Raw genomic sequence first — 57,671 nt, 5'->3', positions numbered from 1 at the left:
CTACAATAGTGAAGAAACTCAAGCAAATAATTTATTAGGATTGAATAGTGCATTACGTCATGAAGTCAAAGCTTCTAACCACTCTAAAAAGATCACACTTTCAGCAAATGAAGAAGCATTCTCGTCAAACGATAATAATGTAGATGTACGTTCATCTAACTAGACTGAAAAACTTACAGCACTTTATGACATCATGTTCTTACAAATCTTACATAATAAAAAGCACTTCCTAACGAGTGAAAATGTCTTCATCTCATTCGGAGGTGCTTTTATTTATATGAAATTAGAAAAATAATGCTTTAACTATTCTGAAGAAAGAACCAAGTAATTGAAAGACATCACCAGACATTAGACAACCACCTTTCCGCAAAAAATTATATTAAGCTTCGTTAGTTGAAGTTAGCGCTTCTGTTTGAACTAAATCATCTGCTAAATCATACCAAAACTGTTGTAGTTCTTCTCTTGAACGTTTTGTATCTGTACTGTCTTGACCTACAAAATCGACATGATCCCAGTCGTGTTTAGTAGGTGTTACTTGCCAAATACCTTTTTGATTTGTATCAGTTGCTTCTGTATAAGCTTGATTGAAAGGATGTTGAGATGAAATCACAGATACAAGACCATCATTTTCTCTCCATTCTTTTTCAGTAGCTTTACCAATCACATTTCCTGTCACTGTGAATGGTAAGAACATATTATAGTCTGCTTTTTGTTTTCCTATTAAAGTCGGATGCGTTGCCTCAGCTGTATACGTTTTATAAACGATATTTGGATTAAGTGATGTTTTGCGGTTAAGATCTGTCGCGCCATCACGTGTTAAATCATAAAAACCATTATCTTTAGATTGCCATAATTTAGAGTTTTTAACGCGTAAAAGGTAAGAGATGTAGCTTTCACCAGGTTGTTGTTTTAGACCCCATTGAGACAAACCGAAGTCTACACGTGAATTTTTATTACCTAATCGTTTACCTAAATCAAAAACCACTTGACGAACAAGTGCTTCATTTCCTAATTCATCTGCAGCGTGGGTACCATTATGCGGTGTGCCTAATGTTGTAATTGAAGAAACCATATTATCGTGTCCACCTTGTAGTAAAGGAGAAATGTCACCACCATGTGTTTTTTGGTATTCAATTTCTTCTTGACTACCATTTCTTAATAATTCTTCTAATTGACGAACAGTTTGTCCTCCCATACTATGACCAACTAGATGCACTTTTTGACCAGGTTGCCAATCTTTATAAACGCCTTCGTATGTTTTACCATAGCGTTCATGTCCATATCTTTCTGCATGTGCAGCACCATAATCTACAGTACCACCTTTAATATAGTAATAAAGTTCAACGGCACGGTCATAGTTACTACCAAATGCACTGATACTTGCTTCATAAGCGTTATAACCATTTTGTTCTAAATCTTGACGAATGTTTAATTTATCGCCGCCCCAATAATGTGATAAAACATTAGGATTGATATCATCAGTAAATCCATTAAAACCATGAACAAGAATGATTGGATCTTGGTTTTTGTATTGACCTTGTTTAGCAACTTTATTGGTTTGATCTTTTGTTTCTGTCGTACCTTGCTGTTGAGATGTATTATTTGTTGTTGCTACTGCATTATTAGCTAATGTCTCTAAGCCAGCCTGTGAATTTTTTTGATCTTTAGCATCTTTATGTCCAACAGTTTCATTTGTTGTACCGTCAATTGAGATCGCTTCATCTTTAGTGTTTAAAGTATTCACTGTAGGTGCAGCAGGATCTGTGGGTTGTTTAGCTGTCACTGTTTGTTTTGTTTCAGTTGTGTCTACAGTATCGTTTGTTTTTCCAGTAGATGGTGCCTCTACGTCATTATTTTTTATTGCATCCTGATTTACATTTGAATCTTGTTGAGTTTTTGATGGTGTTAATTCTTTACTCTCTGTTAGAGGTGTTGACTGAGATGTTTTTGTTGAATGACTGTCAGTTGTTTTTGAAGTATTGTCTTTTGTAGATGATGTGTTGGTTTCAGCAGTCGTTGTTTGAGTTGTTGTTTTCTCTTCTGTCGGACTTTCATTTGTCACGTTTTCTGAAGAGTGAGCTTGATTTTTAGTAGTTGATGTTTCAGTTGTGTTATCTTTTTTATCTGAGGCTAGTGTGTCTTTTTGAATTGTGTTTTTAGTCGATTCTTGTGTTTCAAGAGAAGGTTGCTCCTCTTTAGTTGAAACTGATTCAGGATCATCAGAAGATGTTTTTGTAGTTGATGCTTCTTCAGTTTCAGCTACTGAATGTTTTGTAGATTGATGAGTTACAATGTTGTCAGTTGTTCCTTCATTAGTATTTAATTGATCAGTGCTATCTTTAACTTGAGTTGAAGCTTTGTTTTCATTATGTAAGCGTTGTGCTTCATTTTCATTAGTTACTGATTGAGATGTAGAAGTAGCTTGTTCGTCAGATTGAACATTGTCTTGTTGTGTTTCTTGATTATCAGATTGTTTTTTATGATCCCCAATAGATTGTGCTACAGCTGATTCAGGATTTCCCACTTCCTGATGTGTTTCTGCTGCCTGTGCAGCACCGCCTCCCATAAATAGCAATGTCGCTACTAAAATGGATGATGCACCCACACTGAATTTACGAATACTGTATCTGTTTTCACTTTTTTTCATAAATAGCACCTCTATTAATTGTTTTTTGTTATAAAATATATAGATTAAATAAAAATATTAATTATTGAACGTGGAATAAATCCGAAAAGTTTACTAAATATCGCTTTAATATTTTCCAAAGTAACCATCCTTTCTTAACAGACAATTTAGAAAGCGTTTACAAATATGGCGAAAAATTGTCGTATGTAGAACAGAGCTACATATGAGATTCAACCATCAACGTTGTCTATTGAATGTAAATAGATAGTAACGCTATATGAAAGCGTTGTCAATAATCTGTCACAATTACATAGAGTAAATGTACATTTTAAGGATATATGAACTTGAAATGTGTAATAACATCGTAAACTAAGGAGCGAAATCCTAATAAAGTAAACTGTTCCTTAAAAATCATTACTTGTGTATATTCAAATGTAACTCGGGGTTTTTAGGCGAACGAGGTGGTGTAATACGTCTCCCTTTTCCAAGAGACATTTGGATAATCGATGATACTAACATAATCGAATTGAAAATAATCATTAGTAGAAATACTTTATGATCAGCATCAATAGCAATATCTTTTATACGCTTAATATAAATTGAAGTGTTTGTAATATTTTCTGTATAAACAGATTGTGTTCCTTTTTGAATATTATATTTAATCAGATAGGCAATCACTGGAACAAGAAATGCTGCCGCGTAGTTACGTATTGTGTGCATCGTTTGAGAACGCTGACCAGCTTGAAGTAAATCGCCATCTAATAATGTTGCCATAGCACCACTTACAAGTGTCATACTTGCACCAAAACCAAGTAGGAAACCTTGAATATAAAGTAAATGAATATTTACAATATCATGTAAAATCATCCAATGAACACTGACATAAAGTAATGCTGATGAGCCTAATGTGCCTAAAACACCAGCTCCCACTGCACTATAGATAAACATTTTAATAAATCCTGTCACAATGACACCTATGAAAAAGAATAAATAAAAATGTAAAGATATAGTGAAAGGTAATTTTAAGATTCTAATTATATACACATTAATTCCTGCAATACCACATAATAAGGCTAAATGTGAAGATATAGCCATTGTTGCACCAACAAGTGGTTTCTTTGTTAATAACGTTTTAAAGTGAACAAATGGATGTTTTGCTTCGTGATTAAAAACTACAAAATTTACAATGAATAAAATTGCTATAATTAGGATAGGCCAGACCCAGAGAGACCCGTACCCTTTTTGTGTAAGCATCCCCATCGGTAGCGTAAGAGCAATCGTACTAAGAACTAATGAAATAATCATAGGACGACTAATATGAATAGGTTCAGAATGTTGATATTCTTCTTTTGTTAAGAATATTGAACCTAAAATAAGACATAAGATAGCTGAAATAATATTAATAATAAAGATCCAATGCCAACGATCTAATTCTAAAGATAGACTACCTGATAGACCTCCCAATGCATTTGCGCCAAATAAACCTACAATAACCATTAATAAGAATACATTGCGGTATTGTTTAGGGAAATTGAGAAAGAGTTTTGGTAAAAGTGTGAAGAATAAGACGCCGGTACTTAAACTTTGTAACCCTTTAGCAATAGATAAAATAATTAAGTCGAAGGAAAAAAGCCCAATAATCGAGCCGATTAAAAATAGAGTTACAAAGAATAAAAAATTACGTCTAAACCCGAATTTGTGTGTCAATGTATGTCCAAGTGGCACGCCAAGTGCAAAGGCAAAGTTAGCAATCACAGAAGGTATAATGAGATATTGAGAACCTATACCAAATGATGTTTGTAAAATACCTTGATTTAAACTATAAGCCAAATTTGAAAAATATTGTGAACCAATGCCGAAGATAGTTAGTATGCCAAGTATTGATATTTCTAGCATTTTTCCTTTTTTAGATGACCAAAAGTCCATTTTTTTCACTCCGATATATGAATATGGTGTATCGTCATTTCGCAACTTAACTATTGTACTCTTATAAATGGGAAAAATAAATAAGAGTGTCTTATATATAAAATATGAAATAAAAAGAAACCTAAGAATTTAATCTTAGGTTTCTTAGATAGCGGAGGGAGAAGGATTTGAACCAACGCGAGCTAAAAGCTCCTACTAACCATAAAATGGTTAGCCTCTTAAGCCAGGCTTGAGTATCCCTCCATAATTTTACTTTAATACTATACTATATATTTTGAAGTTTGTAAAGAAAAATATTTTTTATGTAAATAATTTATAAATGTACATTAAAGTTAAAAATAAATTGTTTTATAAAAAAGACGCATACTGTCCTTTGTTTGTTTTATAATATTGATGTACATATTTTATTTTAAACATAAAACCAATTCATTTTTAAATGGAAGAAAGCAGGGGACAAATTAATGCTAAAATCTAAATTTGGTAAATCATTAGTAGCGAGTGTCGTTATTGGTGCCAGTGTACTAGGATATTCTGCCCAACATCAAGAGGCTAAAGCTGTAGAAACCAACTATTATTATGACGGGATACAAAGAGGATCATATCAAGCGTATTTAAAAGCGAAAAAAATTAGTAACAGCAGTATTTCAATCCAACGCTATCCAAATGGCTCACAAAATAATTTAAAGGCGATTGGCCGTGTATCTAATTTAAATGGCTGGAAAAAAGGCTCTCGCGATGCATCTGTAAGAAAGCAAGATTCTATGGGAACAGGAACAGTGATTGGGGCACATACATTTGTAACCAATGCACATGTTATCGATGATCAATATGGTCGTGCAGCGGCTCCGAAATATATTAAATTTCAAATGAATCGTGATGGAAGTCGTATGCCATATGTTTTCCAAGCAACAGAAGTGATTAAAGTACCACAATATGATATTGCAGTGGTTCACACAAAACAAAATATGTCTAAATATGTGAAACCAGTTAAAATTGCAACGGATTCAGAGATTAAACAATTGAAATTCAATTCGCCACTTTATTCATTAGGATATCCATGGCAATATAACGACAACACAAAAGCGTATTTTAATAAACTTCGTGTAACTCAATTCTCAACAAATGGTACAGAGATTCAAACGAAAGATATTTTTAGATCAGGTGCTTCAGGCTCACCAATGTTAAATAGTACATTTACAAAAATGTATGGCTTAAGAACATATGGATATAACTTAATGGGTGGTTCAACGGATGCTTATGCTAAACAAGAAATGTCTGGTGGCGAATCGTTTAAAGGATATGCTGGTCGTTTCGTACGTCAACATATTAAGTAATTAATATAAAAAGTACATGCTTTAGATAATGAAGTGTGTACTTTTTCATAACGACATACAATGTCTGTTTAATATTGTAAGTTAAGGTATATATTTTTTTATTTTAAAAGGAGCGAAATAAATGAAGAAACATTACTTAGCTATCGGCGCTATAACGGCGACAACTTTACTTGCAGGTTGTGATTTAGGAGATATGATTGGGCTCAATAATTCTAGTGAAAAATCAGAACATACGACATCACAAAGTAACCAATCATCAAATAAAAACACTTCAGATAATGATAACAATAATACCCAACAAGATAGTAATAAAAGTTCAAATGATAACAATCAACAAGAAAATAAAACAAATAGTAATGTCGACAACTTATCTCAAGCTGAAAAAGTAGCGTTAGCTTTAAATGATCCTTCAGTGTCAGATTATGCTATTAACGCAAATGAATTAAGAAATCATAGTTATCTTGAACAAGGAAATGTGAGTAAAATTCATAAAAATATTGATACATACAAACTAGCTTCTATGGATTATCCTATTAATGGTTCACCATCTGGAATGGTATTTTACAGCGCATCTCCTTCGAGAGGAGCTTTTGTAACAGTTATTGGAGTAAGTAACGATAAAGTACTCGTGGCAGGTACACAATACGATGCAAACTATCAACAATTAAGAGATAACGGTAAAGAATTGGATGTAAGTACATTATATGATAAATATAATAATTCTGATTATGAAGAAATAGCAAAACAAATAGTATTTGCAGGAAGTCAAAGATCGTTAAATACTGATTCTGACGAATCTTCATCTACTGAAAAGGTAACACGTGCAAACGTCATTGATAAGGTAGAAGATTATGAAGGTCATCAATTAGATACAGAGACGTACACATATAAAGAACCAGAACAAGATGAAAACGGAGATTGGGGCTTCTCAATTTTAGATAAAAATGGAGATTTAGTTGGCTCATATATCGTTACTTCTGACGGCATAGTGACAAAATATGATGAACATGGAGATCCAATTGATTAATAAAAAGCAACAGCTGATTTTAATGGTCAGCTGTTGTTTTCTGTGTAAGTACGTTTAATTTCATCTAAACGGTCAATAAAACTATCGATATATGATTCCGGAGCGATAATTTTTGCTAAAGGAGCAAGTTGATAAGCAATGTAATAAGCATCAAACCGTGTGCAATTTACCCATGCCAAAATGGTGTCTTCATTACGTGAAACAATCTCTTTAATTGAAAATTGTTGTTTAAATTGATTCCAAATGGTTGTACTCGTTTCAAATAATACTGCATTATTCGCGAAGTCTTTAGAAAATTTTGTATCTAGAACGTGTAAGGATTGTATCGATTTCAAAGAAACGGTATGTATTTTATGTTGAAATTCGTAAGTAAACCAATAATCATAATGCATATACAAAATAGATAATGGTTTAATAGTCATTTTGTTATGATCTACTTCAATACGCACTCTATGTTTATTGACGATTGCTTTTTGAAGGTCCATTAATCGTTTTCCAGGAAGTAAATCATCACGTACTTTGAATTGATGTAACATCGTCATCAAAATATGTTTATCTTCTATTCTGACAGACGACATCGCATGTAGGAAAAATTTGTAAATATCGTAATGAAGAATAGGTGTGAGACTTTGTAACTTAATGAGTAAACTTAGTACACCAAGACTTTGTTTGTTCGTAGTATCATGGGTGAGTTCATAACCACCTAATTGATAATTATAGACAATTTTAGTATGATTGCTTCTCCAAAAATGACTTTCATAAAAAAATGTATTAATTGTATTAATATCACGTTGAATAGATTTTTTGCTGACATTTGTAAAGCGATCTAAGTCTTCTTGAGTGACAACATGACCATTTAATAATAATGTCAAAATATTAAGTATACGTGTTGCTTTATCCAAAGATATATCTCCCTTTTATTAAAGTGAAAAAATTTTCAAAAATAATGATATAGCTTGTAATAGAGTTTGTTACTATATAATTTGACAAAATATTAATAGTTAAACATTGATTTTAACATTAATATTGAATGGATAAAGAATGGTGAGACCGTAATAATGCATAAACTGTATCTAACGATGGCGTAGAGAGGTGATGTGTTCTAGCCTTACGGTAAATAAAACCTTGAATTGCTTCTACTTCAAGGGGCTGATGATTTATAACATCATAATACATACTTGTCCCCATATGATCTGGATAACCAGCATAGATATGCATAATATCTTCAACAATCGTGTCGGGTAATGTAATACCTTCTGCCATAGCGACTTGTTTACCTTCTTCTAATAAGCGTGTGCATAATTGATAGACTTCTGGAATTTTTAAAATTTGTGCAGTGTTGCCACCTAAAGCAGTAATCGAATTAACACCAAGATTGACAAGTAATTTATACCAAATCGTTGTTTCTATGTGATCTTCTAATATAAGTTCTATTTTAGTGTGTTCTAAATAGTGTTTAAGCTGTTCAGTCCGACGATCATGCTGAATATGCAAACGGTAATCTCTGAAATGGATCACTTCATCGTCTTTTTTCTGCCCACTAATATAGACCACAGCTTGGTAGACATATTTAAATGGTAAAGTTGAACGTAAACCATATCCATTTTGAGCTAAAATAATCGTTGTCTCATCATGAGTAAGACGGTTTAAGTCTGGAACTAAAGATTCAAGTTGATGTGTTTTGACTGCCACGATAATCACATCGAAGGGGTCAGTCATAGACTTAATATCTTTAACAATAATATGTTGATTTGCAGGTTGAAAGTGAATGGACTTATTTGTTCTTCCAAGTAATGTGATATGAGGTAATACTTGTTGTAATTCGTAGGCAATCGTCGTACCTACAGCGCCTGGTCCAATAATCGCAATACGCATTTATAACTTTCCTTTCTTTAAAATATTACATATAATTATACGTGATATTATTGAGATAATGTTATAGGAGATCGATAAAATAATGAAAAATTTGTCAAAACTTATGGAAATGAAGCAAAATGGTACAAAAATTTCAATGGTTACAGCATACGATTATCCCAGTGCAAAACAAGCGCAACAAGCCAATATTGATATGATTCTAGTTGGTGATTCGCTAGGAATGACAGTCTTAGGTTATGATACAACCACTCAAGTTACTTTAGATGATATGATTCATCATGGTAAAGCTGTTCGTCGAGGCGCCGATGATACATTTATCGTTGTAGACTTACCTATCGGAGCGGTAGGCGTAAGTGCGGAACATGATTTAAATCATGCGATAACGTTATATCAACAAACCAATGCGAATGCATTAAAAGCAGAAGGTGCCCATTTAACTGACTTCATTAAAAAATCGACACAAATGGGTATTCCAATTGTTGCACATCTTGGTTTAATGCCACAAAGTGTCGGTGTTATGGGTTACAAGTTACAAGGTGGTACAAAAGACGCAGCAGAACAACTTATTCGTGATGCACATGCCGTTCAAGAAGCAGGTGCAGTGGCGTTAGTATTAGAAGCTATTCCAAGTGACTTAGCTGGATTAATTAGTAAACAATTAGACATTCCAGTTATTGGTATTGGGGCAGGTAAAGATACAGACGGACAAGTATTGGTGTATCACGATATGTTAAATTATGGCGTAGAACGTTATGCTAAATTCGTAAAACAGTTTGCAGATTTATCTGTAGGCATTGATGGTATGAAGCAATATGATAAAGAAGTGAAAGCAGGAGCATTTCCTGCAGAAGCACATACGTATAAGAAAAAAGTATTAGATGAGGTTAATAAAAATGACACAAGTAATTAATACTGTAAAAGAGATGCAAACAATCGCACAACGCATAAAAGCGTCTGGTCAATCAATAGGTTTCATTCCAACAATGGGTGCGCTTCATGAAGGACATTTAAGTATGATGCGACGTTCAGTTGAAGAAAACGATGTGACAGTCATTAGTGTATTTGTAAATCCATTACAATTTGGACCTAATGAAGATTATGATGCATATCCTCGCCAAATTGATAAGGATGTTTCTTTAGTTAAAGCTATTCATGTCGATTATGTATTCCATCCTTCCGTTGAAGAGATGTATCCAGATGAATTAGGCATCACATTAAAGGTGGGACGTCTAGGGGAAGTCTTAGAAGGCCCACAACGTCCTGGACATTTTGATGGTGTCGTTACAGTAGTTAATAAATTATTTAATATCGTAAGTCCTAATAAAGCCTATTTTGGTAAAAAAGATGCACAACAATTAGCAATTATTGAGAAAATGGTAAAAGATTTTAATCATCCTATTGAAATTGTCGGCGTCGATATAGTACGTGAAGACGATGGACTGGCGCGTAGTTCTCGTAATGTGTATTTGACTGATGAAGAACGTAAAGAAGCGGTTCATCTAAGTAAAAGTTTAAAATTAGCCAAAGACATGTATGCAGAAGGTGAACGTCGAAGTCATATACTTGTAGGTGCAATAAAAACATACTTACAAGAACATACAAGCGGTCATATCGACGAAGTCGCAATTTATAGTTATCCTGAACTTGAAGTTGTTAATGAAATAAATGGTCAAATTTTTATTGCTTTAGCTGTCAAATTTTCTAAAGCACGTTTAATAGATAATATTATTTTAGGGAGTAAATAGAGAAAATGATTAGAACAATGATGAATAGTAAAATTCATAGAGCACGTGTCACAGAATCCAATTTAAATTATGTAGGAAGTATCACGATCGATGCCGATATTTTAGATGCGGTTGATATTCTTCCAAATGAAAAGGTTGCTATTGTAAACAATAATAATGGAGCACGTTTCGAAACATATGTGATTGCGGGTGAACGTGGTAGTGGAAAAATTTGTCTCAATGGTGCTGCATCTCGCTTAGTAGAAGTAGATGATATTGTTATTATTATGACTTATGTACAGTTGGACGAACGTGAATTAATCGATCATGCACCTAAAGTAGCGATTATGAACGAAAATAATGAAATAATTCAAATGATTCATGAAAAAGAAAATACAATAATTAAGTAATTAAGTGAGCGTGCAGTCTTAAAGAGATTATTTTGGAAAGACTAGCACGCTTTTTATATATTAAGAGTATAGAGTTATGAGTTTTTTAGAAAGTTTTGATGCATAGTGATGTTATTATGGGAAAAATAAGAGGAAAACCATCAAACGAAATAAGAATATTAAGAGGTTTTATATGTGTTTATTCTAATTAACGAAGGGTAGATACGAGTAAAGGTAAATAAAAGGGATGATAAAAATGAATTATATAAAATATTTAGAATCAAAAGATGGAACTAAACTCTATACAAAAGTTAATGAAGTTAAAGAAAGTAAAGCAAATATTATAATTGCACATGGTCTTGCAGAGCATCTAGACCGTTATGATGAATTGGTCGCGTTTTTAAATGAGCATCATTATAATGTCGTTCGTTTTGATCAACGTGGTCATGGGCGTTCTGAAGGTAAGAGAGTATTTTATAGTCATGTGGATGAAATCATTGATGACTTGGATAGGATAATTAACTACACTAAGGAGAATTATAGTGGAAGAGTATTTTTAATCGGACATAGTATGGGAGGTTACGCGGTAACTTTATTTGGTACCAAATACCCTAATAAAGTAGATGGCATTATTACTTCTGGCTCACTAACGCGCTATAATAAAAGTACATTCGGAGAGCCAGATAAAAATATTTCAGCAGATACATATGTCAAAAATGAACTGGAAGACGGTGTTTGTTCTGACGAAGAAATTATCCAAAAATATAGAGATGATGATTTAGTCGCTAAAGAGATTTCTATAGGCCTCATATTTACCCTGATGGATGGTATTGCCTATCTAAAAGAACATCCAAGCCATTTTATAGATCCAGTACTCATCTTACATGGTAAAGAAGATGGTCTCGTAAGCTATAAAGATTCTATCGATTTATATAATGAAATTGCTTCTAAGAAAAAGTCTCTGTATATTTATGAAAATTTACAACATGAAATTTTCAATGAGTCGTCATATAATCAAAGTATTTTTAGAGATATCATTGATTGGTTGGATAGTAAAAATAGATAAAATATGATGTTTGACGTGAAACAATGAAGTTAATATTAAAACAACCATGAGTAGGAGTATTCTCACTCATGGTTTTTAATTGACTAATAATATGTGTGGCGAAGTTATTTTAATCCTACATATTCTTCTAAAGTTTTACCAGATTGATATACTTTGGTTGCAGTATCTTTTCCTAAATAACGTAAATGCCATGGTTCGTATTGATAACCAGTAATTTTTTCTTTTCCTTTAGGATATCTCACGATAAAGCCGTATTTATGTGCGTTTTTCGCAATCCATTGCCCTTCTTTTGTTTTTCCGAAACTTGCATATAAGTTTTTATCTGAATTAACGCCACCGATGTCAAATGTAAGACCTGTTTGATGTTCTGAGTAGCCAGGACGTGCGCTATATTTATCTGCAGCTTTTTTACCATCGCGTGCAGCATAACGATTGTATAGTTGAACTTGAGTAGGATAACTTCTGTAGCCACTCATTTTGTATAAGTTAATACCCTCTTTTTGTGCAGCACTAAATAATTGTTGTAAGGCTTGTTGGGCTTTTGGATCTTCACCAGGATTATAATTTGAAGGAAGACCTATATTTTTATTTACAATTAAAATACCATCGATATATGTACGACCCTCTTTAATAACTTTTTTATGTTTTTGTTGATTGTCATCACTTTTATTAGTTTGAGATGTTTGTTTAGTATTATTTTCATTTTCATCATTACTATGTGAGCAAGCTGAAAGTAATAAAGCGCTTGTCATTAGGACTGCAGAGAATTTTTTCATGCTTAAACTCCTTTAAATTTTAATTACTATAAACAATAATGAAACATTGTACACAGTGTAACATAGTTTTTTAATTATATAAGATACAACTTTTATGAAAAAATGGTATTTTAACAAAATTTATATTTATCTTCCTCTTCAAATAATGTATAAATAATGTATAGTATATTAGTAAAATAAGAAGAATGTATGAGGGGCCAATAGATGAAAAAATTTTTATTTTTGGGTAGTATCATGATGATGTTATTAGCTGCTTGTAGTACGCATGAATCTTCAAAAGAAGATAATAAATCAAAATCAAATCAAAATAACGTTCAAAAAGCTAAAAAGAACGAATCAGATAAAAAAGATGAAACGTCATTAACCAATACGTCTAAATTATCAACGAAAGAACGATTAGCATTAGCATTCTGTATTGATGGTGTCGATCAATATACATTGACTAAAAATGAAATTCTAACTGGAATTTATGAATATAGATTACCTACGGGCAAACATAATTATAAATTAGTTGATTTTACATTGGTTAAAGTGAAACAACCAGTAAAACATGCACCAAAACATATGCAGTTCTTTACGGTTTATCCAGATAAAAGTACCTATCAAGCGCTAATTGGAGTTAATAAAGATACAGTTTATGTAGGACGTATGCAAAAAGGTACATTGGATTATAACGATTTACTTGATAAAGGAAAAGAAGCTAGTTTAGAAGAAGTATATAAACATAATAAAGATAATAAAGCTTTACCAGAACTTATAAGTAAAATGCATATTTCAAACTCGTTACCTGATAGTGCTAATGATAATGGGAATCCGTTAGCTTCAAATGATTTAGAAAAATCTGGTAGTGTCAATACGCGTTATCGTAACGAAGTGTATCAATTAATTTCTGATTTTGATGACGTAGAATTAAAAAAATCAGGTTATTTATGGGATGATGTCAAAATGACAGATCATAATGGTAACTGGATTGTGAACTATCGTAACAAAAAAGGCGAGATTCTAGGTACATATAGAATGAAACACGGAAAAATTCAAAAATTAGATGAAAATGGCAAAATGGTAAAAGAAGAAAAATAAATGAATTGTTAATAAAACGTTGTGAGATGTTTAAATTAAGACATTTTACAACGTTTTTCTGTTTATTATGATACGATGAATAAGATTGTAGGAGGTTCGGAGCAAATGAAATATAAAAATACAACATTTCATTTTTCAAGGAATACATGGCAGTATTTAAAGTATAAAAGTGGTGATGATAGATGATGACTTTTTTAGCCATTACCATTTTTGTACTCACATTAATTTTTGTAATTTGGCAACCCAAAGGATTAGATATTTCGATTACTGCTGTTATTGGTGCAGTTGTAGCACTTCTGACGGGCGTAGTAGGATGGTCAGATGTTATGGAAGTGACGAGTATAGTATGGAATGCAACGCTAACATTTGTGGCTATTATTCTTATTTCACTTATTTTAGATGAAATTGGCTTTTTTGAATGGGCAGCACTTCATATGGTAAAGGCATCTCAAGGCGATGGACGAAAGATGTTTATTTTCATTATGATACTTGGAGCGATAGTAGCAGCATTTTTTGCGAATGATGGGGCAGCACTTATTCTCACTCCTATAGTATTAGCAATGGTACGTCACTTAGGTTTCAAAGAAAAGATGGTATTTCCATTTATTATCGCCAGTGGCTTTATTGCGGATACTACATCCTTACCGTTTACAGTGAGTAATTTAGTAAATATTGTTTCAGCAGATTATTTTAATATTGGATTTATAGAATATTTAAGTCGTATGATACTTCCAAATATATTTTCATTAATCGCAAGTATTGTTGTATTGTGGCTTTATTTTAAAAAGGCAATGCCAAAGCAAGTGGATATAACAAAAATGAAGGCACCTCAATTAGTTATTAAAGATGCTTCATTATTCCGTATATCGTGGTTCGTATTAGTTTTATTACTTATAGGTTATATGATGAGTGAGTTTGTTCGTGTGCCTGTCTCTATTATTGCAGGTAGTATTGCTTTTATTTTTCTTATTTTAGCGGCGAAATCGAATGCCGTTCCAGTTAGAAAAGTTGTAAAAGGCGCACCATGGAATATTGTTATATTTTCACTGGGAATGTACTTAGTTGTCTTTGGTTTGAAAAACGTGGGAATCACTCATGTGTTAGGTCATATATTTTCAAATATCGCGCATCAAGGTTTATTTACTAGTATTATGGGTGTTGGTTTTATCTCAGCTATACTCTCTTCAATAATGAATAATTTACCTACCGTACTCATTGATGCGATTGCCATTCATCAATCAGCAGTTACTGATGTACTCAAAGAGGGAATGATATATGCTAACGTAATAGGTTCAGATTTAGGACCTAAAATTACACCGATTGGTTCTTTAGCTACATTGTTATGGCTTCATGTTTTAGCTCAAAAAGGAATTAAAATATCATGGGGCACCTATTTTAAAACAGGTATCGTTATTACCCTTCCAGTTTTATTCATGACCTTACTAGGTTTATATTTAACATTAAAATTGATATAGACAGACTTATTAAAAAGAAGCCAAAAATGATATGATTTTTGGCTTTTGTTATATAAAAAAAAAAGTTTAAAATTATTAAAAATGTAATATTATCATTTTTGTTTAAATAGGTTATGATAAATTATATATATTTTGATTTTTGATTCATATGTAATGAATAACAAGGGGATGACATAAATGAAAAAGAATAAAACTGGAAAGTTTAAACTAGAAATGCCGCACACCTATGCAATATTAATGTTGATTATAGTAATTTCCTGGTTACTTACTTATATTATTCCTGCTGGAGAATATGCGAGAGAAAAGAAAAACGGACAAACCATAGTTATTCCTGGTACCTATCACACAGTATCTTCAGAACATCTAAATTTTTTGAATATATTTAGAGCTGTCCCAGAAGGATTGATTAGTGGGGGAGAAATTGTTTTTTATGTATTTTTAGTGGGTGGCGCTTTTGGAATTGTCCACAAAACAGGTGCTTTTGAAAATGGTGTAAATAAAGCTATGAGAGTTTTGGGAAAAGCCAACTTTTTAATGATCCCACTAACGATGATCATCTTTTCAATATTAGGTTTTACAATAGGTTTAGCTGAAGAAACTATTATATTTGTTCCCATTGGTATTATTATTGCTCGTACCTTAGGTTATGATGCATTAACCGGTGCTGCCATGGTTATTTTGGGGGCAGCTAGTGGTTTTAGTGGGGGCATGTTAAATCCTTTTACAGTTGGGGTGGCTCAAACAGTTGCTGAACTTCCAATGTTTTCAGGTTGGGGCCTTCGAACTATCATATATCTTTTTATATTAGCAACGGCCATTTCAACTGTAATGTTATATGCTAGTAAAGTTAAAAAAGATAAAACTAAAAGTATTGTGTATCATTTAGAAAAAGAAGAAGGACAAGTTAATCAAGACATCGATTATCAACACTTTAGTAAAAAACAAGCATTTAGTTTAATGATTATTATGGCAACTATCCTCTTCAATATATTTGGTATTTTTAAATTTGGATGGAGTTTCAATGAAATGAGCGCTAATTTCTTATTTGCAGGAATTTTAGCGGGCTTAGTAGGTGGCTTAGGGTTTAATGGTACGTTTGATGCTTTAGTAGATGGAATGAAAAATATTCTATTTGGAGCAATGATTGTTGGTATCGCAAAAGGAATTATCGTACTGTTAGAAAATGGGAAAATCATAGATACCATTGTTCATGCATTGACGACCTTATTATCAGATGTACCAACGTCATTAGTGATTATAGCTATGTTTATTTTACAATTCATTCTTAATTTCTTTATTCCATCAGGTTCGGGTCAAGCATTAACGACGATGCCTTTAATGGTTCCTATCTCTGATTTGTTACATATTAATCGTCAGCTTACTGTCTTAGCCTTCCAATATGGTGATGCAATAAGTAATATTCTATTTCCTACATCAGCAATTTTAATGGGAGCTCTAGCTGTAGGTAAAATTTCTTATACTGAATGGTTGAAGTTTGTATGGAAACCTATATTAATATGGATAATTATATGTAGCGTTGCTATGTCTATTGCTTTAGTAATAGGATACTAAAAAAATAAGGTAAGACTGACGGTTGTCTGAAGTTAGTGAGATGGATGTCTTGAAAATCTTGTGAAAATAACGAAAGAGCGTGTGTTCATGTTAAATGAGCGCACGCTTTTTTTTATACATTAACCTTTTGATGAAGTACTGTTTTGATAACGACCATGTACAAAGAAATATAAAATCATTGCAATAATAATTAGACCTGCCATTGCAAGATATAAATAGCGATAGCCCATAAATGGAATGAGTAGACCTAAAATGAAAGGACCCATGCCTGCACCAAAGTCCACAAAGATATAGAACGTTGATGTAGCTAATCCCATCTTACTAGTGGGTGATTGTTGAATGGCAATGGCTTGTGCAGTTGGAACGATGGTTCCATAACCAAAGCCAATAAATGCTGCAGATAGTAATAGTAAAAATGGAGAACTTACTATACTTAAAATAGCTAATCCTATTGCAAAACTTAGAAGTACAGGATACATGACTTTATTTTCGCCAAAATGATCATAAATTTTTCCAGTGAATGGACGTGTCACAAAGGTCACAACTGCAAATACAATAAAGAAGAAACTAGATGCAGTAACTAAATGTAACATTTCACTGTATATTGATAAGAATGAAAGTACACTTGCATAAGCAATTCCTACTAAGATGACGACACATGAAATAGGCAATGCTTCTTTTTGTAAGAAAGCACTGAGACCTTTAGGACGTGATTGTTCTTCAGTAACTATGTCATGATTCATCGGTAATTTTTTAATTAATAAAGTAAAACTAAATGAAACGACAATGCTAATCAAACTGATGCCAAAAATTGAAGAAAATCCTAAATTATTATTTAATACTAGTCCTAAGAATGGGCCAAAAGCGGAAGCAAGCGTTACGCTTAAACCGTAGTAACCGATACCCTCACCTTTACGTTCTTCTGGAATTAATCTAGAAGAAATCGTACCCGTTGCTGTTGAAGAGAAACCAAAGGCAATTCCATGAATAAAACGAACGAACATCAAAATAAGAATACTATGAATTGTAAAATATAAAGCGATAGCTATAATAGAGCCAATGACACCGCCAATGAGCACATTCTTAGGTTGCAGATGATCGATGATTCTTCCAGCGCCTAATCTTCCAGCTAGCATGCCAATGATAAATACACCAGCTGCTAATCCGCCAATACTTTCTGAAGCATGGTACGTTTCGATTGTGAATTGTGTAATTGTCACAATAAGCATGTAGTGAATTAAATACATAAATAAATTCACAATCGTTACAAAGATAAAGTCTTTTGACCATAAACGTTGCGACATGTTTAACCTCCTCTATTTAATCCTATTTATCTTAATTTATACTTAATTATTATAATATTAGCTAGACTTAATGTATAATTAGAATAATTTAATTTAATATAAGTAAAACTAATATAAGGGAGGAGAACATATGAATTTTGAACAGCTAATATATGTTAAATCAGTATACGAACAAGAATCAATGATTCGTGCAAGTGAACTGATGCATATTAGTCAATCTGCCATGAGTCAATCGATTGCTAATCTGGAAACAGAATTAGGATATTCATTATTTTATCGCTCCAGAAAAGGGACAGTACCGACAGAAATTGGCAAACGATTGATTCCAAAAATATTGGAAATTTTGGAAGCGAAAGAACATCTCATGCTAGAAGTAGAACGTTTACAAACACATATAACAGGAAAATTAACCATAGCCACTATACCAACGTTATTTCACAAACTACTTCCTAAAGTCATTTCTCAATTTAAAGTGGATTATCCAAACGTAGATATTGAAGTTATAGAATCTGACCGTGAAAATATTATAAAAATGTTGAGAAATAATGAGATAGATTTAGGATTAATTGGTAAAAAAGAATCAGATAAAACAATGTCATTAATTCATGAATTTCTTCTTAATTTATCGACGAATTTTAAACTTATTGTACCTGCTAAATCTAAACTTACGTTTAAAGATACTGTTAATTTAGAGGATATTAAAGACTATCCTTTTATTCTCTATGATCGTAGCTTTTACCATCATCATTTGAAAAAATTCGAAGAAGAAAATGGGGAATTAAAAATTGTATTTCGTACGCATAATCCCATCGTTTTATTAAGAACTGTTGCAGAAGGCTTAGGTGTAGGTATGATTTCTAGTTACATGATCGAAGACGAACCCATTTTAAATGACGAATACATTGAGGCCATACCTCTCGGCCATCCTTTTGATTATTCAGTGTATTTTACAGCGATAGTCAATGACAACAGAAAAAATGAAACCTCTTTATTACGATTTATTGATTATTTAAAGAAGTAATCATTAACAAAACTTTGTTCAAAAGTTCACAAACTTTTCATAGTATTTTACATACAAAGTGCTAACATAATAATTGAAAGTTATATTACTTTAAGAGGTGTAGTAAATGGACAATTCTAAAAAAGTAGCACTTGTTACAGGTGCAGCACAAGGTATTGGTTTCAAAATAGCAGAACGTTTATTTAATGACGGTTTTAACGTTGCTATTGTCGATTTTAATGAAGAAGGCGCAAAAAAAGCTGCTGAAGCACTTTCAAAAGAAGGTCAAGAAGCAGTAGCATTTAGAGCTGACGTATCCGACCGTGAAAATGTTTTTGATGTGACACGTAAAGTTGTAGAACATTTTGGAGAGTTAAATGTAGTTGTAAATAATGCTGGTTTAGGACCAACAACACCTATTCATACAGTAACACCTGAACAATTTAATCAAGTTATCGGAGTAAATGTTGGAGGCGTATTCTGGGGCATTCAAGCAGCTTTAGAACAATTTGAAAAATTAGGTCATGGCGGTAAAATTATAAACGCAACATCTCAAGCAGGTGTTGAAGGTAATGCGGGATTATCTTTATACAGTAGTACTAAATTCGCAGTTCGTGGATTAACTCAAGTTGCTGCACGTGATTTAGCTGACAAAGGTATTACAGTAAATGCATTTGCACCAGGTATCGTTGAAACACCTATGATGGAAGGTATTGCTAAAAAATTAGCCGAAGAAAATAATCAACCAGAAGAATGGGGTTGGAAACAATTCACTGATCAAATCACATTAAAACGTTTATCTAAACCAGAAGATGTAGCCAATGTGGTTGGTTTCTTAGCTAGCAGTGATTCTGATTACATTACTGGTCAAACTATTATTGTTGATGGCGGTATGAGATTCCACTAATTTAAACAACAAATATATATTATTATTTTTAAAACTGATACGCACCCCAAAAGTTGGACTTAAAATCTAACTTTTGGGGTGCATTTTTATATTCTTTTAGTAGATACTATCTGCATATTGATGAAATACTTAACCTTATTGTTTTTTTATGTACTAGTCTAATTGATGACAACGTTACCTTTCCTATAAATATAGACCAATAATGATTGGACTCATCGCAATTGTATAACTCATTAAAAATGAGTATTTAGCAAAAATAATAAGCAATAAAAGCTAATACACCTACAAGTAACAAAAAGATTTAGAGACGCAATCAAAGATAAAATACGCTTATTTAGATATTTATTAATGAGAGTGTTTTATATTTTTAAAAAATAATGATATATAGTAAATTTAAATGTAAATATAGTATATAATGTTATTAATATCTTACAGAAAGGAAGACATCAATGAGAATAAACAATATGAATATAGTTTCTGGTATCTTATGTGTATTATCATTTCTACTTGCAGTTTCGATTACATTTACAGATATGTTTTGGTATTTACCTGGCTTTTTTGTCATGCTATTGTCAGTGGTTTCAAGTGTTGTAGGTCTAATGAGTAGCAGCAAAGTATTTAATGGTATCACGTTATTTTTAACAATTATTTTCTTTCTTATTTTTTCAAGTCCATTATTACTTGCTTAGAAAAGAAAACGATTTTATATCGTACTAATATGAATGGCAATCTTTACAGCTATGATGTGAAGATTGCTTTTTTAAATTAAATTAAAAAAATATTGAAACGCTTTCAATTAGTACGTATAATATTTACTAGTTTGAAAAAGGAAGGATAGTATATGAAAGTAAATAAATATTTGATTTTTATTTTGGGTGCTTTAGGAGGTTTGCTTTACGGTTATGATAACGGTATTATTTCCGGCGCATTACTTTATATTCCTAAGGACATCCCTTTACATAATGGGGCGATAGAAGGGTTAGTTGTGTCATCAATGCTTTTCGGAGCGATTGTAGGTGCAGGTGGCAGTGGACCTTTATCAGATAGAATTGGTCGTCGTCGCTTAGTACTATTTATCGCATTGGTATTTATTGTTGGATCACTTGTTTTAGCATTTTCAACAAATATTGTCATGCTTATTATTGGTCGTGCCATTGTTGGACTTGCCGTAGGTGGTTCAATGTCAACAGTACCTGTATATCTTACTGAAATGGCCCCTACAGAACTACGTGGATCTTTAGGTTCACTTAACCAATTAATGATTACAATTGGTATTTTAGCTGCATACTTAGTGAACTATGCCTTTGCAGATATGGGTGCTTGGCGCTGGATGTTAGGTTTAGCTGTGGTTCCTTCATTAATTTTATTAATTGGTGTAGCATTTATGCCTGAAAGTCCACGTTGGCTTCTTGAAAATAGAAGTGAAAAAGCAGCGCGTGACGTAATGAAAATCACATATAATCCAGATGCAATTGATGCTGAAATTAAAGAAATGAAAGAAATAGCTTCTCAATCAGAATCAACATTCTCAGTAATCAAATCACCTTGGTTACGTCCGACGCTTATTATTGGGTGTATCTTTGCGATTTTTCAACAATTTATCGGAATCAACGCAGTTATTTTCTATGCCCCAACGATTTTTACAAAAGCAGGTCTAGGTGGCTCTGCTTCAATTATCGGTACAGTTGGTATTGGTGTGGTAAACGTATTAGTAACGATTTTGGCATTATTTATTGTTGACCGTGTCGATCGTAAAAAACTCCTCGTTATAGGAAACATCGGAATGATTGCTTCACTGGTTATTATGGCGATGCTTATTTGGTCAATCGGTATTCAATCATCAGCCTGGGTCATTATTATTTGTTTATCATTATTTATCGTGTTCTTTGGAATTTCATGGGGCCCAGTTTTATGGATAATGTTACCTGAATTATTCCCAACGCGTGCAAGAGGAGCAGCAACCGGTATTGCGGCATTAGTATTAAACTTTGGTACGTTAATCGTTGCACAATTATTCCCAATTTTAAATCATAATTTAGATACAGAATGGGTATTCTTAATTTTTGCTGCTATTGGCGTACTAGCGATGTTCTTTGTGATTAAGTATCTTCCAGAAACACGGGGTCGCAGTTTAGCTGAAATTGAACATGAATTACGATTACGTACAGGTGTTAAATCTGAATAACGTATGTATATCGCTACTTCAATGATTTGGAGTAGTGATTTTTTATTTTTTAAAAAAAGGGTAAACATAAAAAAGCAATGCTATGAACGGAGGAATTAAGATGAAACAGTCAAAAGATTTAGAACGATTACTTAAATCTTTAGACGGACAAAAATATGGCGCTTATAAACGAATGAAAGGGATATATCAATTTGATCAATTCCGTCTAGCTATCGATCATGTCCAAGTCGATCCTTTTGCGCCACCTTCAAAAATGCGTGTCATTATTGGGAAACATGAGACTGAAATTCCTAATGAATTATTAGACACTAAAGATAAACGTATAGCGACTTCAGACTTTTTAACTCGAACAGTGGATACCCAGTTAAAACATTTCAATCGTACAGTGAAAGGTTCGGGTAAAAATGGGAAGATCTTTATCGATCATCCAGGACAAGAAATACTCGAACGTACATCTGTAGTGATTAATGATAAAGATATTGAAATACGTATTGAAGTTGGGCTACCAGCAGCCGGACGTAAGATTCTAGGAAAAGTAGCATCACATACGATAATACATGGCATTCCTCAAATGGTAGAAAAAGCGATACGATACGAAAATTTAAATCAACAAGCATTGAACGAACAAGTTGCATTAAAACTAGACCAGACTTATATTAGACAACAACTTGAAACAGAACATTTAGTCGCATTTGTGGCAAATGGTTCAATTTTACCAAGAAAAAGTGGTGTGTCAGACGCTCCAATGAAAAGTGCCATTCAATTCACAAGTCCTAAGAAATTTGAACATACATTCAATCTTCCAAGTGGCCGGGCAGTCACGGGGATGGCTATTCCACAAGGGATTACACTTATTGTCGGTGGAGGTTACCATGGTAAATCGACACTATTAGAAGCGCTTGAGCGTAGTGTATATGATCACATTCAACATGATGGCCGAGAATTTGTGGTGACTCAACATGATGCGATGAAAATACGTGCTGAGGATGGTCGAAACGTTGAAAATGTCGATATTAGTCCATTTATTGATAATCTGCCAGGAAAGAAAGATACGACACACTTTTCTACAGAAAACGCAAGTGGTAGTACATCTCAAGCCACAAATGTAATCGAAGCTTTAGAAGCAGAAAGTTCATTATTATTAGTCGATGAAGATACATCAGCTACCAATTTTATGATTCGTGATGGTCGTATGCAACAACTGATTGCTCCTGAAAAAGAGCCAATTACTCCATTTTCTAATAAAGTAAAATCATTATATGAAGATTATAATGTTTCTACTATTCTTATTGTGGGTGGTTCAGGAGATTATTTTGATGTTGCTGACCAAGTGTTAATGATGGATGAATATCATTTAAAAGATGTAACAGAAGAAGCAAAAGAAATTGCGAATACTGACGGCTATAAGCGAGAAATTGATGGTGATCAGTCATTCGGAGTGCTATCTCACCGCATCCCATTAACGGATTCTTTCTCTAAAAAAGGAAAAGAAAAACGTTTTAAAGCAAAAGGATTACATTCTATTATGTATGGTCATGATCCTATTAACCTAACAGGATTAGAACAACTTGTGGATGATAGTCAGACAAACGCTATTACGGTGATGTTAGATTACTTTAGACGTCATGGGATCAATAATCAGAATTCCATAATTCAAGCCACAAATGAGATGTATCATTTAATTGAGCATGAAGGGTTAGAAGCGCTCTCTCATTTTAATGGACATCCAGGACATCTTGCCTTACCTCGTAAACAAGAATTTATCGGTACCTTAAATCGATATAGAGGATTGAAAGTGAAATAAAAAGAGTATATATTATCTTTTTTAGTAGGCGGGTAGTCTTATTTTTAAAAAATTAAAAGTCTGCTTAATAGTGAAGCATCTGAATTAATACCGGAAGAATACGGGAAACTACGAAAAAAAGATTAAAAAAAATATTTGTAGATTAAACATAAGTAAATCATAGACTCACTTTTCTTTTTATTAAAGGAAAGTGAGTCTTTTCTAATTAAAATAGCAAAAGTATTAGGGAGTGAAACAACAAATTTAAAATAAATTCTATCTCTCACCTTCAATATTTTAGAAATATTTGGATATTTATCATTTGATTAATCGCGCGAGATTGTTTATACTAAAATCAATCGCGAACGATAGAAAAGAGGTGCTGTGTTGAAAAAGGATGAAATGACATTAGCGAATCAATTATGTTTTTCGGCATATAATGTGAGCCGCTTATTTGCACAATTTTATGAACAACAATTAAGGCCATTTGGATTAACGTATTCTCAATATTTAGTTTTACTGGCTTTATGGGAAGAAGATAATCGAACATTACATGAGATTGGTAGACAACTTGATTTATCAAGTAATACGTTGACACCACTTTTAAAAAGATTAGAACAATCAGGATGGGTCATAAGAGAACGTTCTGAAACTGATAAACGTCAACTGATGGTGACACTTACTGAAAAAGCACATCAACAACAAGAAGCAGTTTTTGAAGCGGTAGCCGAATGTTTACCTTCAAATTTTGATAAAACGAAATATAACCAAGCAAAAGACGTATTAGAACAATTAGAACATGGTTTGAAACAACTCAATAAAAAATAAAGGAGAGGATGAGTTAAATGAAAACATACGACGTTACATTTATTGGTAGTGGACATGCAGCTTGGCACGCAGCTTTAACATTAAAACATGCAGGTAAAGAAGTAGCAATTATCGAAAAAGAGCGTATTGCGGGAACATGCACAAACTGGGGCTGTAATGCTAAAATCTTACTTGAAAATCCATTTGAAGTGTTAGAAGAAGCAACACACTATCCTGGTATTGTTGAATCACAAAATCTTAAAGTAAATTGGTCAAACTTAATGGATTATAAACATAAAGTGATTGATCCAATGGCTGGTCAGTTAAAATCATTATTTGAACAACAAGGTATTGATGTATATGATGGTACAGGTGTAATTAAAAATGAACATACAGTTGAAGTAAATGGTGAAGCTATTGAAACTGAAAATATCGTCGTTGCGACAGGTCAACATAGCAATAAATTACCTATCGAAGGTAAAGAATATACACATGATAGCCGTGACTTCTTATCGATGGAAGACACACCAAAAAGTATCACATTCATTGGTGGCGGAATTATCAGTATCGAATTTGCATCTATCATGATTAAAACTGGCGCTGACGTTCATGTGGTTCATCATACAGATGAGATTTTACCAGGATTTAACCGTAATCATGTAGATAAATTAGTTGAAAAATTAGAAGATGAAGGCGTTAAATTCTATCTAAATGAAAATACAGTTGCAGTTAAAAAAGAAGGAGACGCGTTTACACTAACAACTGAATCTGGATTATCAATCAATACAGAATATGTACTTGATGCAACAGGAAGAGTTCCAAATGTTGAAGGTATTGGATTAGAAAATGTCGGTATCAATTATAGTAAAAAAGGTATTGAAGTAGATGAGTACTTAAGAACAAATGTTAAAAATATTTACGCAAGCGGTGACGTTTTAGATAAAACGATTCCTAAATTAACGCCAACAGCAACATTCGAGTCAAATTATATTGCTGCACATATTTTAGGTATGGTACAAGATGAAATTAAATATCCAGCTATTCCTTCGGTACTTTATTCGCTTCCACGTTTATCACAAATTGGTGTAACTGTAGAAGACGCAAAAGAAAATGATCAATATACAGTAAAACATGTGCCATTCGGTAAACAAATGGTATTCGAATATAAGAATGAAACAGAAGCTGAAATGTATATTGTACTAGATGAACATAAACACTTAGTAGGTGCTGAAATCTATGCAGATGCTGCCAATGATTTAGTAAACTTACTTGTATTTATCATTAATCAACGTTTAACAGCCAAAGAATTAAGTCAATTGATTTTTGCTTTCCCAGGCGCTTCAACAGGCGTGATCGATTTATTAAGATTAAACATGCTATAGGTAATAATAAAACGGTTAGTCCATGTGGCTAATCGTTTTTTTTATAAAAGAATGAAATGTTTAAATTTCTCTAAAACGTAAATAACTATATTGTACGAAAAATGAAACGTCATCTCATTTGGAGGGATTTATATTATGGGTAAAGAATTTGAATCGAATGGTGTTAAAGTAGAAATACCAGATGAATTAGAATCAGTCGTTGCGTTAGAATATTCTTTTGTAGAAGCATTAGCTAAATTAGAATTGAATGTCACAGGTATTGCTGATGACAAAGATAAAAATAACTTAGAAAATTCTATTAAACACTTAGTAGGTAACTATACATCTGTTGGTTCACGTTTGGAGCCTGATACAGAATTAATTAAAAAAGCAGAACCACAATTAATCTTAGCAGATAAAACAAGACATGAATCAATATTTGAAAAATTAAATACGGCAGCACCGACAGTATTATTAGAAAGTTTTGATGCTAACTACGATCAAAGTATTGAAACATTTAAACAAATTGCAGAACTCGTATCTAAAGAAGATAAAGGCCGTGAACTTGTTGTTCAACACAATGAAAAAGTTGAAGACTTAAGCAAAGATATTAAACTTGATAAAGACGTATCAACTATTGCTGCTGTACCAACACATGATGGCTTATATGTTCATGCATCACATTCATATGTTGGACAATTCTTGCAAAAAGTTGGTTTTAATGGTTCTATTCCTGAAGATATGGAGAACCACCTACCTGAATATATGGGTGCAGATTACTTAAAAGTAGATACAGACCGATTTGCAAGCTTCAATCCAGAACGTATATTGATTATGGTAGATGAAGATAACAAAGCAGATTATGAAAAATTAAAAGAATCAGAAGCGTGGTCAAATATTGAAGCAGTTAGAAATGATCGTGTACACGATGTAAACCGTGAACGTTGGGCAAAATATAGAGGCTTAATCGCATCAGAATTAATCTTAGAAGACTTAACAAATATTGAAGAATAATCTGATAAACCCAGCATGTTATATGTAATATGCTGGGTTCTAATTCATTTAAATAGTAAAACCACCATCAACATATAAGGTTTGTCCAGTTATGAAGTCACTCCATTGTGATGAAAAAAAGAGAACAGAGCCTGCAATATCATTAGGTGTAGCTATTCTTCCTAGAGGTGTTTGATGTATGATTTCTTCTTTTAAAGATTCTTTTGTATTTATGGTTCCTTTAGTAGGATAAACTAACCCTGGAGCAATACAATTAACGCGAATGTTATATTGTCCAAGTTCCCTGGCGAGATTTTTAGTATAACTTTCTAAAGTGGACTTAGCAATATTATATTGATGATATGGAATTATAGGTCGTTTAGTTAAATTACTTGTAATATTTATGATAGAACTATTGGATTGTTTTTTTAAATGAGGCAGACAATATTTTACTGTATTGTGAGTATATTTTAGAGCTCCTTCAAATTGGGAAAGATAATCATTCCACGTTATTTCTTCAATTATCTTACGATTTTCAGAATTAAATTCGAAAGAAGCAAATGCATTATTAACTAAACAAGTTAACTTTCCGTAATTTTTAATTATATTATCAATCATTTTTTTTACTTCAACTTCGTTTTTAATATCTGCCTTAATCGCTTCAGCATGTCCTCCTAAACTTTTACAATCTTCCACAGTTTTAAGCGCAGCTTTTTCATTTGCTAAATAATTAATTATAACCGTAGATTTTTCTTTAGCGAACGCCAGAGCAATAGAACGTCCTATGCCCCTACTGGATCCTGTAATTAATATTACGTGTTCTTTAAATGTCGTCATTATATAATCATCCTTAATTAATTATATTTCGTAAGTAGTGTATCGCTCACTTTTCTGCAATAAACTTTGTTCTATATCAACGTAAAAAACTAAATCTTTTAAATTAAAACCACCATCGTGATGCCAAGCTGCTTCTGGTAATGTCATAGAATTTATACTTGAAAAGCGGTTAGCACCTATATTAGCCAATTTTTCACACCATTTAAAGGTAGTTTCGACAGAAGCAGCTATACCAACTGTTTGTAAATAATTTTTGAATGGACTAAATATATGTACAAGATTATGAATATCATCAAAAGGCATGATACGAATAAATCTATTTAAAGGACTTGGGGTAAATTGTAATTCTTCTTGATAAATTAAAACCCAAGAAGAATCTTTATTAGTATATACCTCTCGATTATTATTAAATAATGATTTCATTTCTTCATCTTTCAATCGATTAAGACGTTCCATACTTTCATCAATTGATAATGTATGAAGAGGGTATTGAAGTTCTAACTGCTGTAGTGCACTCTTGATCATTTGAGCAAACATTTTAGGTGTTATCTTAAGTGAACTTTCTATAAATATCATTTGAGGAGAATAACAACCTTGTTGATCATAACGAATAATTTCAAGTGCGATATCTTGAGCTAGGCTTTTAACTTTATTAGGTTTTAAAGCTTCTTTACTAATAATAGCTAAACTAATTTTCTCATTATAAGATAAAAATCTTTTAGTAACAGGGATACGTTTAGAAACTTCATTTAGAGTATTGTTGTCACCATAACCAATGATAATATCTGAATGTTTAATCGCTACACGTTCTATATCAGTAACGCCTCCTTGCCAATATAGCACAGCAATACAAGCTCCAATTGTTGGATCAATTTCATTAATTATCTGAGCGAACCAACTTCCTATAAATGGTTCTGATTTAGGTAATTTGCAAATATTTCCAGATTTTACTAATAAACTACTAATTAAACTCCATAATGGTAGACCAGGGACATTTCCAGACCATAAATGCGTAACAATATCTGAACTAATAGCTTTTGAGTAACCGCCTTTAGAATTGGGGACAAATTGATTTAAAATATTGGGATTAGTAAAATCTTCTGTTAAAAAACGAGAAAGCTCATGTTTTCTAAATCTAGATAAATATTTCGTGAATCCTACTTTAATTGTTTCATAGCTATATCCAGTGATTTGAGGAATCACTTCTTCAACTTGAGAACGCCAAGGACTATTACGATCGAGTAGAATATGAATAGCTTGATCAATAACATTAATAATATAATCAGTAGAATATTCGGATAATTTTTTTTTATTCTTTTTTATTTGTAGAGCAACAGTTTCTAATTGTTGTTCGCTTAAAATAGGAACTAAACCGGTTATGTCTGCAAACTCTAATCTTTTATAATTTAGTTGCTTTTCTTCAATAAAAGGAATATGTCCTAATTTAAATTCCATATTAAATCTCCTTATTGTGTAGCATTTAGAAAATCTTCCATCGCTAATGAGCATCCTTTAGCTAATGATCCTTTAGTTCTACCATGTAAAACGAAACCTTTTTCTTTATATTCTCCTATATCTTCCATTAAAATTGCTGCAACTGAATTGTAGTTAGCTAAATCATAGTGAATAAGAATACCTTTCTCTCCTTCAGATACTTCTTCCATTGTTAAAGGATTTACAATTCTACTTCGACACCAATGAGGACTATATTTAGTTGAAGGAGAAATGGTATTACCTTTATCGTAAAATTGGGTACTTAATTCTGTAACACCATACATGTTGACACAATTTTCTTTAGGAATACCAAAAGTAGTTGTTAATCGTTCGTAAAAATCATGTTGAGGTAATTCTTTGGAACGATTTTTGTAACCTCCTGTATCTAATATGCGACTACCTTTGGGTAAATGAAATTTAATGTTATGGTCATCAAGATATTCTAATAAATGTACCATACTATAAGTTGCCCCTAAAAGAGCAAATGGTTTTTGATTATCCTCTGAGTTTTTCAAATCTTTTATTAATGATTCATATTGAATACCATGTTCATCGATATAATTTTGACTATCTTTCGTTCCAAAGTTAGTTCTAGCCACTTCAAGATAATGAGCCAATGAAGAGTTAGGCATAGCTTGAGGAGTGGGGAACAAAACGCCTATTTTTATTTTCTCAATATCCGGTATGAACATCTTTTTAAAAAAAGTAGTTAATGCTAAGTCATAAACCTCTAAATCCATATGATAGTTTTTTCCTTTAATACCACTCGTTGTTCCACTGGTCATATATGTATATTTAGTATCCTTAAGTGGTATAGCGCTAAACGTAGCATATTTAAATGCATTGATTGGAACAGCAGGTATTTCTTTCCAATTTGAAACATTTTGTGGTGTTTTACCTTTAGAGATACTGAATTTTTTATAATCTTCGTTTTCATTAAATTGAAATTTGTAAATTTTTAAAGCCATTTCTGGAAAATCATCTGAATTACCACGTTCAATAAAATCTAAAACACTTTCTTTAATTTGATTAATGTCCATATATTAATCTCCTTTCATAAAAAAAGAGAGCAACAAAAAGTGCTCTCTGTGTAGTAGTAATGACAACAATTACTAAATCACTTTCCTACGTTGGTTTTAACCATAACAGGTTCAATGGTTGAAGCGACATATTAGCTTCTCTCAGCAAGTAGCACCCATAGTGATATATATTCAATCTAATATCTGTATTATATTTTAAAATAAATAAAATAGCAAAATTGTTCTTTGACAAAAAAATAAAAAAATTTTATATTTATTTTATAGTAGATATAAGTACTAGGGGTGTTTATAAACTGAGATGGAGTTATCCAAACCCTTTGAACCTGAACTAGTTAGTACTAGCGTAGGGAAGTATATAATAGGTTTTTACATACATATATATACTTTTAAATGCGCAAACTATCTAGAAGGGATATGTTTGTGTTTTTTTATGTGTTTTCACTTAAAAATTCAGATAGGAGTCTAAATATTATGAAAAAATTAAAATTAGCGGATATTCTAGCAACAGTATTGATTAGCTTTATATTTGGCTTATTTTATAAAGTAGTTGGATTAATGGTTGCTGGTTTAAAACCAATAGGATTACATTTAGATCAAATTGCGTATGGATTATGGTTCGTTGCCGCAATTGTTGCGTTCTTAATTATTAGAAAACCAGGAGTAGCCTTGTTAGCAGAGTTAGCAGCTGGGGCAGGAGAAACAATATTATCTGGGGAATTAAATATGTCGATTTTATTACATAGTTTTGCTCAGGGATTAGCATGTGAATTGATATTTTTAATTTTTAAATATAAATCTTATAAATTAATAGTGGCGATGATAGCTGGAGCTACTGCAGGAATATTTACTATACCAGTAGATTGGGTATTTAATTATTTAGGAGATTTGCCTACTTGGAACGTTATATTACTTTATACGATAAGAATTATTAGTGGCACAATTTTATCTGGTATGTTTGGTTATTATATTGTAAAAGCATTAGAAAAAACAGGAGTTACAAATTTGTTCCAAAGTTCTTCGAAAAAAGATATTGATTCTTTATAATCATTAATAATATATAAAGATCAGAAAAACCTATTAAAATCTACGAAACTTTATGGGTATGATTTTAATAGGTTTAATTTACTAATAAAATACTTTAATAATTGTAAAAGTTATTCCAGATAGACAAATTGAAGTTATACATATCACTATGAAAGGTTTAAGTGCTTTTGAAATAACTTCTTTTAAAACGATATTCAATCCTAGAGCAACCATCGCCATTAACATACATACCGTTGTAATAACATTTATAATATTCATAAGTAATGAAGGAATAGGAACAAATGTATTGATACAAGCCATTATGATAAATCCAATGAGAAAGTAAGGAATATCGATTTTTTGTTGTACTTGGCTTGAGTGTGACTTATAACGCATATACAAAATTAAGCCAATGCTTAATGGAATAAGTAAAAACACACGGCCTAATTTTCCAAGTAAAGCAAATGTCATTGCCTCTGGCCCGCCAATATCTGCTGCTAAGACGACATGAGCGATTTCATGTAGACTGATACCTGTCCAAGCGCCATAAGTTATAGTAGGTATGTTAAAAATAGCCTCGATAGCTGTATAAATAAGTGCAAATATAGTTCCAACTAGTGCAATAATACCTACACTTATTGCAATGTCTTTTTCTTTAGATTTTAAGATTGGTGCAGTAGCTGCAATAGCTGCAGCTCCACATACTCCTGTACCAATACCAAGTAGTATAGAGATATCTTGATTTCCTTTAATAATTTGATTCAAAATTAAAGTTAAACTTATTGAAAAGATAATTACGATAATATCAATAAGTAGTAATTTCCAGCCTTTAACTAGAATATCTCCCATATTTAATTTTAACCCATATAAGATAATCGCAAATTTTAATAAACGTTTCGATGCGAACGTAATACCTGGACGAATGTGTTCTGGATATCCCATCACTTGGCGATATAGCATCGCAAAAATAATAGCAATAGCTAATGCCCCAATCGTATGTAAAATAGGAAATTTAGCTAATATATAACTGATCATTGCGATCATAAATGTAAACATAATACCTTTCATAAATGAAGGCTGCGTGATTGATTTCATAGTACTTTCACCTCGATATGAAATCTTAGCACGTTATTGTTATAACGTTAAATAAATAATAAGTATAGTATATATATCAAAAATGTTATATTAGACTTAAAGGAGAATGATGCATGGATCCGTATAAGGTATTAATTGAAGTAATCAAAACAGAAAGTTTTACTAGAGCAGCAGAAAATTTATATACTTCGCAGCCTTCTGTGAGTCGTGATATTAAACGTTTAGAATTAAAATATAATGTTAAAATATTTGAATTTAAATCTCCATATTTAAAACTAACTAGAGATGGCGAAAAGCTATTACAATACGCATTGCAGCGGGAAAGTATTGAACAAGAATTATGGCAAAACTTAACATCGGAATCTGAGATCATCTCAGGCACTTTAACAATTGGAAGCAGTTATACATATGGTGAATATTTATTATCAGAACAGCTTACCAGTCTTATGCAACAATACCCTAAGTTACATATTCATTTACGTGTTAATAATTCAGATTCTGTTATAAATGATATTAAACACAACAGAGTAGATATAGGTATTGTAGAAAAGGAAATTCAAGACAATGTAATAAAATGTAAGAAAATAATAGAAGACGAAATGGTGTATATTTACAAAAAATCGGTTCAACCTAGAATGGATATATGTTTCGTTAGAGAAAAAGGGTCTGGAACAAGGTTTTATCAGGAAGTAGGTCTTTCTGAGTTAAAATTAAATCCATATTTGATAGAAATTAATAATATTAAGATTATCAAACAAATGGTAGAGGCTGGAAATGGGTTTGCGATTATTTCAAAATCAGCAATTCATCCCGAGGATTATGAAAAATTAATGATAACAACTTTAAATGTGAAACGTCACTATTACCTTGCTCAACATGTTGATAAATATATTGATAAAAATATTAGAGCTGTCATTGAAATGATTATGAAGTAGAGTATGTAAAAAAGCTGGATCTTTCTAAAGATTGAAAGGTCCAACTTTTTTATTAACACTGCGGGGTGTCTTATTTATTGTTTTTTAATTCAAAGAATTTTTCAGCTACAGCTTTACCAGATTGTGGATTTTGACCTGTGATAATGTGACCATCAATAACAGCGAATTGGCTCCAGTTGTCACCTTTTTCGTAATTTGCACCACGATTTTTAAGTTCATCTTCTGTTAAATAAGGTACTTTATCTGCTAAGCCAACTGCTTCTTCTTCAGTATTAGAGAAACCAGTTACAGTTTTACCATTAATAATAGAATTACCTTCACTATCTGTAACATTTAATAGTCCGATAGCACCATGACATACTGAAGAAACTGCATCGTTATTTTCATAAATTTTACGTGTTAATTCTTGTAAATCTTTATTATCTTTGAAGTCCCAAATTGTTCCGTGACCACCTGCGTAATAGATAATATCATAATCTTCAGCACGTACAGCATCTGGTGTAAGTGTACTACCAAGACGTGTCATGAAGTCTTTATCTTGATAATATTTCCAATCTAACTCAGACATCATATCTTCTTGTAGACTTGCAGGATCAATAGCTGTATAGCCACCTTCTGGACTAATATAGTCGATATCATAACCATTTTTGTACAATACATCTGCAAAGTGAACGACTTCACCTAACCATAATCCAGTTGGACGATTCATATCAGGATATTTTGAAACACTTGTAACAACTACTAATGCTTTACTCATTGTATACCTCCTAAATTGTTTACGTAATTCATAATTACCCATTTTTAAGGAGGAATAACACATGCTAGGTATATTTTTTATATTAAAATTATAAATTAATGTGATTGAAAATAATGTTACAAAAATTGTTTAAAAACGTTAAATAGTGGTACATATTAATATACAATTTACCAATTCTATGAATTCGTAAAAGTGGCCTCACTAATCAATCGATTAGTGAGGTTTTTTGTATTCCAATAATAGATAAATTATACTTGTAGTAATCTTTAAATATAAAAAGGAGAGATAATAATGGCCCAAGATAATGGAAAATTAAATTGGTCAAGTTTAATCATTGGTACGTTATTACTAATTATTGCTGTGGTTATATTTAGTAATCCAGTGCAAAACTTTTATACACTTACTTGGCTGATTGGCTTACTCATTATGATAGGCGGTGTCATTCAACTTTTATTCCGTCGTACGGCAAAAAAACTCGTAGGTGTAAATACAAAATTAATTTTAATTAATGGTATTATCGATTTAATCTTTGGCATTCTTGTTGTATTTAATGTTGGAGCAAGTTCAGTATTCTTTGTATTTATGTTTGCGTTTTGGTTTATTTTCAGTTCGGTTATCGGTCTGTTTACCATATCACAACAACATCAATTACGCGGTTTATCAATTATTATAAATATTCTAGGCATTATTTTAGGGATTATCTTATTATTTAACCCAATGATGGGTATGATTTTTGTTTCAACATTAATTGCATTTACATTCGCAATCCTAGGTGTGACATACGTGATTGATGGTCTAGCATAATGTATTTATGTCAAACGTATTAAATTTTAAACTCTTCACTGCTGTAAAAGTGAGGAGTTTTTCTTTTAAAAAGAATATCTGTTGCGTTGAATGAAAAGTAAAGTTGATATACAGAATATGACGTAAGTATTAGAATGATAATTGATAAAACACATGAACATGTTTAGGAGGAACTATCGTGAATTACAATTTTGATGAAATCATTGATCGTCGTTATACAAATTCAATGAATGTGGAAGGCTATAAAGGTTATCTTTTTGGTAATACAGATACGTCAGATTTAAAAGATAATGATGAACTGATTCGTATGTGGGTAGCAGATATGGACTTTAGTACACCAGAAGTCGTATTAAATGCGATTCGTGAACGTTTAAATAAGAAAATTTTAGGCTACACAAACGTCTTCGGTTCTGAATATTATGAAGCTTTTGTTTCTTGGACAAAGAAACGTTATGGTTTTACTTTTCCTCAAGAGCATCTTGTATTCTCTCATGGTATTGTGGCTGGATTAATTGAACTTGTAGGTTATATTTGTGATAAGGATGATAAAGCACTAATTTTTACGCCGAGTTATGGTCCATTTAAAATGGCATGTGATAAAAATCATATTTCAACAGTATATTCTCCACTAATCAATCATCATGGATATTATGAGATTGATTTTGACGATGTACGTAAAAAAGTAGAAACAGAAAATATTAAATTAAGCATTTTTGCGAATCCACATAATCCAACGGGACGTGTCTGGTCAGAAGAAGAGTTAGACACATTGGGTCAAATTATGAAAGACAATGATGTATGGCTCATTTCAGATGAAATCCATTGTGATATCAAACGTTCAGATCAATCACATGTGCCATTTGCCAAAGCTGTCCCAGATTACGACAAAATCATCACTACTATGTCTCAAAGTAAAGCCTTCAACATTGCAGGTTTGATGTTTTCAAATATCATTATTCAAAATGAATCACTTCTAAAAACTTGGAACACCCATCACTTTGGTACGGAAAATCCTCTAAGTGTGGTTGCCACGCAAGCTGCTTATGAAAAAGGCGAAGATTGGTTACAAGCAATGAATAATTATTTAGATGATAACTTTAACTATTTAGCAGATTTCCTAGAAAAAGAACTGCCGCATGCAGAATTTAAAATTCCAGAGGCGACGTATTTAGCTTGGGTAGATTTAAGCTATTATATTAAAGAAAAAGATATTGATGAATCGATGGCGAAATTCTTTATTAAAAACGCTGGTGTCATCATTGAAGGCGCAGAGCAATTTGTTCATAACGCAGAGGGTCACATTAGAATTAATATTGCAGTGCCTAGAGAAGTGATGAAAAAAGGACTACAAAAAATAAAAGCGGCTTTAGTTTAAATGGAAGTGATATATCATGGCTATTATTGAACCCTCACACATAGGTCATACACCATTTCAACAATTATTAGGTCATCATGAGGACATTATGAAGACGTGGTCAGCATTGAGTGACACACTAGAAAATACTAATGCTTTAAACGCAGAACTCAAAGAAGAGATACGCCGTATGCTAGCGCAGAAAAATGGTTGCCAATATTGTAAAGCAAAAGGCAAGCCTACCGGGAGTCTAACAGATGAAAAATCAGCAATATGTATTGGATTTACAGAAGTCTATATCAAACTGGGAGATCAAATACCTACAACGTACACAGAAATCTTAAAGTCTCATTTGTCAGATAAAGAAATCGTCGAACTTATTACGTTCATTACATTTACAAATGCCCAACAACAATTTGGTGCGATGATGAAATTAGAACCTTAAATAAAAGGACTCTAGCTTAGGTTAGAGTCCTTTTATAATTTTCATTTAAAATAACATTCCCCAAATCGTCTGCAAGGTATGGTTTTCGATAATAATAAATAAACCAAGTCCAATATAGACCACTGCCATTATCCAACGACTGAACTTCTCTACAGTTTCTCCGATTTCAGGAATAGATGCAAGCTTCTGTGCAGTAAACACTAAGACATAGATTAAAATTAAAAAGACGATTAATGTCACAATGAGTTCAGAGACACTTAATGTGACAAAGTAAGGGACAAATAATCCGATGTTATCTGCTCCGCAACTTGCGATCGTCACTAACGCAACCGTGCCAATTAGTTTAGTTAATCCGTGTTTGTCTAGTTCTTGTTTCGCTCTTTTTTCTCCTTCACAATCATCAAAAATAGCTACTTTTAATCCTAAATAGATAGGAATAAGACCAAGTAATCCTAAAATCCATTTTTCAGGTACATAATTTAAGACAAAGGCAAAGAATAAACTTACGACAATCAATGTCACAGATCCTACATATTGACCAATATAAATATTTCTATATTCTTTTTTTGTCTGTGCTCGCGCGAAAAAAATAAGCAAAATAACAAGTAAGTCGACTGCAGTTGCGATATACAATATCGCAGCAGTAATGATAGTTTGAATCATAGTTTAACTGTCCTTTTAAAAGTGATATTGAATAAAGTATAACGTATTTCAAATAAGAATTATATAGATTTTATTTTAAAATTTTCACCAAATTTTTAATGTCTACTTGCATGGAAAAAATAAAAAAAATAAATACTAAATAATTTGAAAATTCAAAATATAAAGTGTAAAATGAAAATGAAGAGATTAGAAAGCGCTTACAAAAATCTCTTTATGTTAAAAATAATAAAAGTTCTCTTATGGAAGGAGGCGTTCATTCATGAGTGAATCATATGATTTGATTGTGATTGGTGCAGGACCTGGAGGCTATGTATCAGCCATTCGTGCCGCGCAATTAGGTAAAAAGGTGGCAGTCATTGAAAAATTCAATGCTGGAGGCACTTGTTTAAATGTGGGTTGCATTCCATCTAAAACATTATTAGAACACGGGGAAAAAGCACATAGCATTCAAGTTGCTAATGACTGGGGAATGACGACGAAAGAATTAAATATCGATTTTCCTAAATTTGTACAACGTAAAAAGAAAGTGGTACAAACACTTACGGGTGGCGTTAAACAGTTACTAAAGAAAAATAAAGTAGCTTATATTGAGGGAGAAGCAAGCATTTCAAAAGACTTAAACGTAAAAGTAAATAATGAAACGTATCAAGGTAAAGATATTATTTTAGCGACAGGTAGTAAACCATTTGTACCACCTATTGATGGATTAGATAACATCGATTATGAAACAACAGATACATTTTTCGATTTAAAACAACTACCTAAACAATTAGCAGTGATTGGCGGTGGTGTCATCGCAACAGAACTCGCTTCATCAATGGCTGATCTTGGCGTGAACGTAACCATTGTTGAAGTGGCAGATGATATTTTACTTACTGAAATTGATGATACACGTGAGTTATTAAAAGCTCATTTAGAAAATCAAGGCATTAACATTATTACAAAGGCGAAAATTAAAACAGTAGATAAAACTAAAATTGTACTCGATGGTCAAGATGACGTCAGCTTCGACACGTTACTTGTCGCGACAGGTAGACAACCGAATACACAAGTGGCTAAAGATTTAAATTTAGAGATGGATGGCAAGTTCTTTAAAGTGGATGACCATTATCAAACAAGTCAAAAACATGTCTATGCGATTGGTGATTTAGTCAAAGGTTATCAACTTGCACATGCTGCAAGTGCACATGGTATTCATGTAGCAGAAACACTTGCTGGAGAACACCCACCACTTGTTCGTCAAGAAAACATTACACGTTGTATTTATACACGACTTGAAGCGGCATCCATTGGCTTATCAGAAGAACAAGCAAAAGAAGCGGGATATGATGTGAAAGTCACACAATCAGCGTTTCAAGGTAATGCGAAGGCGCTCATTAAAGGGGAAAACGAAGGAATTATAAAATTAGTTATTGATCAAACATATGGGGAAATACTCGGCGCCTTTATGGTAGGTCCTCATGCGACAGACTTAATTGGCGAAGTCCTAGGAGTAAAAGCGTCAGAAGGTACCATCTATGAATTATCCGAAATAATTCAACCACATCCCGCATTATTAGAAGCGATTGGCGAAGGTGGGGATGCATACTTTGGTTCTGCAATTCACATGTAGTTATTACACTTATGCCCTATGAAAGATAGGAGGAATTGACAATGAAAATGGAAAAAGAACAAGCACGTTGGATTTATAAAACAATGAATGAAATTCGATTTTTTGAAGAGAAGGTACACAAAATTTTTAGTGATGGTCAAATCCCAGGATTTGTACATTTATATGTCGGTGAAGAAGCCGTTGCCACAGGTGTCATGTCACAACTAACTGACGATGATTATATTACAAGTACACACCGTGGTCATGGACATGCTATCGCAAAAGGTTGCGATTTAAACGGTATGATGGCAGAAATCATGGGTAAACGTGATGGTTTAGGTCATGGTAAAGGTGGCTCAATGCATGTTGCCGAAATTGACAAAGGGATGCTCGGTGCCAATGGTATCGTAGGCGGTGGCTTTGGTCTTGCGATTGGTGCAAGTATTTCAATTATCAATCAAGGTAAAGACAATGTTGCCGTATGCTTCTTTGGTGATGGTGCCGCAAATGAAGGCACATTCCACGAAGGTTTAAACTTCGCTTCAATTTTAAACTTACCAGTTATCTTTGTCTGTGAAAATAACCAATTCGCTGAAGGTACGACACATGACTATGCAAGTGCATCTGAAACGATTGCTGAACGTGCTTCTGCATATAATATGCCAGGCGTACGTGTGGATGGCATGAATGTTTTAGAAGTCTATCAAGCGACACAAGAAGCAGTAGAACGTGCTAAAAAAGGGGAAGGTCCTACATTAATCGAATGTGATACGTATCGTAAATATGGTCACTTTGAAGGTGACGAACAAAAAGTTAAATCACCAAATGATCGTAATGCGGATAAAAATGCCACTGTAGAATTCAGAAAACAAGCGATTGAAGAAGGTTGGTTAACTGAAGAAGAAGCAGACGATATTGAAAAAACAGCTGAACAAGCCGTAGAAGATGCTGTGAAATTTGCGGACGAAAGTGAATTACCAGATGAAGATTCACTATACAAAGATGTCTTTGCATAACAAATCTTTAAAGCACTAAAACGAAGAAATAGATAAGAACGAACCTAACCAGACGAGGAGGTTTTTACGATGAGTGAAGAACGTAAACTAACATTTATGGGCGCGATTAATGAAGCGATTGATCAATCTATGGAGAAAGATGAAAATGTCATCTTAATTGGTACAGACGTTTCAGGTGGCGCAAAAGTAGAACATATTCAAGATGATGATACATTTGGTGGCGTGTTCGGAGTAACAAAAGGGCTTGCTAAAAAATATAGTCGTAAACGTGTCATCGATACACCTATTTCTGAACATATTACATTAAGTGCAGCTGTAGGGGCCGCTGCAACAGGATTACGTCCCATCGCAGAACTTATGTTTAACGACTTTATCGGATTTGGTTTAGATCCAATTTTAAACCAAGGTGCAAAAATGAGATATATGTTTGGTGGTAAAGCTAAAATTCCATTAGTAGTACGTACCGTTCATGGCGCTGGCGCAAGTGCGGCAGCACAACACTCTCAATCTCTATATAATATGTTCGCAACAATTCCAGGTGTTAAAGTAGTTGTACCATCAAATCCATATGATGCAAAAGGATTATTAATGTCAGCGATTCAAGATGATAACTTAGTTGTATTTTCAGAAGATAAAACATTACTTGGTCAAAAAAGTAATGTGCCTGAAGAACCTTATACGATTGAGATTGGTAAAGCCAATGTCACACGAGAAGGTGATGATTTAACGATTGTCGCAATTGGTAAAATGGTTGCAGTGGCTGAAGAAACAGCTGACCGACTTGAAGAAGATAACGTTTCAGTAGAAGTTATTGATTTACGTTCAGTGTCTCCATGGGATCAAGATACAGTGTTAGAATCAGTGAAAAAAACAGGTCGCTTAATTGTTATTGATGAATCAAGTCCACAATGTAACATTGCTGGCGACGTCGCTTCTGTCATCGGTGATATTGGATTCGATTATTTAGACGGTCCAATCAAAAAAGTAACAGCACCAGATACACCAGTACCATTTGCATCAAACTTAGAAGCGGCATATATTCCAAATGCAGATAAAGTATTAGACGTAGCATCTGAATTGATTGATGACTTAAAAAAGGCTAAGGCGTAGGGAGGTGTATCACAATGAGTGAAAATATTATTATGCCAAAGCTTGGTATGACAATGAAAGAAGGTACTGTAGAAGAGTGGTTTAAATCAGAAGGCGATACAGTAGAAGAAGGCGAAAGCATTGTCACAATTAGCTCTGAAAAATTAACAAATGATGTAGAAGCACCTGCAAGTGGTACGTTATTAAAAATCAAAGTACAAGCAGGCGAAGATGCAAAAGTAAAAGCAGTGCTTGGTATCATCGGAGAAGAAGGCGAAGACGTAGGAAGCGATGACGATGATTCTGAAGAAACTACCCAAGAGAATAAAGATAACGACACAACTTCTGAAGAACAACAAGCTTCTTCAAATGAAGAACAATCTGATAAAAAAGATACAGAAAAAGAAGCGAAGCCTGAACAACGAGAACGTATCTTTATCTCTCCATTAGCACGTAATATGGCTGAAGATAAGGACCTTGATATCACAAGAATCAAAGGGACAGGTGGAAATGATCGTATTACAAAATTAGATATTCAACGTGTAGAATCAGAAGGCTATGATTATGAAGGTGAAGCGGGTACGTCTGACCAAAGCGCATCTTCAACGGCACAAAACGTCGATGTGTCTAGCATTGGTGAAGGTCTAAACCCAATGCGTCAACGTATTGCTCAAAATATGCGACAAAGTCTTTATAATACTGCTCAATTAACATTACATCGCAAAGTCAATGCAGATCGCTTATTAGACTTTAAAGCTCGATTATCTGAAGAATTAAAAGATGCAGATCAAGATGTAAAATTGACAGTCACAGCTTTATTAGCTAAAGCAGTAGTCCTATCACTTAAAGAATATGGCGCAATGAATGCTCGTTATGAAAACGGTGAATTAACAGAATATGATGATGTACATTTAGGTATTGCGACATCACTTGAAGATGGTCTTATGGTGCCAGTTATTGATAATGCAGATACTAAAAGTATTGGCACTTTAGCAAAAGAAATTAAAACATCAGCTGAAGCAGTACGTGAAGGAAATACAGGTGACGTTCAACTTAGTGGCGCTACATTTACAATTACGAATATGGGTGCAAGTGGTATCGAATACTTCACACCAATTTTAAATTTAGGTGAAACAGGTATCTTAGGTGTCGGTGCTTTAGCTAAAGAGCTTGTTCTTGAAGGAGATAATGTAAAACAAGTCTCTCGTATCCCATTAAGTTTAACATTCGATCATCAAATCTTAGATGGCGCAGGCGCAGCTGATTTCTTAAAAGTACTTGCAAAATATATTGAAAATCCATATTTATTGATGTTATAAAAAACATGAAACATCAAGTTAATGAATAACCCTCAATTTTGGGGGTTATTGTATTATGTAAGCTAACAACAAATATGATAGAGGAGTGATTCACTATGTCAGAAAACCAAAATCAAGGTTGTATAAAATGTGGTCATACAGAAGTAGAAGAAGGTACATTATCTGCAACAGGGTCAGGATTGTCTAAATTTTTAGATGTACAACATAATAATTTTAAGACGATAACTTGTAAAAATTGTGGATATACCGAATTTTATAAACAAGATAGAAACAGAAGTAGAGACTTTATTGATTTGTTCTTTGGAGGATAAGACAAAAGAATGGAACAGCAGTAACCCTTGTGGTTGCTGTTTTTTTAATTTAAGGGTAAGACTTCGGGTTGTGTGAAGTTAGACTTTCGGATGTCTAAAAGTTGTAAAAATTATTTAATATATTGACTTGATATTCATGGGATTTTAAGTCATTGTATAAGTATAGGTTAAGTAACCTATAATTTAATAATCTCTGCTAGGGGTGCTTTATATTGCTGAAAGGAACTTCATGTTCCAACCCTTTGAACCTGATCTAGTTAATACTAGCGTAGGGAAGCCAGTGAGTCACTTTACAATGACATATGGATGTTTTCATAATTTGATGAAAAGGTCAATTTAACGATGAATCATTTTCTTCATTATGATACTTACATATATTTTCGTATATATTCACTTATTCTTATGCATTCAGTATTAAGCTGAATGCTTTTTTTATGAATCATATAATCAGTGATATTTAGACCCTTCTAGTATTTAGGAGGCAATGTCAATGGAGCAAGAAAAAATCAATTTTAAAAGAACTTTTCCAGCAAGTAAACGTATTTTTAAAAAAGGCGAGGGTAATGATAGTGATATTTTTGTACCATTTCGAGAAATTGAACTTTCTGATACCCAATTAGAACAACGTAGTTTTCAAAATGAACCTGTCGTAGTGTACGATACAGCAGGTCCTTATCATGATGACAGTTATGAGGTTGATATCAATCATGGACTTCCAAAGGTTCGCGATGCATGGATTGAAGCACGTGAAGACGTTGAACATTATGAAGGTCGCCGTATTCAATCGATTGATAACGGTTTTTCAAAAGAAGGCCATAAAAACTATGTAGCTCATCCATTCGAATATCAACCAAGACGTGGCAGTAAAGATACACCAGTTACACAAATGTACTACGCTAAACAAGGGATTATCACTAAAGAAATGAAATTTGTAGCAATTAGAGAACAAGTGGAACCAGAATTTGTAAGGGAAGAAATTGCGAGAGGACGCGCGATTATTCCTAATAATATCAATCATCCTGAATCTGAACCAATGATTATTGGTAAAAACTTCTCTGTAAAAATCAACGCGAACATTGGTAACTCTATTGTGTCTTCATCTATTGAAGCAGAAATTGAAAAATTAGTTTGGGCCACACATTGGGGTGCAGATACGATTATGGATTTATCTACAGGAAAAAATATCCATACAACTCGTGAGTATCTCTTACGTAACTCACCTGTACCAGTAGGAACAGTGCCCATCTATCAAGCGTTAGAAAAAGTAAATGGGGTGGCAGAAGATTTAACATGGGAAGCGTATAGAGATACATTAATTGAACAAGCTGAACAAGGGGTCGATTATTTTACTATTCACGCAGGATTACGTCTTCACTATATTCCATTAACTGTTGATCGTTTAACTGGGATTGTTTCTCGTGGTGGCTCAATTATTGCACAATGGTGTCTTGCACATCACGAAGAAAGCTTTTTATATACACACTTCGATGAGATTTGTGAAATCTTAAGTCAATATGATGTTGCTATTTCTCTAGGAGATGGTTTACGACCTGGTTCAATTTATGACGCTAACGATGAAAGTCAATTTGCGGAGTTGAAAACGTTAGGTGAGTTAACGGATATTGCTTGGAAACATAATGTGCAAGTTATGATTGAAGGTCCAGGGCATATTCCAATGCATAAAATTAAAGAAAACCAAGATTTAGCAGATTTTTATTGTAAAGAAGCACCATTTTATACATTAGGACCTCTTGTAACAGATATTGCACCAGCATATGACCATATTACATCTGCCATTGGTGCTGCTCAAATTGCGAGTCATGGTACGGCAATGTTATGTTACGTGACACCTAAAGAACATTTAGGTTTACCAAATAAAGATGACGTACGTGATGGTGTGGTCACTTATAAAATTGCAGCACATGCAGCAGATTTATCTAAAGGCTTACCAGGGGCAACAGAACGCGACGATGCAATTAGTAAAGCGCGCTTTGAGTTTCGTTGGATTGATCAATTCAACCTCGCTTTAGATCCTGATCGAGCGAGAGAATTTCACGATGAAACATTACCAGCAGAATCAGCGAAAATTGCACATTTCTGTAGTATGTGCGGACCAAAATTCTGTTCAATGCGCTTATCACATGATATTCGCGATTCCTACAAAGAACAACTTGAAGGCATGAAAGAGAAAGCCGAAGAATTTAGAGAAGGCGGCAATAGAATATATCATTAATGATATTGGTAAAGAGGTAGCGATATAAATTGCTACCTTTTTTTTAAAAATTCTTCTAGATATATCCATTTCGTTTAACTACTGATACGATAGAGTTATACATATTTCCAGGGTAATATTGCTAGGAGGGTTTAGCATGGATAATCATGCAGAATTTAAAAAAGGAATTTTATTTGCGTTAGGGGCGCATTTATTATGGGGGATTCTACCTATTTATTGGAGATTCATTCACGGTATTAGCGCATTTGAAATTTTAGCGTATCGCATTATCCTTGCGATGGTTTTTATGATTCTAATGATTTTTATATTAAAAAAATCACAAGCGCTTAAACATGATATCAATCAACTCGTAGCACATCCGATTCAACTGGTTGCGATTATCATTGCAGGTTATGTGATTACGATTAACTGGGGAACGTTCATTTGGGCAGTGTCTAATGGTCATGTGCTACAAACCAGTTTAGGTTATTACATTAATCCATTGGTAAGTGTCTTACTCGCATTTATTTTCTTAAAAGAGCGTTTCAATAAATTTGAAACGTTAGCGATTGTATCAGCCGCAATTGGCGTCATTTACATGACAATGAAGATAGGAGAATTTCCAATTATTTCTTTAATGTTGGCATTCTCATTTGGGATTTATGGTTTATTAAAAAAATTGGTACGTGTTGAAGCGATGAGTGGGATTGCGATTGAATGTATTGTGACAGCACCAGCAGGACTGATTTATATCATTTATTTATGGCAAGCACACCAATCATCAGTCGGTTTGAATATGAGTACATTTTTACTCTTATTTTCTGGAGCGGTGACAGCTGTACCACTTATTTTATTCTCAGCAGGGGCGCGTCGCATTCCACTATCACTGACAGGATTTATTCAATACGTCAGTCCAACGATTATCTTTTTACTAGGTATCTTCGTATTTAAAGAAACATTCGACATCCATCAATTCATTACATTTATCTTTATTTGGATTGGTATTGCGCTTTATAGTATCTCTCAATATATTAAAATGAAACGGAGTCCTAGACCAGAATAAAAAAACAAGCCACCCCTCACTGCTTAATGAGTGAAGGGTGGCTCTATTTATCATCTATAAAAATTATTTAAATTAGCCTAAAGAACCGTTACCAGTTTGGTTTTCATTTTTAAGGTTTTTATAAAAAACGCCAGCAAATACTGCTACGATAGCAATAATACCAATATATTCAGAAATTTTACGTCCTGGTGATTTATATCCAGCCATAATATGACCTCCATTTATTAAGTTTTACGTAGTTAAAGCGTATAGTGAAGTATTCCCGTTTTCAAAATAAAAAAACATGTCCATCGTTAATTTTAATAAAGGTATTGTAGAGTGAACAAGATACATAGCTACATCAATGATCTTCATTATAGACAATACCTCCTTTAAATCTAAGAATCTGCACGACATATTCTTCATTATTTTTATTATTTACATTTCTAGCAATTGATACCATGTCATGACGTTTTTTAACTTTTCATAGGATGACTACTGATATAGAAAGAAGTACCGTTAATAGAATGAAGCAGAAGTATGACAAATAAACATAGGTATTATCTATTAAGTTTCTTCGCAAAGTAAGCAAAATAACTCATCATTATAGCGAAAACAACAGATGAAATGAAACAACGCACAATACCTAGATCTAATTTTAAAAGTCGTTGTGCTAAATAAAAGATTATAAAATAAACGATAAAAAAGTATAGGAAATAACGTATTGTTTTCATTAGTTCTCTCCTTATCAATTAAAATATGTATGATTTAAGGCTAACATGTGTTGAATACAAATTAAAAATAATGAAAGAATAAAAAGTAGAGTAATATTATAAGTATTATATAATTAATTGGATTTTCAATTAATTATATTTCAATAAATTTATATTTTAATTTATAAAAATTTGAATATTTGAGTGTAATATTATATATTAAAGGTGGAAGTTCATTATAATTCTATAAGAGGAGTGATCCATAATGAAGAAATTTGCAAAAGCAATGGTCGTTGGTGGTATTACTTTAGGAACAGTATTAGGGTTTAATGTAACTGAGCATAACGGTGTATCAAATGAAGCACAGGCACAAACACATACGTCACAAGGCTATTATTATCATTATCATGGTTATACAAAGTCAGGTGGCGAATTCGTATTAAATCACACGTTCTATAATGCGTTAAAAGCTGGAAATGTAACATTTAACGGAATTAAAGTGAATGAGCAGTATCAAAACGGTACATCAACAAAAAAAGTATATGACCAAACATTTAATCAAGTCAAAGGCAACACAGCAGCAATGATTGATTTTAAGGTCGCACCTAAAAAAGTAAGCTTAGAACAAGTGAAAGACGTTTACGGAGATCATTATCAATATCAACCATCACTGACTGAGAAACAAACAGATGAAACAAATGGACTATACGGTTACACAGTAGGCAAAGGTCATATTACATTCCATGTTACGGATGGCTACGTGGATCATGTTACTGTGTCATAATAAAAGATATAAAAGAACAGCACCTCATCGCGAGGTGCTGTTTTTTGTGTTAATCAAGTATATTGATGAATGTCATAATGAAAGTTAATATACAAGCAATGATAATGACTAACTTTCCTTTTTCTGTTTTCTCATGTCCATGTTGGTACTCTCGTAAAACAAACAACCATGAAATGATAACTAGCAATCCTAAAACAATACTAATAAATTTCATGTAATGATCTCCTTGTATATCTAGAATTCTTGTTTCAAACATAACGTGATTTAAAATAACAATCAACTATCATTTTTGTACAATTACAATGATGATAAAAGGCATTATGATTGTTTATTATAGCTGAATTTTTAAAAGTATGATTAGAAAGCTACGTATATAATTTGTTAAAACTATAATTTAAACATAGCTAAGACACCTATTTATATTCTAAGTTTTTACATATGAGAATAAAATATAATTATACAAATAGTTTTAGAAATAGATTAATATAAAATGTTAACCTTAATATATAGATAAAAAAATATTATTAAAGGAGGATATTCATGAAAGGTTCTATCTTTTGGAAGAAAGCATTTATTCCTGTGTATTTCATCGTGGCTTTCTTATTGTTTCTTCTTTTTAAATTTTACATACAGACTGATAACTTTTCTATATACATACTCATTTTTATTATAGCCAGCTTTGGAATAGCATCTGTGATTTATAATTCTAGAAATAAATATTGGAAATGATAAATAAAGATATCATCTAAGAAGTTAAATATCTTAGATGGTTGTGAGGTTTTCATGATGAAAAAGTATTAATTATAGCATTAATTAGTACTATATTATTAAGCGCATGGTCGATAAACATTACACAGATTGATGAAATCGAGAGGATAAGGATAAGAAACAGACACAAGAATCACATAATAATAAAAACCATAATCAACATACTCTGCGAAAGAGATATTTAAAATTTAAATTATGTTTGTGAAAAAGTTTTGCTGGAAAAGAAGGCTTCATTTTGAAATTTATTTTATATTTCGTATATTTCTTTGTTTCTTTTTTCATTTTAAATTTGCTACTTGATTTAGTGATATCCATCCTTGATTTTGATGTATATCCAAGTCTTATTTCTACATTGTTTTTTGCAATATTTATGACTCTATTTATTTATGTTTTAAAAGGAAATAAAAGTAAAAAATAAAATGCACATTTATGACAAGAAAATTTGTTTTGTGTTGAGAAGAACCCTTAACTAAATTTGCAGACGAATGTCGGCATAGCGTCGTGAGTTATCGAAAAGTTTTAGGTTTGTTTAGGATTCCTAGGCTCAATGTTAACAAAGCAACGTAAGGTTGCGAATATAGTAACTAAAAGTATCGTGAATTTTACTAATTTTAAGTATAAGTTTTATTTGTGAGGTGAATTTATGGAACTATCAAATGTGATTAAAAATTACAGAAAGTTAAATAATTGGTCTCAAGATGAATTAGCAGATATTTTAAATGTTTCGAGACAGAGTGTATCTAAATGGGAAAGTGATAAAAATTATCCTTCGTTAGATATTTTGGTTGTTATGAATGATTTATTTGGTGTTACTTTGGATTAGTTGGTTAAAGGTGATATTGAATTAAAAAAACAAATACTGAATGGCGATTATCATGATGGTGCTTATAAACGATGTCCAACTACTATGGCTGGATTTTTAGCTGATTATTGGTGGACTATATTTCCAGTAGGTGGCTTTTTAGTTTGGGCTTTTTATGCGATTTCTTGGAATTTTTAGTTGATTTAATTTCTTTGATATATGGAATAAAGCAATCTTGAGCATAACAATAATGTTCGCTTTGATCTTTTTTTCTTTGTTACCCTTAGTGTAAATAAAACTTGTGGAGGTTAGAAGTTATGATTTTAGATATTTTAGGTTATGTATTTGGGATAGGTTTTATTGTATTTGGAATTTCAGCGTTAGTGTCATGTGGGTCTGAAGTTTATAAAGTTATAAGTAAAAATAAGGAAAAAGGGAATTATAAAAAAAGTTTTTATTTTGCTGGAATGGCGATCATTTGTGCAATAGCTTTGATTATTATGGCTAGTGTTTTTATATTTTAGAAACGAGTTGAAAACGAGTTTCTTTTTGTCTTGATACATATATAAATAACGGTCTTTTCTAAAAATAGGGATAGATACTGATATATCAGCGTTTATTACTGGTTTTTGCGTTTTAAGAGCTATAAATTTATTTTTATATAAAACCCATAAATAATCTAAAAAGTATTTTAAAATTGTAAATAAGGGTATTTTAAATTTTAAAAAGGTTTGGGATAAATTTTGTAAGAAGGAGTGTTTATATTATGTCGATTAAACAAATATTGGATTATCTTTTAAATAAAAAGTGGGGTTGGGATGATTTAATTTGGATATTTTTTGCGATTGTTATAGCAAGTATGTTTACAACACCATTATTAGGCGTTCCAATTGGGATTGTAGTTTATTTTTTATTGTTTAATATTAGTGATGAAACTAAAGAAGAAGCAAAAAAGTATGATTTGAAAAAGAAAAAATAGAACATACATTTATGACGAGAAAATTGATTGTTGTTGAGGCGTCCCTAACTAAACTTGCAGACAAATGTCAGCATAGCAAGAGTTATGAGGCCGACCATTCGATAAGTTTAAGGATTATTAAGGATTCTGAGGATCAGCGTCAATAAAGCAATTGGAATAAAGCATAAATTTTGAAATAATATAAATATCAAGAGGTGATTTATTATTCAAAATAACAGGTTTGATATTAATAAGCTCAGTACATTTCATCGTATTTCGTTTATTATGAATATTTTCTTTTTAATTTTTATGGCTCCAATTTATAGTCTTGATAATATTTATTTATCAGTTGCTTGGACTATTTTGGGTTTAATAAATGGTGTTTATTTAATAGTTAAACAAAGACATGGAAATACTAATAAGCATATTTGATGTACTGATAAAAAAGAGCCTAAACACGGGCTCTTTTTTATTTTGAACATTTTTCACATAAAACTTTTTGACTTTTAGCCCAACTTTTTAGATTTGTTACGCCATTAAGATTTTTTGAATTTGTGTGTATTGCTATATTTTCGTTTTTGTCGATTTCTTTTTCACAATGACTGCATTTTAATTTTTCAAGAAACATAAAATGACCTCACTTTTTGCGATTTTGTATTCTTTTGATTGTATTTAATTCATTAAATTTAAGAGCATATCAGCTATATATGTTTCAGTAAATGCTGCTAAAATGACCAATGGTAAACAGACGAATAAATATGCTTTTAATAAATTAATTAAACTTAGTTTGAAAGAGTAGTTTTGCTTTTTTTCTTTTCTGAATAGATTGGTTATTTTTCTTAAAATTGATTTATTTAGCATATAAAGACCACTAGTAAATATACAAAAACTCATCATTTCCAAAGTGTAATGAGGTATATAAGCGATTAAGCTAGTTAGACCTTTGTAAGTATCAAAATGGATGAAAAAACCGAATAGTATGCCAGGAATAATAAGCGATACTATTAAATTTAGAGTATATAAAAATGGTATGGGTATTAAAGCTAACAAAAGCATTTGTATTGGTACATGAAAGCCATTGTTTTGTATAAACCCCCAAACTTTTTTTAGTCCCTGCGTTTTACTAACGCTTTCAGGTGAATTGGATCCTAATTGTTTTATAAATTCTTCTGAAGGATGAAAAAATAAAGCGATTGGAATTGTTACTAGTAATAACATTGTTGATAATATAAAGATTTTTATTGCTCTTTTAAAATAATTTTGATCTTTAATATTTAGCATGATTAACCCTTTCTTTTTGTTTTTTGAAACGAGTGTCATGAGTTTTTCTTATCCCGATAATTAATAACGTTATAATAGAGAGTCCTATATGTTGAATTGTATTTTATTTAAAAGTTCTATAAACATTTGAAGTACTGACATCTATCTTTTAATATTTGATATAACTCATTTTTACATAGCTCCTGTTTTTAAACAATACTGACAAATGAGTCATATTTTAAATTTTATAATTCTATTTATATTAATATGTTCGTAGATGACAAAAATTTCAGTATTAACAAATATTAACGCTATTGATATAAATATAGTGTAATTGAATTTTGAAAACATTTTTATATTACTCGTTGATATTGTAAATGTATGAAAACAAGAACAGCCGCAGTTTCCTAATTATGACTCTGGAAGCTATGGACCTAAAGAAAGTGAAAAATTACTTAGTGAAGACGGATTGAATTGGTGGAATAATTTGTAATATAAAAGACTTAAAGTTGTCGTCTTTTGAATGAGTAGTTAATCATTGATTAATATGCAATAATCAATGTTATAAGGATTATAAAGGGAGGATACTTAATGGATTTTATTAATATTACAGGTGCTTCACAAAATAACTTGAAAAACATAGATGTAAATATCCCAAAACACTTAGTAACCGTATTTACAGGACGTTCTGGTTCAGGGAAATCATCTTTAGTGTTTAATACTATTGCTGCGGAATCTGAACAGCTACTAAATGAAAGTTATTCCAGTTATATCCAATTTCATTTAAATCAACAACCTAGACCGAAAGTGAAAAAAATTAAAAATCTTCCTGTAGCAATGACAATTAATCAGAAAAGATTCAATGGGAATTCTCGCTCTACGGTAGGAACAGTTTCGGATATATATGCCTCCGTTAGATTACTGTGGTCTAGAATAGGCGAACCGTTTGTTGGCTATTCAGATGTATATTCCTTCAATAGTCCTAAGGGCATGTGTAAAACTTGTGAAGGATTAGGATATATTGAAGACATTAACTTAGATGAATTGCTAGATTGGGATAAGTCTTTAAATGAAGGTGCCATAGACTTTCCTTCTTTTGGACCAGATAAAGAGCGTGGTAAAGCCTATCGAGATAGTGGTTTATTTGATAATAATAAAAAATTGAAAGACTATACAAAAGATGAATTAGAATTATTTTTATATCAAGAGCCAATGACGTTAAAAAATCCTCCTAAAGAATGGAGAAAGTCAGCTAAATATGTAGGGCTAATACCTAGATTCAGTAGAATATTTTTAGGCGATAAAGAATTTAATAAAAAACGCTATGCCAAACATCTTAAAAATGTAGTAAATAATAAAATATGTCCTACATGTAAAGGTCAACGTTTAAACTCGAAAATATTAAGTTCTAAAATTATGAGTAAAAATATTTCTGATTTCACACAAATGACAATTAAGGAAAATTTAGAGTTTCTTAATAAATTAGAGGATCCAACAGCTAAATATATTATTGATCCTCTCAAAAAGCAGTTAGAAGCACTAAAATATATTGGATTAAGTTATTTAACGCTTAACCGTGTCACAACGACATTATCAGGCGGTGAAGCGCAACGTCTTAAATTAATACGTCATTTAAATAGTTCTTTATCGGATTTAGTTTACATTATAGATGAACCAAGTGTTGGTTTGCATCCGGAAGATATAGCTAAAATCAATGAAATTTTAAAATCTTTAAAAGACAAAGGCAATACTGTGTTAATTGTTGAACATGATCCCGATGTTATTAAAGAAGGGGACTATATCATAGATATGGGACCAGGTTCAGGAAAAAATGGTGGTGAAATCACATTTGAAGGAACATATAATGAATTACTCTCTTCAAATACTTCGACAGGTAACGCATTACGTCACAAACATAATTTAAAAGAGAATATTCGTGAAGCGAACCATTTTTATAATATCGGTCCTGTGACACAAAACAATTTAAATAACGTAAAAACGTCTATACCTAAACACGTATTAACAGTCTTAACAGGCGTTGCTGGTTCAGGTAAGAGTACCCTTGTTAAAGCAGGTTTTGAAAATAATGACCATACCATCTTTATTGATCAAAAAGCAGTTCAAGGATCTAATAGATCTAATCTGTTAACGTATTTAGGTGTTTTTGATAGCGTAAGAAGCTTTTTCAGTAAAGAAACAGGCTTAAATAAAGCTATGTTTAGTTATAACTCAAAAGGTGCCTGTCCAAATTGTGGTGGAAAGGGCTACATTAAAACGGAACTTGCTTTTATGGGTGATTTTTCACAGACATGTGAAGTTTGTCATGGTAAACGTTATAAACAAGAAGTATTAGATGCTACCATAGATGGGTATTCAATCGCCGATGTTCTCGATTTGACGGTTGACGAAGGTATTATTTTCTTTGATAAAAAGAATGATATTAAGTCAAAATTACAATCTGTAAGTAAAACAGGTTTGAATTATATGTCACTTGGACAACCTTTATCCACTTTGTCTGGTGGAGAGATTCAACGCGTGAAACTAGCACAACATTTAGATGAAGAGATAAAAAATAGTATTTTTATTTTTGACGAACCAACCACAGGCCTACATGAATCGGATATCCCTATATTGATGGAGTGTTTTGATGATTTAATTGATCAAAACAATACAGTTATTTTGATTGAACATAATTTATCGATGATGTGTGAAGCAGATTGGATCATCGATGTCGGTCCAGGCCCTGGGTTGGATGGCGGAAAGGTCCAATTTAGTGGAACACCTAAAAACTTTATTGATAGTTCAGAAACATTGACATCTAAACACTTGAAACGCTATATCAATCAGTAGAAATAGAAGAGTTGGATGAGTTTATATTTATTATATTCATTCAACTCTTTTCTTATCATAGATTCTTTCAATATAGAAATATTGAAAGAATTGTCTATCCAGTAGTTCCACCAAAAGTTGAGTATAAGTTAACAAACATAGGAAAAACACTCGATAAAGTAGTTTATGCAATTTGTGATTGGGGGGGATGAATTTCTGGAAGAAATTTCTAAATAGAAAAATGTTAAAATTTAAATATATAGGTAAAAGACGCCTCAACTTTGAACGAGTTATTCAAAGTAAGGCGTCTTTATCTATATAGTATTGTGGTTTTAAAATAACTTTAATAGTATTATCTTTTTTTTGATCAAAGATGTCATAAACTTCTTTTACATCTTCTAACGGCATAGTATGAGTGATAATTTCTGTTGGATTATTTACTTCACATACTTCCATATTTTTATATCCTTGATAAGTAACTGATTTCATACAATCATCCTCTTTTAGCAAATATGCGCCTGTTATTAAAATACAAACTCAAACGAGTAAATTAAGTAATTATTATTTTGTGTTAAATATACATAATTTACATATAAATCATGTGAATTTATTGAATATAATCATCTTTTTTTGAAAATAGTATCTATAACAAAAGGAGGATATTCCCCATTCATTCACCATCAAATTTATTTTCTTATACGCCTCACTATCTCAGAATATCAATGTAAATAATTTTTCTATTATTTACCCCAAAATAAAGTTTGAAAGTATATATATTAATATTACTCCAACAATGATTTTGAACCATATAGAAGAATTTGAAAAAATACAAGGAAAGAGAAAAACAGAAAATAATACATAATTTAACTTATCGGAAGTTATATGTAACTCATCTAGTACAGATGATATAATATACAGGTCGCCTATCTCTCAGGCGTCAATTTAGACGCAGAGAGGAGGTGCATATTAGATGGTCGAAGCTCTTGTTCACATCACGACCACAGTCATCAGTGGTTGTATTGTTGCGTTATTTACGCATTGGCTACGTACACGTAACAATAAGAAAAAATAGGCGATATTAGCCAACACCTAAAAACCCCCTCACTACTCGCAATAGTGAGGGGGTTGGTGCATATAATGCACGAAGCTCTTGTTATCTAAATTATAACACTGGTTAGTAGTGGAATGCAAAATAGTTTATTGATTACTAACTAGTGAGTGATCTTTAATAAAGATACTATTTCACTAGAGGGAATGCCTATCTTAAACATTATAAAAGATTTATGAAGTTGAAGAACAAAATTGGAGATATTAAATATATTATCTTTTTGATATGTAGGTTTTTCTGATGGTGGAAAATAATGAGAATAATAATGTCTATAATCCTTCAAATAATCATGTAACTTTTCGTCATAATTAACAATGCTTTTTAAATAATTTTGTAACTCGTTATCTAATGAGTGAAATAAATCTTTATATCTATCTATTAAAATGATTTGCTGATTTGATACGAGCCTTCTATGCAAACCTTCATTTATTTTTAATAAGTCAACTAGATAATGTTCAATAAATTTTGGCGTATACATTAACTTAATATAATTTGAAAATATATCTTGAAACGAATCATGATTATTATAAAAAAAAGAATAAATATTTGATAAATATTTATTAAGGAAATCTTTTGTAACGTACGTAATTTTTGTTTTATGGTGCTCCTTAAAATTGAATGGTAAATCTACAAAAACCCTAAAAGCTTCTTTTTTAGAATACAATATGATACTTTCAATTTTATGTTTTTCATTAGTTATAAAGCTAAAAATGTAAGCAATATTAAGGGCATCTGAAATACATTTATCACTAGTTAAATTGTTTTTATACTCAAATTTTAGTGAATTCTCATATTGAAAGGTGATTTCGTTAAATCTAGTTCTTTTACGATTTATTTTACAAGCTGAAGAAAGACGAACTTCATTCAATGAAATTATTTCTTTCTTTAGATTAGCTTTATCGATAGAAATAGTATATTCATTATTTGTTTGATCCCTTTTAATATCAAATGGTATGTGATTTATATTTTCTTTTAGACCACTAAATTTAACACTTATGCTATCAAAAGTTTTAGGAATCTCTGTATGAGAAATAGATACCCAAATTTGAGTGAATAAATACTCATATTCGTTACTTCCTGGAAAATTTATAGTATGCCTCGATAAAATGCCGTTTCTAAGATACAATGTTTCTCCTTTTGCAGTAATAAATTGGCATTGGTTTATTCTTTCTTCATAATCCATATCAGTATTAAATAATAATTGATAATTACTACCATCACTTTTTAAAATTCCAGCTTCCTTAAAATCAGATATAATTAATGTTCCAGATATTTCAAAAGTATCAGTATTACTAATTTTTTTTAATTTCATTAATAAACTCCTTGCTTACCAATATAAAATAGTATTTATATTATATCATTTAATTTCAGAGTGTATGTGCTTTTAGAGTACACCCTAATCATACAAAATGAATTGTTGAAATTACAGCAATTAAAATGTATGATTAGGGTGTATATTAATTATGAGGTGAAACTAAATGATTGTGGGCTATGCGCGGGTATCATCAGTAGATCAAAATTTAGAAAGACAACTTGAAAATTTAAAAACATTTGGTGCTGAAAAAATTTTTACAGAAAAACAATCAGGTCCATCTATAGAAAACAGACCCGTCTTTCAAGAAGCATTGAACTTTGTGAGAATGGGAGATCGTTTTGTCGTGGAATCAATTGATCGTTTAGGTCGTAATTATGATGAAGTCATTAATACCGTTAATTATCTTAAAGAGAAAGAAGTACAATTGATGATTACCAGTCTACCAATGATGAATGAAGTCATTGGTAATCCATTATTAGATAAATTTATGAAAGATTTAATTATACAGATATTAGCAATGGTTTCAGAACAAGAAAGAAATGAAAGTAAACGTCGACAAGCTCAAGGGATTCAAGTTGCGAAAGAGAAAGGCGTATATAAAGGACGACCTTTATTATATTCTCCCAATGCGAAAGATCCTCAAAAACGTGTTATCTATCATCGTGTTGTAGAAATGTTAGAGGAAGGCAAAGCGATTAGTAAAATTGCGAAAGAAGTGAATATTACAAGACAAACTGTTTATAGAATTAAACACGATAACGATGATTTGTTTTAATAAACGGTTTTTCAATGCAAATGAGAGCTTCTCACAGCGTCTGAAAACTTATGGTGATCAATTATTCTGAGATTTTAATATTAAAACAAGAGGTTCTGTTGCAAAGTTGAATTTATAGTATA

Annotated in this window: 55 protein-coding genes, 1 tRNA gene, 4 pseudogenes and 3 riboswitches (1 of these 63 running past the window's edge); of the genes and pseudogenes, 41 read left to right on the top strand and 19 right to left on the bottom strand. The window is 32.1% G+C overall.

What is annotated here, in order from left to right:
• Positions 1 to 163, top strand: the 3' portion of a protein-coding gene (locus HMPREF2930_RS01720) for a hypothetical protein (RefSeq protein ID WP_002449192.1). The gene continues 131 nt to the left of window position 1, outside the view; only the last 163 of its 294 coding nucleotides appear in the window; its start codon lies off the left edge, out of view; its stop codon occupies positions 161 to 163.
• 216 nt (positions 164 to 379) lie between these two features.
• Here HMPREF2930_RS01720 and lip read toward each other — a convergent pair whose 3' ends face one another.
• The 3 genes from lip to HMPREF2930_RS01705 form a co-directional block, all read right to left on the bottom strand.
• Positions 380 to 2,647, bottom strand: coding sequence for a YSIRK-targeted triacylglycerol lipase (gene lip / locus HMPREF2930_RS01715; protein WP_017174735.1), 2,268 nt, complete (start codon positions 2,645 to 2,647; stop codon positions 380 to 382).
• A gap of 393 nt (positions 2,648 to 3,040) precedes the next feature.
• A complete protein-coding gene (locus HMPREF2930_RS01710; RefSeq protein ID WP_017174736.1) occupies positions 3,041 to 4,552 on the bottom strand; it encodes an MFS transporter in 1,512 nt (503 codons plus the stop codon).
• A 152-nt stretch (positions 4,553 to 4,704) separates the two neighbouring features.
• A tRNA-Lys gene (locus HMPREF2930_RS01705) sits at positions 4,705 to 4,795 on the bottom strand.
• A 218-nt stretch (positions 4,796 to 5,013) separates the two neighbouring features.
• Between HMPREF2930_RS01705 and HMPREF2930_RS01700 the strand changes: the two genes are divergently transcribed.
• Entirely contained in the window at positions 5,014 to 5,886 is an 873-nt protein-coding gene (locus HMPREF2930_RS01700; RefSeq protein ID WP_017174737.1) for a trypsin-like serine peptidase, read from the top strand.
• Between the two features lie 121 nt (positions 5,887 to 6,007).
• Positions 6,008 to 6,913, top strand: a complete 906-nt coding sequence (locus HMPREF2930_RS01695) for a hypothetical protein (RefSeq protein WP_017174738.1) — start codon at positions 6,008 to 6,010, stop codon at positions 6,911 to 6,913.
• Between the two features lie 26 nt (positions 6,914 to 6,939).
• Here the strand turns inward: HMPREF2930_RS01695 and HMPREF2930_RS01690 are convergent, their stop codons facing one another.
• Positions 6,940 to 7,815 carry an HTH domain-containing protein gene (locus HMPREF2930_RS01690; RefSeq protein ID WP_017174739.1) on the bottom strand — a complete coding sequence of 292 codons (876 nt, stop codon included), beginning with the start codon at positions 7,813 to 7,815 and terminating at the stop codon, positions 6,940 to 6,942.
• A 118-nt stretch (positions 7,816 to 7,933) separates the two neighbouring features.
• Positions 7,934 to 8,788 carry an oxidoreductase gene (locus HMPREF2930_RS01685; RefSeq protein ID WP_017174740.1) on the bottom strand — a complete coding sequence of 285 codons (855 nt, stop codon included), beginning with the start codon at positions 8,786 to 8,788 and terminating at the stop codon, positions 7,934 to 7,936.
• Between the two features lie 82 nt (positions 8,789 to 8,870).
• Here HMPREF2930_RS01685 and panB point away from each other — a divergent pair, with 82 nt between their 5' ends.
• The 4 genes from panB to HMPREF2930_RS01665 all read left to right on the top strand — a co-directional run bounded on the left by panB (position 8,871) and on the right by HMPREF2930_RS01665 (position 11,967).
• A complete protein-coding gene (gene panB, locus HMPREF2930_RS01680) occupies positions 8,871 to 9,698 on the top strand; it encodes a 3-methyl-2-oxobutanoate hydroxymethyltransferase (protein ID WP_017174741.1) in 828 nt (275 codons plus the stop codon).
• Entirely contained in the window at positions 9,682 to 10,533 is an 852-nt protein-coding gene (gene panC, locus HMPREF2930_RS01675) for a pantoate--beta-alanine ligase (RefSeq protein WP_017174742.1), read from the top strand. The genes panB and panC overlap by 17 nt, the downstream gene beginning before the upstream one ends.
• A 5-nt stretch (positions 10,534 to 10,538) precedes the next feature.
• Positions 10,539 to 10,922, top strand: coding sequence for an aspartate 1-decarboxylase (panD, locus tag HMPREF2930_RS01670; protein WP_002449536.1), 384 nt, complete (start codon positions 10,539 to 10,541; stop codon positions 10,920 to 10,922).
• A gap of 235 nt (positions 10,923 to 11,157) precedes the next feature.
• Positions 11,158 to 11,967, top strand: coding sequence for an alpha/beta hydrolase (locus HMPREF2930_RS01665; protein ID WP_070597210.1), 810 nt, complete (start codon positions 11,158 to 11,160; stop codon positions 11,965 to 11,967).
• 104 nt (positions 11,968 to 12,071) lie between these two features.
• On the opposite strand, the gene HMPREF2930_RS01660 is transcribed toward HMPREF2930_RS01665, so the two are convergent.
• Complete coding sequence (locus HMPREF2930_RS01660; RefSeq protein ID WP_017174744.1) at positions 12,072 to 12,743, bottom strand: M15 family metallopeptidase; 672 nt, start codon at positions 12,741 to 12,743, stop codon at positions 12,072 to 12,074.
• 204 nt (positions 12,744 to 12,947) lie between these two features.
• Here HMPREF2930_RS01660 and HMPREF2930_RS01655 point away from each other — a divergent pair, with 204 nt between their 5' ends.
• The 3 genes from HMPREF2930_RS01655 to HMPREF2930_RS01645 all read left to right on the top strand — a co-directional run bounded on the left by HMPREF2930_RS01655 (position 12,948) and on the right by HMPREF2930_RS01645 (position 16,870).
• The gene (locus HMPREF2930_RS01655; protein ID WP_017174745.1) at positions 12,948 to 13,823 is read left to right on the top strand and encodes a hypothetical protein; all 876 of its coding nucleotides are present in this window, start codon (positions 12,948 to 12,950) and stop codon (positions 13,821 to 13,823) included.
• A 185-nt stretch (positions 13,824 to 14,008) separates the two neighbouring features.
• Positions 14,009 to 15,298 carry an arsenite efflux transporter membrane subunit ArsB gene (arsB, locus tag HMPREF2930_RS01650; RefSeq protein WP_025987165.1) on the top strand — a complete coding sequence of 430 codons (1,290 nt, stop codon included), beginning with the start codon at positions 14,009 to 14,011 and terminating at the stop codon, positions 15,296 to 15,298.
• A gap of 177 nt (positions 15,299 to 15,475) precedes the next feature.
• A complete protein-coding gene (locus tag HMPREF2930_RS01645; RefSeq protein WP_017174747.1) occupies positions 15,476 to 16,870 on the top strand; it encodes a YfcC family protein in 1,395 nt (464 codons plus the stop codon).
• Between the two features lie 119 nt (positions 16,871 to 16,989).
• Here the strand turns inward: HMPREF2930_RS01645 and HMPREF2930_RS01640 are convergent, their stop codons facing one another.
• On the bottom strand, positions 16,990 to 18,174 hold the full coding sequence (locus tag HMPREF2930_RS01640) for an MFS transporter (protein WP_017174748.1): 1,185 nt from the start codon (positions 18,172 to 18,174) through the stop codon (positions 16,990 to 16,992).
• Positions 18,175 to 18,304: 130 nt separating this feature from the next.
• Between HMPREF2930_RS01640 and HMPREF2930_RS01635 the strand changes: the two genes are divergently transcribed.
• The 8 genes from HMPREF2930_RS01635 (at position 18,305) to HMPREF2930_RS01600 (ending at position 27,231) form a co-directional block, all read left to right on the top strand.
• Positions 18,305 to 19,195 carry a LysR family transcriptional regulator gene (locus tag HMPREF2930_RS01635; protein WP_070597209.1) on the top strand — a complete coding sequence of 297 codons (891 nt, stop codon included), beginning with the start codon at positions 18,305 to 18,307 and terminating at the stop codon, positions 19,193 to 19,195.
• A 106-nt stretch (positions 19,196 to 19,301) separates the two neighbouring features.
• Entirely contained in the window at positions 19,302 to 20,081 is a 780-nt protein-coding gene (locus HMPREF2930_RS01630) for a (S)-acetoin forming diacetyl reductase (protein ID WP_017174750.1), read from the top strand.
• A 449-nt stretch (positions 20,082 to 20,530) separates the two neighbouring features.
• On the top strand, positions 20,531 to 20,770 hold the full coding sequence (locus tag HMPREF2930_RS01625; protein ID WP_017174751.1) for a hypothetical protein: 240 nt from the start codon (positions 20,531 to 20,533) through the stop codon (positions 20,768 to 20,770).
• 152 nt (positions 20,771 to 20,922) lie between these two features.
• Positions 20,923 to 22,266 (top strand): glucose transporter GlcP, encoded by a 1,344-nt coding sequence (locus HMPREF2930_RS01620; RefSeq protein WP_070597207.1) that lies wholly within the window; start codon positions 20,923 to 20,925, stop codon positions 22,264 to 22,266.
• Positions 22,267 to 22,366: 100 nt separating this feature from the next.
• A complete protein-coding gene (locus HMPREF2930_RS01615; RefSeq protein ID WP_017174753.1) occupies positions 22,367 to 24,070 on the top strand; it encodes an ABC-ATPase domain-containing protein in 1,704 nt (567 codons plus the stop codon).
• Between the two features lie 366 nt (positions 24,071 to 24,436).
• Positions 24,437 to 24,877 (top strand): MarR family winged helix-turn-helix transcriptional regulator, encoded by a 441-nt coding sequence (locus tag HMPREF2930_RS01610; RefSeq protein ID WP_002454634.1) that lies wholly within the window; start codon positions 24,437 to 24,439, stop codon positions 24,875 to 24,877.
• A gap of 17 nt (positions 24,878 to 24,894) precedes the next feature.
• Positions 24,895 to 26,238: a dihydrolipoyl dehydrogenase family protein gene (locus HMPREF2930_RS01605; protein WP_017174754.1), complete on the top strand. Its 1,344-nt coding sequence runs from the start codon at positions 24,895 to 24,897 to the stop codon at positions 26,236 to 26,238.
• A gap of 135 nt (positions 26,239 to 26,373) precedes the next feature.
• The gene (locus tag HMPREF2930_RS01600; RefSeq protein ID WP_017174755.1) at positions 26,374 to 27,231 is read left to right on the top strand and encodes an ABC transporter substrate-binding protein; all 858 of its coding nucleotides are present in this window, start codon (positions 26,374 to 26,376) and stop codon (positions 27,229 to 27,231) included.
• A 48-nt stretch (positions 27,232 to 27,279) separates the two neighbouring features.
• On the opposite strand, the gene HMPREF2930_RS01595 is transcribed toward HMPREF2930_RS01600, so the two are convergent.
• The 3 genes from HMPREF2930_RS01595 to HMPREF2930_RS01585 are packed head-to-tail and all read right to left on the bottom strand — an operon-like array spanning position 27,280 to position 30,581.
• Positions 27,280 to 28,047, bottom strand: a complete 768-nt coding sequence (locus HMPREF2930_RS01595; protein ID WP_017174756.1) for an SDR family oxidoreductase — start codon at positions 28,045 to 28,047, stop codon at positions 27,280 to 27,282.
• Between the two features lie 21 nt (positions 28,048 to 28,068).
• Positions 28,069 to 29,502, bottom strand: a complete 1,434-nt coding sequence (locus HMPREF2930_RS01590) for an acyl-CoA reductase (RefSeq protein ID WP_017174757.1) — start codon at positions 29,500 to 29,502, stop codon at positions 28,069 to 28,071.
• A gap of 11 nt (positions 29,503 to 29,513) precedes the next feature.
• A complete protein-coding gene (locus tag HMPREF2930_RS01585; RefSeq protein ID WP_017174758.1) occupies positions 29,514 to 30,581 on the bottom strand; it encodes a LuxE/PaaK family acyltransferase in 1,068 nt (355 codons plus the stop codon).
• A 65-nt stretch (positions 30,582 to 30,646) separates the two neighbouring features.
• A riboswitch (TPP riboswitch) is annotated at positions 30,647 to 30,750 on the bottom strand.
• A 99-nt stretch (positions 30,751 to 30,849) separates the two neighbouring features.
• Positions 30,850 to 30,948: riboswitch (TPP riboswitch) on the top strand.
• Between the two features lie 104 nt (positions 30,949 to 31,052).
• Here HMPREF2930_RS01585 and HMPREF2930_RS01580 point away from each other — a divergent pair.
• Positions 31,053 to 31,625, top strand: coding sequence for an ECF transporter S component (locus HMPREF2930_RS01580; protein WP_017174759.1), 573 nt, complete (start codon positions 31,053 to 31,055; stop codon positions 31,623 to 31,625).
• A gap of 81 nt (positions 31,626 to 31,706) precedes the next feature.
• Here HMPREF2930_RS01580 and HMPREF2930_RS01575 read toward each other — a convergent pair whose 3' ends face one another.
• Complete coding sequence (locus tag HMPREF2930_RS01575) at positions 31,707 to 32,699, bottom strand: YeiH family protein (protein WP_017174760.1); 993 nt, start codon at positions 32,697 to 32,699, stop codon at positions 31,707 to 31,709.
• 113 nt (positions 32,700 to 32,812) lie between these two features.
• On the opposite strand from HMPREF2930_RS01575, the gene HMPREF2930_RS01570 reads away from it, so the two are divergent.
• Positions 32,813 to 33,634: a LysR family transcriptional regulator gene (locus HMPREF2930_RS01570; protein WP_002454638.1), complete on the top strand. Its 822-nt coding sequence runs from the start codon at positions 32,813 to 32,815 to the stop codon at positions 33,632 to 33,634.
• A gap of 70 nt (positions 33,635 to 33,704) precedes the next feature.
• On the opposite strand, the gene HMPREF2930_RS01565 is transcribed toward HMPREF2930_RS01570, so the two are convergent.
• Positions 33,705 to 34,391, bottom strand: a complete 687-nt coding sequence (locus HMPREF2930_RS01565) for a type 1 glutamine amidotransferase domain-containing protein (protein WP_017174761.1) — start codon at positions 34,389 to 34,391, stop codon at positions 33,705 to 33,707.
• 291 nt (positions 34,392 to 34,682) lie between these two features.
• Here HMPREF2930_RS01565 and HMPREF2930_RS01560 point away from each other — a divergent pair, with 291 nt between their 5' ends.
• The 3 genes from HMPREF2930_RS01560 to HMPREF2930_RS01550 all read left to right on the top strand — a co-directional run bounded on the left by HMPREF2930_RS01560 (position 34,683) and on the right by HMPREF2930_RS01550 (position 36,994).
• On the top strand, positions 34,683 to 35,195 hold the full coding sequence (locus HMPREF2930_RS01560; RefSeq protein WP_017174762.1) for a DUF308 domain-containing protein: 513 nt from the start codon (positions 34,683 to 34,685) through the stop codon (positions 35,193 to 35,195).
• Positions 35,196 to 35,373: 178 nt separating this feature from the next.
• Entirely contained in the window at positions 35,374 to 36,570 is a 1,197-nt protein-coding gene (locus HMPREF2930_RS01555; RefSeq protein ID WP_017174763.1) for a 3M3SH-releasing C-S lyase, read from the top strand.
• A gap of 16 nt (positions 36,571 to 36,586) precedes the next feature.
• The gene (locus HMPREF2930_RS01550) at positions 36,587 to 36,994 is read left to right on the top strand and encodes a carboxymuconolactone decarboxylase family protein (protein ID WP_017174764.1); all 408 of its coding nucleotides are present in this window, start codon (positions 36,587 to 36,589) and stop codon (positions 36,992 to 36,994) included.
• Positions 36,995 to 37,039: 45 nt separating this feature from the next.
• On the opposite strand, the gene HMPREF2930_RS01545 is transcribed toward HMPREF2930_RS01550, so the two are convergent.
• The gene (locus HMPREF2930_RS01545) at positions 37,040 to 37,657 is read right to left on the bottom strand and encodes a CadD family cadmium resistance transporter (RefSeq protein ID WP_002449206.1); all 618 of its coding nucleotides are present in this window, start codon (positions 37,655 to 37,657) and stop codon (positions 37,040 to 37,042) included.
• 259 nt (positions 37,658 to 37,916) lie between these two features.
• Here HMPREF2930_RS01545 and lpdA point away from each other — a divergent pair, with 259 nt between their 5' ends.
• The 8 genes and pseudogenes from lpdA (at position 37,917) to rarD (ending at position 46,258) form a co-directional block, all read left to right on the top strand.
• Complete coding sequence (gene lpdA, locus HMPREF2930_RS01540) at positions 37,917 to 39,269, top strand: dihydrolipoyl dehydrogenase (protein WP_017174765.1); 1,353 nt, start codon at positions 37,917 to 37,919, stop codon at positions 39,267 to 39,269.
• Between the two features lie 41 nt (positions 39,270 to 39,310).
• Positions 39,311 to 40,264: a thiamine pyrophosphate-dependent dehydrogenase E1 component subunit alpha gene (locus HMPREF2930_RS01535; protein ID WP_017174766.1), complete on the top strand. Its 954-nt coding sequence runs from the start codon at positions 39,311 to 39,313 to the stop codon at positions 40,262 to 40,264.
• A gap of 69 nt (positions 40,265 to 40,333) precedes the next feature.
• Positions 40,334 to 41,374 carry an alpha-ketoacid dehydrogenase subunit beta gene (locus HMPREF2930_RS01530; protein WP_017174767.1) on the top strand — a complete coding sequence of 347 codons (1,041 nt, stop codon included), beginning with the start codon at positions 40,334 to 40,336 and terminating at the stop codon, positions 41,372 to 41,374.
• 14 nt (positions 41,375 to 41,388) lie between these two features.
• A pseudogene (locus tag HMPREF2930_RS11850) lies at positions 41,389 to 41,553 on the top strand (biotin/lipoyl-containing protein); the annotation flags it as partial.
• A gap of 216 nt (positions 41,554 to 41,769) precedes the next feature.
• Positions 41,770 to 42,672: pseudogene (locus tag HMPREF2930_RS01525) on the top strand (dihydrolipoamide acetyltransferase family protein); the annotation flags it as partial.
• Positions 42,673 to 42,767: 95 nt separating this feature from the next.
• The gene (locus HMPREF2930_RS01520; protein ID WP_017174769.1) at positions 42,768 to 42,983 is read left to right on the top strand and encodes a zinc ribbon domain-containing protein; all 216 of its coding nucleotides are present in this window, start codon (positions 42,768 to 42,770) and stop codon (positions 42,981 to 42,983) included.
• 188 nt (positions 42,984 to 43,171) lie between these two features.
• Positions 43,172 to 43,276, top strand: a riboswitch (TPP riboswitch).
• A gap of 197 nt (positions 43,277 to 43,473) precedes the next feature.
• Positions 43,474 to 45,216, top strand: a complete 1,743-nt coding sequence (gene thiC / locus HMPREF2930_RS01515) for a phosphomethylpyrimidine synthase ThiC (RefSeq protein WP_017174770.1) — start codon at positions 43,474 to 43,476, stop codon at positions 45,214 to 45,216.
• A 136-nt stretch (positions 45,217 to 45,352) separates the two neighbouring features.
• Positions 45,353 to 46,258: an EamA family transporter RarD gene (gene rarD, locus HMPREF2930_RS01510; protein WP_017174771.1), complete on the top strand. Its 906-nt coding sequence runs from the start codon at positions 45,353 to 45,355 to the stop codon at positions 46,256 to 46,258.
• A 72-nt stretch (positions 46,259 to 46,330) separates the two neighbouring features.
• On the opposite strand, the gene HMPREF2930_RS11720 is transcribed toward rarD, so the two are convergent.
• Positions 46,331 to 46,465, bottom strand: a complete 135-nt coding sequence (locus HMPREF2930_RS11720; protein ID WP_002449300.1) for a hypothetical protein — start codon at positions 46,463 to 46,465, stop codon at positions 46,331 to 46,333.
• 24 nt (positions 46,466 to 46,489) lie between these two features.
• Positions 46,490 to 46,612, bottom strand: a complete 123-nt coding sequence (locus tag HMPREF2930_RS11715) for a hypothetical protein (RefSeq protein WP_017174772.1) — start codon at positions 46,610 to 46,612, stop codon at positions 46,490 to 46,492.
• Between the two features lie 603 nt (positions 46,613 to 47,215).
• Between HMPREF2930_RS11715 and HMPREF2930_RS01505 the strand changes: the two genes are divergently transcribed.
• On the top strand, positions 47,216 to 47,734 hold the full coding sequence (locus HMPREF2930_RS01505; RefSeq protein WP_017174773.1) for an immunodominant staphylococcal antigen IsaB family protein: 519 nt from the start codon (positions 47,216 to 47,218) through the stop codon (positions 47,732 to 47,734).
• 49 nt (positions 47,735 to 47,783) lie between these two features.
• Here HMPREF2930_RS01505 and HMPREF2930_RS11495 read toward each other — a convergent pair whose 3' ends face one another.
• On the bottom strand, positions 47,784 to 47,948 hold the full coding sequence (locus tag HMPREF2930_RS11495) for a hypothetical protein (protein ID WP_017174774.1): 165 nt from the start codon (positions 47,946 to 47,948) through the stop codon (positions 47,784 to 47,786).
• Between the two features lie 326 nt (positions 47,949 to 48,274).
• Between HMPREF2930_RS11495 and HMPREF2930_RS11710 the strand changes: the two genes are divergently transcribed.
• The 5 genes from HMPREF2930_RS11710 (at position 48,275) to HMPREF2930_RS01485 (ending at position 50,283) form a co-directional block, all read left to right on the top strand.
• Positions 48,275 to 48,463 carry a hypothetical protein gene (locus tag HMPREF2930_RS11710; RefSeq protein ID WP_017174775.1) on the top strand — a complete coding sequence of 63 codons (189 nt, stop codon included), beginning with the start codon at positions 48,275 to 48,277 and terminating at the stop codon, positions 48,461 to 48,463.
• A gap of 682 nt (positions 48,464 to 49,145) precedes the next feature.
• The gene (locus tag HMPREF2930_RS01495; RefSeq protein ID WP_037541680.1) at positions 49,146 to 49,325 is read left to right on the top strand and encodes a helix-turn-helix transcriptional regulator; all 180 of its coding nucleotides are present in this window, start codon (positions 49,146 to 49,148) and stop codon (positions 49,323 to 49,325) included.
• Complete coding sequence (locus HMPREF2930_RS11490; RefSeq protein ID WP_017174777.1) at positions 49,326 to 49,502, top strand: hypothetical protein; 177 nt, start codon at positions 49,326 to 49,328, stop codon at positions 49,500 to 49,502. It abuts the gene before it with no gap.
• 119 nt (positions 49,503 to 49,621) lie between these two features.
• Positions 49,622 to 49,828, top strand: a complete 207-nt coding sequence (locus HMPREF2930_RS01490) for a hypothetical protein (RefSeq protein WP_017174778.1) — start codon at positions 49,622 to 49,624, stop codon at positions 49,826 to 49,828.
• Between the two features lie 242 nt (positions 49,829 to 50,070).
• A complete protein-coding gene (locus HMPREF2930_RS01485; protein ID WP_017174779.1) occupies positions 50,071 to 50,283 on the top strand; it encodes a VraH family peptide resistance protein in 213 nt (70 codons plus the stop codon).
• Positions 50,284 to 50,934: 651 nt separating this feature from the next.
• Here HMPREF2930_RS01485 and HMPREF2930_RS01480 read toward each other — a convergent pair.
• A complete protein-coding gene (locus HMPREF2930_RS01480) occupies positions 50,935 to 51,543 on the bottom strand; it encodes a stage II sporulation protein M (RefSeq protein ID WP_029376753.1) in 609 nt (202 codons plus the stop codon).
• A 570-nt stretch (positions 51,544 to 52,113) separates the two neighbouring features.
• Here HMPREF2930_RS01480 and HMPREF2930_RS01475 point away from each other — a divergent pair.
• Complete coding sequence (locus HMPREF2930_RS01475; protein WP_017174782.1) at positions 52,114 to 54,372, top strand: ATP-binding cassette domain-containing protein; 2,259 nt, start codon at positions 52,114 to 52,116, stop codon at positions 54,370 to 54,372.
• A gap of 80 nt (positions 54,373 to 54,452) precedes the next feature.
• Positions 54,453 to 54,563: pseudogene (locus HMPREF2930_RS11635) on the top strand (winged helix-turn-helix transcriptional regulator); the annotation flags it as partial.
• An 82-nt stretch (positions 54,564 to 54,645) separates the two neighbouring features.
• Here HMPREF2930_RS11635 and HMPREF2930_RS01470 read toward each other — a convergent pair.
• Positions 54,646 to 54,795 (bottom strand): annotated as a pseudogene (locus tag HMPREF2930_RS01470) (alcohol dehydrogenase); the annotation flags it as partial.
• 526 nt (positions 54,796 to 55,321) lie between these two features.
• Between HMPREF2930_RS01470 and HMPREF2930_RS11365 the strand changes: the two are divergent.
• Positions 55,322 to 55,423, top strand: a complete 102-nt coding sequence (locus HMPREF2930_RS11365) for a type I toxin-antitoxin system Fst family toxin (protein WP_000228874.1) — start codon at positions 55,322 to 55,324, stop codon at positions 55,421 to 55,423.
• A 139-nt stretch (positions 55,424 to 55,562) separates the two neighbouring features.
• Here HMPREF2930_RS11365 and HMPREF2930_RS01465 read toward each other — a convergent pair whose 3' ends face one another.
• Complete coding sequence (locus HMPREF2930_RS01465) at positions 55,563 to 56,771, bottom strand: ApeA N-terminal domain 1-containing protein (protein WP_017174784.1); 1,209 nt, start codon at positions 56,769 to 56,771, stop codon at positions 55,563 to 55,565.
• Positions 56,772 to 56,937: 166 nt separating this feature from the next.
• Here HMPREF2930_RS01465 and HMPREF2930_RS01460 point away from each other — a divergent pair, with 166 nt between their 5' ends.
• The gene (locus HMPREF2930_RS01460) at positions 56,938 to 57,549 is read left to right on the top strand and encodes a recombinase family protein (protein ID WP_017174785.1); all 612 of its coding nucleotides are present in this window, start codon (positions 56,938 to 56,940) and stop codon (positions 57,547 to 57,549) included.
• The last annotated feature ends 122 nt before the right edge of the window (positions 57,550 to 57,671 follow it).

Source organism: Staphylococcus sp. HMSC068C09, from assembly GCF_001813735.1.
Taxonomy (GTDB): Bacteria; Bacillota; Bacilli; order Staphylococcales; family Staphylococcaceae; genus Staphylococcus; species Staphylococcus hominis.
This window is presented reverse-complemented; position numbering and strand designations above follow the sequence as displayed.

Bases quoted from the DNA above. Each gene is read 5' to 3' on its own strand.
- lip (WP_017174735.1), bottom strand. From the start codon at position 2,647: ATGAAAAAAAGTGAAAACAGATACAGTATTCGTAAATTCAGTGTGGGT.
- HMPREF2930_RS01710 (WP_017174736.1), bottom strand. From the start codon at position 4,552: ATGGACTTTTGGTCATCTAAAAAAGGAAAAATGCTAGAAATATCAATA.
- HMPREF2930_RS01700 (WP_017174737.1), top strand. From the start codon at position 5,014: ATGCTAAAATCTAAATTTGGTAAATCATTAGTAGCGAGTGTCGTTATT.
- HMPREF2930_RS01695 (WP_017174738.1), top strand. From the start codon at position 6,008: ATGAAGAAACATTACTTAGCTATCGGCGCTATAACGGCGACAACTTTA.
- HMPREF2930_RS01685 (WP_017174740.1), bottom strand. From the start codon at position 8,788: ATGCGTATTGCGATTATTGGACCAGGCGCTGTAGGTACGACGATTGCC.
- panB (WP_017174741.1), top strand. From the start codon at position 8,871: ATGAAAAATTTGTCAAAACTTATGGAAATGAAGCAAAATGGTACAAAA.
- panC (WP_017174742.1), top strand. From the start codon at position 9,682: ATGACACAAGTAATTAATACTGTAAAAGAGATGCAAACAATCGCACAA.
- panD (WP_002449536.1), top strand. From the start codon at position 10,539: ATGATTAGAACAATGATGAATAGTAAAATTCATAGAGCACGTGTCACA.
- HMPREF2930_RS01665 (WP_070597210.1), top strand. From the start codon at position 11,158: ATGAATTATATAAAATATTTAGAATCAAAAGATGGAACTAAACTCTAT.
- HMPREF2930_RS01660 (WP_017174744.1), bottom strand. From the start codon at position 12,743: ATGAAAAAATTCTCTGCAGTCCTAATGACAAGCGCTTTATTACTTTCA.
- HMPREF2930_RS01655 (WP_017174745.1), top strand. From the start codon at position 12,948: ATGAAAAAATTTTTATTTTTGGGTAGTATCATGATGATGTTATTAGCT.
- arsB (WP_025987165.1), top strand. From the start codon at position 14,009: ATGACTTTTTTAGCCATTACCATTTTTGTACTCACATTAATTTTTGTA.
- HMPREF2930_RS01645 (WP_017174747.1), top strand. From the start codon at position 15,476: ATGAAAAAGAATAAAACTGGAAAGTTTAAACTAGAAATGCCGCACACC.
- HMPREF2930_RS01640 (WP_017174748.1), bottom strand. From the start codon at position 18,174: ATGTCGCAACGTTTATGGTCAAAAGACTTTATCTTTGTAACGATTGTG.
- HMPREF2930_RS01635 (WP_070597209.1), top strand. From the start codon at position 18,305: ATGAATTTTGAACAGCTAATATATGTTAAATCAGTATACGAACAAGAA.
- HMPREF2930_RS01630 (WP_017174750.1), top strand. From the start codon at position 19,302: ATGGACAATTCTAAAAAAGTAGCACTTGTTACAGGTGCAGCACAAGGT.
- HMPREF2930_RS01625 (WP_017174751.1), top strand. From the start codon at position 20,531: ATGAGAATAAACAATATGAATATAGTTTCTGGTATCTTATGTGTATTA.
- HMPREF2930_RS01620 (WP_070597207.1), top strand. From the start codon at position 20,923: ATGAAAGTAAATAAATATTTGATTTTTATTTTGGGTGCTTTAGGAGGT.
- HMPREF2930_RS01615 (WP_017174753.1), top strand. From the start codon at position 22,367: ATGAAACAGTCAAAAGATTTAGAACGATTACTTAAATCTTTAGACGGA.
- HMPREF2930_RS01605 (WP_017174754.1), top strand. From the start codon at position 24,895: ATGAAAACATACGACGTTACATTTATTGGTAGTGGACATGCAGCTTGG.
- HMPREF2930_RS01600 (WP_017174755.1), top strand. From the start codon at position 26,374: ATGGGTAAAGAATTTGAATCGAATGGTGTTAAAGTAGAAATACCAGAT.
- HMPREF2930_RS01595 (WP_017174756.1), bottom strand. From the start codon at position 28,047: ATGACGACATTTAAAGAACACGTAATATTAATTACAGGATCCAGTAGG.
- HMPREF2930_RS01590 (WP_017174757.1), bottom strand. From the start codon at position 29,502: ATGGAATTTAAATTAGGACATATTCCTTTTATTGAAGAAAAGCAACTA.
- HMPREF2930_RS01585 (WP_017174758.1), bottom strand. From the start codon at position 30,581: ATGGACATTAATCAAATTAAAGAAAGTGTTTTAGATTTTATTGAACGT.
- HMPREF2930_RS01580 (WP_017174759.1), top strand. From the start codon at position 31,053: ATGAAAAAATTAAAATTAGCGGATATTCTAGCAACAGTATTGATTAGC.
- HMPREF2930_RS01575 (WP_017174760.1), bottom strand. From the start codon at position 32,699: ATGAAATCAATCACGCAGCCTTCATTTATGAAAGGTATTATGTTTACA.
- HMPREF2930_RS01570 (WP_002454638.1), top strand. From the start codon at position 32,813: ATGGATCCGTATAAGGTATTAATTGAAGTAATCAAAACAGAAAGTTTT.
- HMPREF2930_RS01565 (WP_017174761.1), bottom strand. From the start codon at position 34,391: ATGAGTAAAGCATTAGTAGTTGTTACAAGTGTTTCAAAATATCCTGAT.
- HMPREF2930_RS01560 (WP_017174762.1), top strand. From the start codon at position 34,683: ATGGCCCAAGATAATGGAAAATTAAATTGGTCAAGTTTAATCATTGGT.
- HMPREF2930_RS01550 (WP_017174764.1), top strand. From the start codon at position 36,587: ATGGCTATTATTGAACCCTCACACATAGGTCATACACCATTTCAACAA.
- HMPREF2930_RS01545 (WP_002449206.1), bottom strand. From the start codon at position 37,657: ATGATTCAAACTATCATTACTGCTGCGATATTGTATATCGCAACTGCA.
- lpdA (WP_017174765.1), top strand. From the start codon at position 37,917: ATGAGTGAATCATATGATTTGATTGTGATTGGTGCAGGACCTGGAGGC.
- HMPREF2930_RS01535 (WP_017174766.1), top strand. From the start codon at position 39,311: ATGAAAATGGAAAAAGAACAAGCACGTTGGATTTATAAAACAATGAAT.
- HMPREF2930_RS01530 (WP_017174767.1), top strand. From the start codon at position 40,334: ATGAGTGAAGAACGTAAACTAACATTTATGGGCGCGATTAATGAAGCG.
- HMPREF2930_RS01520 (WP_017174769.1), top strand. From the start codon at position 42,768: ATGTCAGAAAACCAAAATCAAGGTTGTATAAAATGTGGTCATACAGAA.
- thiC (WP_017174770.1), top strand. From the start codon at position 43,474: ATGGAGCAAGAAAAAATCAATTTTAAAAGAACTTTTCCAGCAAGTAAA.
- rarD (WP_017174771.1), top strand. From the start codon at position 45,353: ATGGATAATCATGCAGAATTTAAAAAAGGAATTTTATTTGCGTTAGGG.
- HMPREF2930_RS11720 (WP_002449300.1), bottom strand. From the start codon at position 46,465: ATGGCTGGATATAAATCACCAGGACGTAAAATTTCTGAATATATTGGT.
- HMPREF2930_RS11715 (WP_017174772.1), bottom strand. From the start codon at position 46,612: ATGAAGATCATTGATGTAGCTATGTATCTTGTTCACTCTACAATACCT.
- HMPREF2930_RS01505 (WP_017174773.1), top strand. From the start codon at position 47,216: ATGAAGAAATTTGCAAAAGCAATGGTCGTTGGTGGTATTACTTTAGGA.
- HMPREF2930_RS11495 (WP_017174774.1), bottom strand. From the start codon at position 47,948: ATGAAATTTATTAGTATTGTTTTAGGATTGCTAGTTATCATTTCATGG.
- HMPREF2930_RS11710 (WP_017174775.1), top strand. From the start codon at position 48,275: ATGAAAGGTTCTATCTTTTGGAAGAAAGCATTTATTCCTGTGTATTTC.
- HMPREF2930_RS01495 (WP_037541680.1), top strand. From the start codon at position 49,146: ATGGAACTATCAAATGTGATTAAAAATTACAGAAAGTTAAATAATTGG.
- HMPREF2930_RS01490 (WP_017174778.1), top strand. From the start codon at position 49,622: ATGATTTTAGATATTTTAGGTTATGTATTTGGGATAGGTTTTATTGTA.
- HMPREF2930_RS01485 (WP_017174779.1), top strand. From the start codon at position 50,071: ATGTCGATTAAACAAATATTGGATTATCTTTTAAATAAAAAGTGGGGT.
- HMPREF2930_RS01480 (WP_029376753.1), bottom strand. From the start codon at position 51,543: ATGCTAAATATTAAAGATCAAAATTATTTTAAAAGAGCAATAAAAATC.
- HMPREF2930_RS01475 (WP_017174782.1), top strand. From the start codon at position 52,114: ATGGATTTTATTAATATTACAGGTGCTTCACAAAATAACTTGAAAAAC.
- HMPREF2930_RS11365 (WP_000228874.1), top strand. From the start codon at position 55,322: ATGGTCGAAGCTCTTGTTCACATCACGACCACAGTCATCAGTGGTTGT.
- HMPREF2930_RS01465 (WP_017174784.1), bottom strand. From the start codon at position 56,771: ATGAAATTAAAAAAAATTAGTAATACTGATACTTTTGAAATATCTGGA.
- HMPREF2930_RS01460 (WP_017174785.1), top strand. From the start codon at position 56,938: ATGATTGTGGGCTATGCGCGGGTATCATCAGTAGATCAAAATTTAGAA.